The organism is Mesorhizobium sp. M0615 (assembly GCF_040320805.1).
GTDB lineage: Bacteria > Pseudomonadota > Alphaproteobacteria > Rhizobiales > Rhizobiaceae > Mesorhizobium.
Genome location: NZ_JAMYQI010000010.1, coordinates 168,659 through 224,307, shown reverse-complemented (window position 1 = coordinate 224,307; position 55,649 = coordinate 168,659). Strand labels below are relative to the sequence as shown.

At 63.2% G+C, this 55,649-nt stretch carries 51 protein-coding genes, 2 pseudogenes and 1 riboswitch (1 of these 54 cut by a window edge); of the genes and pseudogenes, 19 read left to right on the top strand and 34 right to left on the bottom strand.

From position 1 onward, the window contains the following. Positions 1–951: the 5' portion of a transcriptional regulator FtrA gene (gene ftrA / locus NKI46_RS19565; protein WP_023737350.1), read on the bottom strand. Its footprint begins 42 nt before the window's first position; the window shows 951 of its 993 coding nt (coding positions 1–951); it begins with the start codon at positions 949–951; its stop codon lies off the left edge, out of view. An 89-nt stretch (positions 952–1,040) separates the two neighbouring features. Here ftrA and NKI46_RS19560 point away from each other — a divergent pair, with 89 nt between their 5' ends. Both NKI46_RS19560 and NKI46_RS19555 read left to right on the top strand, forming a co-directional pair. After that, the gene (locus NKI46_RS19560; protein ID WP_023702797.1) at positions 1,041–1,460 is read left to right on the top strand and encodes a rhodanese-like domain-containing protein; all 420 of its coding nucleotides are present in this window, start codon (positions 1,041–1,043) and stop codon (positions 1,458–1,460) included. 38 nt (positions 1,461–1,498) lie between these two features. Continuing rightward, on the top strand, positions 1,499–1,966 hold the full coding sequence (locus tag NKI46_RS19555; RefSeq protein WP_352747468.1) for a GNAT family N-acetyltransferase: 468 nt from the start codon (positions 1,499–1,501) through the stop codon (positions 1,964–1,966). A gap of 45 nt (positions 1,967–2,011) precedes the next feature. Here the strand turns inward: NKI46_RS19555 and phaR are convergent, their stop codons facing one another. Then, the gene (gene phaR / locus NKI46_RS19550; protein ID WP_023685813.1) at positions 2,012–2,626 is read right to left on the bottom strand and encodes a polyhydroxyalkanoate synthesis repressor PhaR; all 615 of its coding nucleotides are present in this window, start codon (positions 2,624–2,626) and stop codon (positions 2,012–2,014) included. Between the two features lie 302 nt (positions 2,627–2,928). Between phaR and NKI46_RS19545 the strand changes: the two genes are divergently transcribed. The 6 genes from NKI46_RS19545 to NKI46_RS19520 all read left to right on the top strand — a co-directional run bounded on the left by NKI46_RS19545 (position 2,929) and on the right by NKI46_RS19520 (position 11,218). Further along, entirely contained in the window at positions 2,929–4,113 is a 1,185-nt protein-coding gene (locus tag NKI46_RS19545; protein WP_023712818.1) for an acetyl-CoA C-acetyltransferase, read from the top strand. A 129-nt stretch (positions 4,114–4,242) separates the two neighbouring features. Continuing rightward, positions 4,243–4,968, top strand: a complete 726-nt coding sequence (gene phbB, locus NKI46_RS19540) for an acetoacetyl-CoA reductase (RefSeq protein WP_023698448.1) — start codon at positions 4,243–4,245, stop codon at positions 4,966–4,968. A gap of 695 nt (positions 4,969–5,663) precedes the next feature. Then, complete coding sequence (locus NKI46_RS19535) at positions 5,664–9,215, top strand: helicase-related protein (RefSeq protein ID WP_023749353.1); 3,552 nt, start codon at positions 5,664–5,666, stop codon at positions 9,213–9,215. A gap of 17 nt (positions 9,216–9,232) precedes the next feature. Further along, positions 9,233–9,619, top strand: a complete 387-nt coding sequence (locus tag NKI46_RS19530; protein ID WP_023737349.1) for an RNA-binding S4 domain-containing protein — start codon at positions 9,233–9,235, stop codon at positions 9,617–9,619. Positions 9,620–9,871: 252 nt separating this feature from the next. Then, positions 9,872–10,210 (top strand): ferredoxin FdxA, encoded by a 339-nt coding sequence (fdxA, locus tag NKI46_RS19525; protein ID WP_013529180.1) that lies wholly within the window; start codon positions 9,872–9,874, stop codon positions 10,208–10,210. A 426-nt stretch (positions 10,211–10,636) separates the two neighbouring features. Next, entirely contained in the window at positions 10,637–11,218 is a 582-nt protein-coding gene (locus NKI46_RS19520) for a CarD family transcriptional regulator (protein ID WP_023673664.1), read from the top strand. A 180-nt stretch (positions 11,219–11,398) separates the two neighbouring features. Here NKI46_RS19520 and NKI46_RS19515 read toward each other — a convergent pair whose 3' ends face one another. From NKI46_RS19515 to NKI46_RS19505, 3 genes are all read right to left on the bottom strand, one after another. Then, entirely contained in the window at positions 11,399–12,166 is a 768-nt protein-coding gene (locus NKI46_RS19515; RefSeq protein WP_023673665.1) for an amino acid ABC transporter ATP-binding protein, read from the bottom strand. Beyond that, complete coding sequence (locus tag NKI46_RS19510) at positions 12,163–12,843, bottom strand: amino acid ABC transporter permease (protein ID WP_352747464.1); 681 nt, start codon at positions 12,841–12,843, stop codon at positions 12,163–12,165. Before NKI46_RS19510 ends, NKI46_RS19515 begins: the two co-directional genes overlap by 4 nt. Positions 12,844–12,980: 137 nt before the next feature. Then, positions 12,981–13,754, bottom strand: a complete 774-nt coding sequence (locus tag NKI46_RS19505; protein WP_023702802.1) for an amino acid ABC transporter substrate-binding protein — start codon at positions 13,752–13,754, stop codon at positions 12,981–12,983. A gap of 397 nt (positions 13,755–14,151) precedes the next feature. Here NKI46_RS19505 and NKI46_RS19500 point away from each other — a divergent pair, with 397 nt between their 5' ends. After that, entirely contained in the window at positions 14,152–15,009 is an 858-nt protein-coding gene (locus NKI46_RS19500; RefSeq protein ID WP_023825040.1) for an RNA polymerase factor sigma-32, read from the top strand. A 92-nt stretch (positions 15,010–15,101) separates the two neighbouring features. Here NKI46_RS19500 and NKI46_RS19495 read toward each other — a convergent pair whose 3' ends face one another. The 4 genes from NKI46_RS19495 to thiB all read right to left on the bottom strand — a co-directional run bounded on the left by NKI46_RS19495 (position 15,102) and on the right by thiB (position 20,463). Next, positions 15,102–16,508: a M48 family metalloprotease gene (locus tag NKI46_RS19495; protein ID WP_245260137.1), complete on the bottom strand. Its 1,407-nt coding sequence runs from the start codon at positions 16,506–16,508 to the stop codon at positions 15,102–15,104. Between the two features lie 329 nt (positions 16,509–16,837). Next, positions 16,838–17,602, bottom strand: a complete 765-nt coding sequence (gene thiQ / locus NKI46_RS19490; protein WP_031198630.1) for a thiamine ABC transporter ATP-binding protein — start codon at positions 17,600–17,602, stop codon at positions 16,838–16,840. Continuing rightward, on the bottom strand, positions 17,599–19,206 hold the full coding sequence (gene thiP / locus NKI46_RS19485; protein WP_352747460.1) for a thiamine/thiamine pyrophosphate ABC transporter permease: 1,608 nt from the start codon (positions 19,204–19,206) through the stop codon (positions 17,599–17,601). Before thiP ends, thiQ begins: the two co-directional genes overlap by 4 nt. A gap of 249 nt (positions 19,207–19,455) precedes the next feature. Continuing rightward, on the bottom strand, positions 19,456–20,463 hold the full coding sequence (gene thiB, locus NKI46_RS19480; protein ID WP_352747458.1) for a thiamine ABC transporter substrate binding subunit: 1,008 nt from the start codon (positions 20,461–20,463) through the stop codon (positions 19,456–19,458). Between the two features lie 43 nt (positions 20,464–20,506). Continuing rightward, positions 20,507–20,621: riboswitch (TPP riboswitch) on the bottom strand. Between the two features lie 162 nt (positions 20,622–20,783). Between thiB and NKI46_RS19475 the strand changes: the two genes are divergently transcribed. The 4 genes from NKI46_RS19475 to NKI46_RS19460 are packed head-to-tail and all read left to right on the top strand — an operon-like array spanning position 20,784 to position 23,862. Next, a complete protein-coding gene (locus NKI46_RS19475) occupies positions 20,784–21,443 on the top strand; it encodes a thiamine diphosphokinase (RefSeq protein WP_023752857.1) in 660 nt (219 codons plus the stop codon). A gap of 1 nt (position 21,444) precedes the next feature. Continuing rightward, positions 21,445–23,265 carry an ABC-F family ATP-binding cassette domain-containing protein gene (locus NKI46_RS19470; RefSeq protein ID WP_023685801.1) on the top strand — a complete coding sequence of 607 codons (1,821 nt, stop codon included), beginning with the start codon at positions 21,445–21,447 and terminating at the stop codon, positions 23,263–23,265. Positions 23,266–23,320: 55 nt separating this feature from the next. Continuing rightward, positions 23,321–23,563: a type II toxin-antitoxin system CcdA family antitoxin gene (locus NKI46_RS19465; protein WP_023693600.1), complete on the top strand. Its 243-nt coding sequence runs from the start codon at positions 23,321–23,323 to the stop codon at positions 23,561–23,563. Beyond that, entirely contained in the window at positions 23,563–23,862 is a 300-nt protein-coding gene (locus tag NKI46_RS19460) for a CcdB family protein (protein WP_023673676.1), read from the top strand. The genes NKI46_RS19465 and NKI46_RS19460 overlap by 1 nt, the downstream gene beginning before the upstream one ends. Before the next feature lie 26 nt (positions 23,863–23,888). On the opposite strand, the gene NKI46_RS19455 is transcribed toward NKI46_RS19460, so the two are convergent. Both NKI46_RS19455 and NKI46_RS19450 read right to left on the bottom strand, forming a co-directional pair. After that, on the bottom strand, positions 23,889–25,523 hold the full coding sequence (locus tag NKI46_RS19455) for a hypothetical protein (protein WP_352629868.1): 1,635 nt from the start codon (positions 25,521–25,523) through the stop codon (positions 23,889–23,891). Between the two features lie 76 nt (positions 25,524–25,599). Further along, complete coding sequence (locus tag NKI46_RS19450) at positions 25,600–26,898, bottom strand: adenylosuccinate synthase (RefSeq protein WP_023684197.1); 1,299 nt, start codon at positions 26,896–26,898, stop codon at positions 25,600–25,602. A gap of 208 nt (positions 26,899–27,106) precedes the next feature. On the opposite strand from NKI46_RS19450, the pseudogene NKI46_RS19445 reads away from it, so the two are divergent. Together NKI46_RS19445 and NKI46_RS19440 are read left to right on the top strand one after the other, a co-directional pair. Continuing rightward, positions 27,107–28,011 (top strand): annotated as a pseudogene (locus NKI46_RS19445) (DMT family transporter). A 105-nt stretch (positions 28,012–28,116) separates the two neighbouring features. Next, the gene (locus NKI46_RS19440) at positions 28,117–28,581 is read left to right on the top strand and encodes a DUF2231 domain-containing protein (protein ID WP_023755561.1); all 465 of its coding nucleotides are present in this window, start codon (positions 28,117–28,119) and stop codon (positions 28,579–28,581) included. Between the two features lie 64 nt (positions 28,582–28,645). On the opposite strand, the gene serA is transcribed toward NKI46_RS19440, so the two are convergent. The 5 genes from serA to glmM form a co-directional block, all read right to left on the bottom strand. Then, positions 28,646–30,247 carry a phosphoglycerate dehydrogenase gene (serA, locus tag NKI46_RS19435; protein WP_023699182.1) on the bottom strand — a complete coding sequence of 534 codons (1,602 nt, stop codon included), beginning with the start codon at positions 30,245–30,247 and terminating at the stop codon, positions 28,646–28,648. 58 nt (positions 30,248–30,305) lie between these two features. Further along, positions 30,306–31,481, bottom strand: coding sequence for a phosphoserine transaminase (locus tag NKI46_RS19430; RefSeq protein WP_023737853.1), 1,176 nt, complete (start codon positions 31,479–31,481; stop codon positions 30,306–30,308). Between the two features lie 201 nt (positions 31,482–31,682). Then, positions 31,683–32,453: an outer membrane protein gene (locus NKI46_RS19425; protein ID WP_023684192.1), complete on the bottom strand. Its 771-nt coding sequence runs from the start codon at positions 32,451–32,453 to the stop codon at positions 31,683–31,685. A 229-nt stretch (positions 32,454–32,682) separates the two neighbouring features. Next, a complete protein-coding gene (locus tag NKI46_RS19420; RefSeq protein WP_023684191.1) occupies positions 32,683–33,498 on the bottom strand; it encodes an outer membrane protein in 816 nt (271 codons plus the stop codon). A 251-nt stretch (positions 33,499–33,749) separates the two neighbouring features. Further along, the gene (gene glmM / locus NKI46_RS19415; protein ID WP_023673591.1) at positions 33,750–35,102 is read right to left on the bottom strand and encodes a phosphoglucosamine mutase; all 1,353 of its coding nucleotides are present in this window, start codon (positions 35,100–35,102) and stop codon (positions 33,750–33,752) included. 346 nt (positions 35,103–35,448) lie between these two features. Between glmM and NKI46_RS19410 the strand changes: the two genes are divergently transcribed. Both NKI46_RS19410 and NKI46_RS19405 read left to right on the top strand, forming a co-directional pair. Continuing rightward, complete coding sequence (locus NKI46_RS19410; RefSeq protein WP_352747453.1) at positions 35,449–36,450, top strand: hypothetical protein; 1,002 nt, start codon at positions 35,449–35,451, stop codon at positions 36,448–36,450. A 240-nt stretch (positions 36,451–36,690) separates the two neighbouring features. After that, complete coding sequence (locus NKI46_RS19405; protein WP_352747568.1) at positions 36,691–37,143, top strand: hypothetical protein; 453 nt, start codon at positions 36,691–36,693, stop codon at positions 37,141–37,143. Between the two features lie 73 nt (positions 37,144–37,216). On the opposite strand, the gene NKI46_RS19400 is transcribed toward NKI46_RS19405, so the two are convergent. The 3 genes and pseudogenes from NKI46_RS19400 to NKI46_RS19390 all read right to left on the bottom strand — a co-directional run bounded on the left by NKI46_RS19400 (position 37,217) and on the right by NKI46_RS19390 (position 38,880). Next, on the bottom strand, positions 37,217–37,558 hold the full coding sequence (locus NKI46_RS19400; protein ID WP_352747565.1) for an imine reductase family protein: 342 nt from the start codon (positions 37,556–37,558) through the stop codon (positions 37,217–37,219). A 133-nt stretch (positions 37,559–37,691) separates the two neighbouring features. Then, positions 37,692–38,054, bottom strand: a pseudogene (locus NKI46_RS19395) (NAD(P)-binding domain-containing protein); the annotation flags it as partial. A gap of 61 nt (positions 38,055–38,115) precedes the next feature. Further along, positions 38,116–38,880: an SDR family oxidoreductase gene (locus tag NKI46_RS19390; RefSeq protein WP_352747450.1), complete on the bottom strand. Its 765-nt coding sequence runs from the start codon at positions 38,878–38,880 to the stop codon at positions 38,116–38,118. A gap of 215 nt (positions 38,881–39,095) precedes the next feature. Between NKI46_RS19390 and NKI46_RS19385 the strand changes: the two genes are divergently transcribed. Then, the gene (locus NKI46_RS19385) at positions 39,096–39,434 is read left to right on the top strand and encodes a winged helix-turn-helix transcriptional regulator (RefSeq protein WP_023673597.1); all 339 of its coding nucleotides are present in this window, start codon (positions 39,096–39,098) and stop codon (positions 39,432–39,434) included. Between the two features lie 66 nt (positions 39,435–39,500). On the opposite strand, the gene ftsH is transcribed toward NKI46_RS19385, so the two are convergent. From ftsH to ybgC, 9 genes are all read right to left on the bottom strand, one after another. Further along, positions 39,501–41,426 carry an ATP-dependent zinc metalloprotease FtsH gene (ftsH, locus tag NKI46_RS19380; protein ID WP_023684183.1) on the bottom strand — a complete coding sequence of 642 codons (1,926 nt, stop codon included), beginning with the start codon at positions 41,424–41,426 and terminating at the stop codon, positions 39,501–39,503. 103 nt (positions 41,427–41,529) lie between these two features. After that, the gene (gene tilS, locus NKI46_RS19375; protein WP_352747447.1) at positions 41,530–42,936 is read right to left on the bottom strand and encodes a tRNA lysidine(34) synthetase TilS; all 1,407 of its coding nucleotides are present in this window, start codon (positions 42,934–42,936) and stop codon (positions 41,530–41,532) included. 51 nt (positions 42,937–42,987) lie between these two features. Next, positions 42,988–44,070 (bottom strand): tol-pal system protein YbgF, encoded by a 1,083-nt coding sequence (gene ybgF / locus NKI46_RS19370; RefSeq protein WP_023733018.1) that lies wholly within the window; start codon positions 44,068–44,070, stop codon positions 42,988–42,990. 211 nt (positions 44,071–44,281) lie between these two features. Next, on the bottom strand, positions 44,282–44,788 hold the full coding sequence (pal, locus tag NKI46_RS19365; RefSeq protein WP_023684182.1) for a peptidoglycan-associated lipoprotein Pal: 507 nt from the start codon (positions 44,786–44,788) through the stop codon (positions 44,282–44,284). A 249-nt stretch (positions 44,789–45,037) separates the two neighbouring features. Further along, a complete protein-coding gene (tolB, locus tag NKI46_RS19360; protein WP_023737860.1) occupies positions 45,038–46,342 on the bottom strand; it encodes a Tol-Pal system beta propeller repeat protein TolB in 1,305 nt (434 codons plus the stop codon). Between the two features lie 40 nt (positions 46,343–46,382). After that, positions 46,383–47,540 carry a cell envelope integrity protein TolA gene (gene tolA, locus NKI46_RS19355; protein WP_023737861.1) on the bottom strand — a complete coding sequence of 386 codons (1,158 nt, stop codon included), beginning with the start codon at positions 47,538–47,540 and terminating at the stop codon, positions 46,383–46,385. 7 nt (positions 47,541–47,547) lie between these two features. Further along, a complete protein-coding gene (gene tolR / locus NKI46_RS19350; RefSeq protein ID WP_352747444.1) occupies positions 47,548–48,000 on the bottom strand; it encodes a protein TolR in 453 nt (150 codons plus the stop codon). Positions 48,001–48,009: 9 nt separating this feature from the next. Further along, positions 48,010–48,720 (bottom strand): protein TolQ, encoded by a 711-nt coding sequence (gene tolQ / locus NKI46_RS19345; protein WP_023673844.1) that lies wholly within the window; start codon positions 48,718–48,720, stop codon positions 48,010–48,012. A 311-nt stretch (positions 48,721–49,031) separates the two neighbouring features. Next, on the bottom strand, positions 49,032–49,502 hold the full coding sequence (ybgC, locus tag NKI46_RS19340; RefSeq protein ID WP_023673845.1) for a tol-pal system-associated acyl-CoA thioesterase: 471 nt from the start codon (positions 49,500–49,502) through the stop codon (positions 49,032–49,034). Positions 49,503–49,567: 65 nt separating this feature from the next. Here ybgC and NKI46_RS19335 point away from each other — a divergent pair, with 65 nt between their 5' ends. Beyond that, positions 49,568–50,818: a glycoside hydrolase family 5 protein gene (locus NKI46_RS19335; RefSeq protein WP_352747441.1), complete on the top strand. Its 1,251-nt coding sequence runs from the start codon at positions 49,568–49,570 to the stop codon at positions 50,816–50,818. Between the two features lie 143 nt (positions 50,819–50,961). Here NKI46_RS19335 and NKI46_RS19330 read toward each other — a convergent pair whose 3' ends face one another. The 6 genes from NKI46_RS19330 to NKI46_RS19305 all read right to left on the bottom strand — a co-directional run bounded on the left by NKI46_RS19330 (position 50,962) and on the right by NKI46_RS19305 (position 55,581). After that, positions 50,962–51,864 (bottom strand): metallophosphoesterase, encoded by a 903-nt coding sequence (locus tag NKI46_RS19330; RefSeq protein ID WP_352747439.1) that lies wholly within the window; start codon positions 51,862–51,864, stop codon positions 50,962–50,964. 134 nt (positions 51,865–51,998) lie between these two features. Continuing rightward, positions 51,999–53,036, bottom strand: a complete 1,038-nt coding sequence (ruvB, locus tag NKI46_RS19325) for a Holliday junction branch migration DNA helicase RuvB (RefSeq protein WP_023700287.1) — start codon at positions 53,034–53,036, stop codon at positions 51,999–52,001. Between the two features lie 43 nt (positions 53,037–53,079). Then, the gene (ruvA, locus tag NKI46_RS19320) at positions 53,080–53,700 is read right to left on the bottom strand and encodes a Holliday junction branch migration protein RuvA (protein ID WP_352514818.1); all 621 of its coding nucleotides are present in this window, start codon (positions 53,698–53,700) and stop codon (positions 53,080–53,082) included. A gap of 10 nt (positions 53,701–53,710) precedes the next feature. After that, positions 53,711–54,217, bottom strand: coding sequence for a crossover junction endodeoxyribonuclease RuvC (gene ruvC, locus NKI46_RS19315; RefSeq protein WP_023668769.1), 507 nt, complete (start codon positions 54,215–54,217; stop codon positions 53,711–53,713). Positions 54,218–54,284: 67 nt separating this feature from the next. Then, positions 54,285–54,815: a protease adaptor protein RcdA gene (rcdA, locus tag NKI46_RS19310; RefSeq protein ID WP_023668768.1), complete on the bottom strand. Its 531-nt coding sequence runs from the start codon at positions 54,813–54,815 to the stop codon at positions 54,285–54,287. A 385-nt stretch (positions 54,816–55,200) separates the two neighbouring features. Next, positions 55,201–55,581: a hypothetical protein gene (locus NKI46_RS19305; protein ID WP_023668767.1), complete on the bottom strand. Its 381-nt coding sequence runs from the start codon at positions 55,579–55,581 to the stop codon at positions 55,201–55,203. Positions 55,582–55,649: the final 68 nt, after the last annotated feature.

Here is a 55,649-nt window from a genome sequence, read left to right as displayed (position 1 = left end):
GACGGGCGTCGTGGCGAACTGCTGACGAAAATGATGCCGCAGCGTGCCTGCCGCGCCAAAGCCGGCGGTCTCGGCAATCCGTTCGATCGGCATGGCGGTGTCTTCCAGCAGCGTGCGCGCCCGCGAAAGCCGTTCCGACAGCAGCCAGCGCGCCGGCGTGACGCCGGTCGCGGCCGCGAACCGGCGCAGGAACGTCCGCTCGCTCATCCCGGCAAGCTCGGCCAAGATGGCGACCGGATAATCGGCGGAAATATTGGCGCGCATCCTGTCGATCAACGGTCCGAGCCGGCTGCGCTCGTGCGGCTCGGGAACGGAGCTCTCGACATACTGCGCCTGACCGCCGTCGCGATGCGGCGGCACCACCAGACGCCGCGCCACCATGTTTGCCGCCTTGGTGCCGAAGTCGCGCCGCACCAGATGCAGGCAAAGGTCGATGCCCGCGGCACTGCCTGCCGATGTCAGCACATTGCCCTCATCGATGTACAAAACGTCCGGAATCACGGTGATGTCGGGGTACATCTCCGTCAGCTTCTCGCTGTAGCGCCAATGCGTGGTCGCTCTTTTGCCCGCCAGCAGGCCGGCGGCGGCAAGCACGAACACGCCCGAACAGATCGAAAGAATGCGAGAGCCGCGCTCGTGTGCCTTTCGAAGCGCCTCGATCAGCGCCGGCGGCACCGGAGCCTCCGTTCCGCGCCATCCCGGTACGATCACCGTGCCGGCCTGGCCGATCAGATCGATCCCGCCGTCGGCAACAATACGCACGCCGCCCAGCGCGCGCATTTCACCGGTATCAATACCGGCAACCGCAAAACGGTACCAATCCTCACCCATTTCCGGCCGCGGCAAGGCGAAGATCTCAACCGCCACGCCAAACTCGAACGTGCACAGCCCGTCATAGGCAACGGCAACGACAAGAGGGTTGGCAGGGCGCGGATTCGCAGAGGATGGCATGATCTTGACGATATATGGCAAAGCTGCCAGCTGCAATCGCCCTGCTTCCTGTCTTATCTCTCCGTCGCATCAGCAATGGAGATACGAGGATGAGCCACGTGACAGACATTCCGGCGGCATCGCCGGATATCGCCCGCGACCATTTTCTGCGCCGGCTTTCCGTCGAGACCGACTGTTCCGACGTCGCCGCCGCACTGCGTGCCGGAGAGCCGGACTTTGTTCTCCTGCATGTGGTCGGTTCGCCGGAAGCCTATGGACGCCGCCATGTGCCGGGCGCGCTGCATCTGCCCCACCGCGAAATATCGGCCGGGCGGATGGTGCAATGGCCCGAAAGGACGCTGTTCGTCGTCTATTGCGCGGGACCGCATTGCAATGGCGCGGATCAGGCGGCCTTCAAGCTGGCCAGCCTCGGTCGTCCCGTGAAGATCATGATCGGCGGCATAACCGGTTGGCAGGACGAGGACCTTCCTTTCGCTTCAGGCAAGGAGCCCGGTGTCTTGCACGCGTGAGGCCACGCGATATGGTCGGCCTTGAAGACTGAGCAAGCATGCAGAAGGCGATGGTTAGAATTCGTCCATTCGAGCGCCAGGATGTCGGTGCGGTGCTCGCCCTCATGCGGGCGCTAGCCGTCTTCGAGGGTTATGACGACAAGCTTCGCGTCACCGAAGCGAACCTCATCGAGCACGGGCTGGGGCCATCGCCCCGGTTCGGCGTGTTGGTGGCGGAGCGAGAGTGCGTGATCGTCGGCATCGCCGTCCACTACCTCATCCCCTGGACCTACGACCTGAAGCCGGTTGTCTGGCTGAAGGAACTCTACGTCACTGAAGCGACGCGCGGCATGGGGGTCGGCCATGCGCTTGTTGAACAGCTTCGCCAACACGCTTTGAGCATTGGCGCCTCCGCCATCAAATGGACGGTGCTGAAATCCAACTCGTCGGCCAAAGCCTTCTACCGCTCGCTCGACGGCCAGCCCGACGATATCTGGGAACCGTGGCAGCTGAAAATCGACCCGTGACGGCCGCCTCGACCAACTGAGGGCGGTCGACCATGCGGCGGTCGCTTACGACATCGTATCGAGCTTGCGCTGCATGGCGGCGATCTGTTGCTTCAGTTCCTGAAGGTCGTCGCCGCTCTTTTCCGGGACGTCCTTGCGGGCCGGCTCGGGTGCAGCCGCGGCCGCAGCATTTGTGGCGGCGGTCGGGAACGGCGTGAACAGGCGCATCGCGTTCTGGAACATTTCCATGTTGCGGCGTGTCTGCTCTTCCAGCGCCTTGATCGGCGTGGCGATCTTCATCACATCCAGCGGCGACTTGCCGATCGCGCCCTTCATCTGTTCGCGGAACCGCTCCTGCTCCTTGGAGAAGGCCATCATCGACTGTTCGAGGAAGCTCGGCACGATCTGCTGCATCTGGTCGCCATAGAAAGCGATCAGCTGGCGCAGGAACGGGATCGGCAGCATGTTCTGCCCATCCTTGTTCTCCAGTTCGAAGATGATCTGCGTCAGCACCGGATGGGTAATGTCGTCACCGGTCTTGGCGTCCTGGACGGTGAACTCCTCGCCCTTCTTGACCATCTCGGCCAGATCCTCGAGCGTCACATAGGTGCTGGTGCCGGTATTGTAGAGCCGGCGATTGGCATATTTCTTGATAATGATAGGGTCGTCTTTCGCGGCCATCAGCATCCTCCCGGGACACCGGCGCGCCTGAGTAAGCCGCCGGTAACGATTGCGCCATTTTTAAGGATATGCGCAAAAGCTCTATAATTCCAAGCGCTTTGTGCAGTGCGGCATCATTTATTGCTGCATGGCCGGCCAATTATGCTGCGCAGCAAAGGTTGGGCGATCCCGCCGGCCGCTCACGCCCTGCTTGCGGCGCTTGGCCGGCATGCCCATTTCCGGTTTGACTTGGGGTGTGGAACGGGCAAGAAAAGTCCCAACAAGCCCCCAAGAACACGACACCTCGAAGTCTGGAGAGAAAAATGTCCGCTTCCAATTCAATCGTCGTTGCCAGCGCCGCACGCACGGCTGTCGGCTCCTTCAACGGCGCCTTCGCCGCCACCCCGGCGCATGAACTTGGCGCCGTCGTGATCAGGGAGCTTTTGGCGCGCGCCGACGTCGAGCCGGGCGAAGTCGACGAGGTCATTCTCGGCCAGGTGCTGACCGCCGCGCAGGGCCAGAACCCCGCCCGCCAGGCGTCGATCAATGCCGGCCTGCCCAAGGAGACCACCGCCTGGGGGCTCAACCAGGTTTGCGGCTCTGGCCTGCGCGCCATCGCGCTCGGCATGCAGCAGATCGCCGCCGGCGACGCCACGGTGATCATCGCCGGCGGCCAGGAATCGATGTCGCTGTCGCCGCATGCCGAGCACCTGCGCGCCGGCGTCAAGATGGGCGACTACAAGATGATCGACACCATGATCAAGGACGGGTTGTGGGACGCCTTCAATGGCTACCACATGGGCAACACCGCCGAGAACGTCGCCCGCCAGTTCCAGATCACCCGCGACGACCAGGACCAGTTTGCGCTGGCCTCGCAAAACAAGGCCGAGGCCGCGCAGAAGGCCGGCAAGTTCAAGGACGAGATCGTCGCCTTCACGATCAAGGGCAGGAAGGGCGACACTGTCGTCGACCAGGACGAGTACATCCGCCACGGCGCCACCATCGACGCCATGTCCAAGCTGAAGCCGGCTTTCGACAAGGACGGCACCGTGACCGCCGCGAACGCGTCGGGCATCAATGACGGCGCCGCCGGCGCGCTGCTGATGAGCGAGGCTGAAGCCACAAGGCGCGGCATCACCCCGCTGGTGCGCATCGCATCCTGGGCGACGGCCGGCGTCGATCCGGCGATCATGGGAACCGGACCTATTCCCGCCTCGAAGCGGGCGCTCGAGAAGGCCGGCTGGTCGGTCAAGGACCTCGACCTTGTCGAGGCCAATGAAGCCTTCGCCGCGCAGGCCTGCGCCGTCAACAAGGGCATGGGCTGGGATACGTCGATCGTCAACGTCAATGGCGGCGCCATCGCCATCGGCCATCCGATCGGCGCGTCGGGCGCCCGCGTCTTCAACACGCTGGTTTTCGAGATGCGCCGCCGCGGCGCCAAGAAGGGCCTTGCCACGCTGTGCATCGGCGGCGGCATGGGCGTCGCTCTGTGCGTGGAAGCGCTGTGAACAAGAAGTGAGTAGTGAATAGGGAGTAGTGAATAGGGAAGAAGGAGCAGCGCGGCGGGATATCGATCCCTACTCGCTATTCCCTACTCCCTATTCCCTTCTTCCGACCAAAGGGAGGAAGAACTTTCAATGACCAAAGTAGCGCTCGTCACCGGTGGATCGCGCGGCATCGGCGCCGCCATATCGATCGGCCTGAAGAATGCCGGTTACACCGTTGCCGCCAACTATGCCGGCAATGACGAGGCAGCGGGGAAGTTCAGCGCACAAACCGGCATCAAGGCCTACAAATGGTCGGTCGCCGACTACGACGCCTGTGCCGCCGGAATCAAACAGGTCGAGGCCGATCTCGGCCCGGTCTCGGTGCTGGTCAACAATGCCGGCATTACCCGCGACGCCATGTTCCACAAGCTGACGCGCGAGCAGTGGAAGGAAGTCATCGACACCAATCTGTCTGGCGTCTTCAACATGACGCATCCGCTGTGGGGCGGCATGCGCGACCGCAAATTCGGCCGCGTCATCACCATCTCCTCCATCAACGGCCAGAAAGGCCAGGCCGGCCAGGTCAACTATTCCGCCGCAAAGGCCGGCGACATCGGCTTCTCGAAGGCGCTGGCGCAGGAGGGCGCGCGCGCGGGCATCACAGTCAATGTCATCTGCCCCGGCTACATAGCCACCGAGATGGTCAAGGCGATCGACGAGAAGGTGCTGAATGAACGCATCATCCCGCAGATCCCGGTCGGCCGCCTCGGCGAACCGGAAGAGATCGCGCGTTGCGTCGTCTTCCTCGCGTCCGAAGACGCCGGCTTCATCACCGGTTCGACCATCACAGCCAATGGCGGCCAGTACTTCGCCTGAACGACAGCAATTTCGCCCGGTAGGACGGGCCGCCTTATGGCCCGTTTTTCATCGCCGGGCGGCGATGTTCCCCGGGCCGCGCGCGAGACATTGACCCGTTCCGGCACGCAAAGATTAACGATTTTTAGGCGCCCTGTGCAAAACCCGGTTCGCAAGCTGTGAATTCTCGGTGGACAAGCTGTGGATAACACAAGATGTTGGGGTGAACAAACCAGGAAAATCCCGCGATCGCTGATTCGTCACCGATTCGTTCCGGCTTTGAGCGGAACGTTAACGACCAAGGCCGGGAACCACCGGAAACTGGTTAAGGCCGATTAAGAAAATTCAACAATTTCACAATGTTAGCCGAGGCGTATCGGATCACGACGATGCCCCGCCGGCAAAGGTTAACGCCAATGGTCGCCTTGCAGGAATCGGGCCAGTTTCCGCGATTCAGCATATGGTGAGACTCAGGCTCGCAAAATCCACATGTAGCCGTGAACAAAAGCTGAATCTGCCGGAGTCACTGATTCGTCGCCGATTCGTTCCAGACTCGTTCCAACTGTTAATTGAGACCTCAACGACGAACCGTGGGACTGCCGGCCGGAACATTCCGCTTTCGCTTCGCGCCTGAAATCCCTATGTGTCGCCTGTCATACGCGCCATGCGAGGCGCGCTCCCGACAACACGATGCAGAAAGCCTCATCTCCAGGCCGATGAACATCCAGCCGAAACACACCGAGCCGCTGATCCTGTCGGGCCGCGACGTGACTGCCGTGCTGGGTCCGACCAACACCGGCAAGACCCATCTCGCCATCGAGCGCATGGTGGCGCATGAGAGCGGCATTATCGGCCTGCCGCTCCGCCTTCTGGCGCGCGAGGTCTATGCCCGCGTCTGCGAAAAGGTCGGCGCCCACAAGGTGGCGCTCATCACCGGCGAGGAAAAAATCCAGCCGCCCGGCGCGAAATATTCGGTCTGCACCGTCGAAGCCATGCCGCGCGAGACCGACGTTGCCTTCGTCGCCATCGACGAGGTGCAACTCGCCGGCGACCTCGAGCGCGGCCACATCTTCACCGACCGTATCCTGCACCTGCGCGGCCGCCAGGAAACGCTGCTGCTCGGCGCGGCCACCATGCATGGCATCCTGCAAAAGCTGCTGAGAGGCGTCTCGGTGGTGACGCGCCCTCGCCTGTCGCACCTGGCCTATGCCGGCTCGAAGAAATTGACCCGCCTGCCGCGGCGTACGGCGATCGTCGCTTTCTCCGCCGACGAGGTCTATGCCATCGCTGAGCTGATCCGCCGCCAGCAAGGAGGAGCGGCGGTCGTGCTCGGCGCGCTGTCGCCCCGCACCCGCAACGCCCAGGTGGCAATGTTCCAGGCAGGCGACGTCGACTATCTCGTCGCCACCGACGCCATCGGCATGGGGCTCAACCTTGATCTCGATCATGTCGCCTTCGCCCAGAACCGCAAATTCGACGGCTACCAGTACCGCAACCTGACGGCGGCCGAGCTCGGCCAGATCGCCGGCCGCGCCGGCCGGCATCTGCGCGACGGCACCTTCGGCGTCACCGGCCAGGTCGATCCGCTGGACGAGGAACTGGTCAAGCGCATCGAGGGGCACGAGTTCGATCCGGTGAAGGTGCTGCAATGGCGCACCGCGCATTTCGACTTCGCCAGCCTCGACGCGCTGAAGCGCTCGATCGAGGCCAACGCGCCGGTCGAAGGCCTGACGCGCGCGCTGCCGGCGGTCGATGCGCAGGCGCTCGAACATCTCTCCCGCGACGAGGACATCCGCGCGCTGGCTACCAATGCCAAGCGCGTCGCGCTGCTGTGGGAAGCCTGCGCGTTGCCGGACTACCGCAAGATCGCGCCGGCCCAGCACTCCGACCTGATCGCTTCTATCTACACCGACCTCGCCAAACACGGCCATGTCGACGAGAACTACATGGCCGAGCAGGTGCGCCGCGCCGATACGACCGAGGGGGACATCGACACGCTGTCGCACCGCATTGCGCAGATCCGCACCTGGACATTCGTGTCCAACCGGCCGGGCTGGCTGGCCGATCAGGCACACTGGCGGGAAAAGACGCGCGAAATCGAAGACAGATTGTCGGATGCGCTGCATGAGCGGTTGACGAAACGGTTTGTAGACCGCAGGACTTCCGTCCTCATGCGGCGCCTTAGAGAAAATACAATGCCTGAAGCCGAAATCAGTCCTACCGGAACCGTCCTTGTCGAAGGCCATCATGTCGGCGAGTTGCAAGGGTTCCGCTTCACCGCCGACCAGAGCGCCGGCGGCGAAGACGCCAAGGCCGTGCGCACGGCAGCGCAAAAAGCGCTGGCCGCCGAGTTCGAGGCACGTGCCGAACGCTTCGGCGCCTGCGCCAATGGCGACCTTGCGCTCGGCTCCGACGGCACGCTGCGCTGGATCGGCGCGCCGATCGGCACGCTGGTTGCCGGCGAGGACGCGCTGAAGCCGCGCCTGGTGCTTTTGGCCGACGAGCAGTTGACTGGTCCCGCCCGCGACAAGGTCGCCGCGCGCGCCGAGCGCTTCGTCAATTTCCAGATCGAATCCTTGCTGAAGCCGCTGGTCGACTTGAAGAATGCCGAGCAGATCGCCGGCATCGGCCGTGGCATCGCCTTCCAGCTCGTCGAGCATTTCGGCCTCATCAACCGCCGCGACATCGCCGAGGAAATGAAGTCGCTCGACCAGGAGGGTCGCGCCGCCTTGCGCCGGCTCGGTGTGCGCTTCGGCGCCTACCATGTCTTCGTGCCGGCGCTGATCAAGCCGGCGCCCGCCGGACTGATCACGCTGTTGTGGGCGCTGAAGAACGACGGCAAGGACAAGCCCGGCTTTGGCGACGTGGTGCACGCCCTGGCTTCCGGCCGCACATCGGTGGTCATCGACCCGGCCTTCGACAAGAGCTTCTACAGGCTCGCCGGCTACCGCAATCTCGGGCGCCGCGCCGTGCGCATCGACATTCTGGAACGGCTGGCCGACCTGATCCGGCCTGCGACCAACTGGAAGCCCGGTCTGGGACAGCGCCCCGACGGCGCTTATGACGGCCAGTCCTTCATGGTGACGCCGCCGATGATGTCCATCCTCGGCGCCACCGCCGACGACATGGAAGAGATCCTGAAAGGTCTCGGCTATCGCGCCGAGCCGAAGCCGCCGGCAGAGGTGAAGGCGCGGCTCGAAGCGCAGGACAATGCCGCGCGGCAAGCGGCTGCGGCCAAGCTGGCGGAAGCCGCAGCAAAGGCCGAGCAGGCTCAGGCGGCGGAAGCCGTGGCAAGTGAAGCCGTCGCTGAGGCGCCGGCCGTTGGGTCGGAGCCGGATGCAGCCACCGAGATTACGGCTGAGGAGCCCGTCGCCGAAGTCGCAGCGGCCGTTGCTGCGGACGCTCAGCCGGGCGCGCCTCCCGAGGGTTCGGAGCCAACTGCGGCCGTTGAAGCCACCGCCGAAGCTCCAGCCATCGAGGAAGCAACGGCGGAGCCCGTCGCGGAAGAACAGGTCGAAGCTCCCATAGAAATCGCGGAAGAAGCTCCGGCTGTTGCAGAAGCTGACGACACCGTCCCCGAAAGCGCCGACGCCACCGTCGCCGAAAACGCCGACGCCCTTACCTCCCCCTCGATGGGGGAGGTCGCGGCGCGAAGCGACGCGGGTGGGGGTGACAGCGTTAACGAAGCAGGTGCAGACACAGCAGACACTTCAGGCGCAACCGCCGACGCCGGCGCTGCCCCCACCCCGGCGCTGCGCGCCGACCCTCCCCACGAGTGGGAGGGTGGAAGCGCTGAGCCTGTCCCCGAGGCCGAAGCGCCAAAGCCCATCTTGCTGTGGCGGCAGGGTCGTTTCGAGCAGCGCCCGCGCCATCGTCAAGGCCGGGACAATCGCCCGCGTAACGGCCAGGCTGGCCGCGCCGATGCGCCGGCCGACGCTGCCGGCGGACAGCCGGCACCGGGCGAACGGCCGGCCTATCAGGGCCGGCGCGACCAGCGCGACGGTGCCGCCAAGCCACGCTTCGACCGTTCGAAGTTCAAGCCCAAGCCGCAGGCCGAGGGCGAACAGCGCCGCGACGGCAAGCCGCAAGGCGAGCGTCCGCGCGAGGGCCGGCCTGACTGGAAAGGCGGCAGGCCGGAAGGCAAAGGCGGACCGCAAGGCGCCAAGCCGGCTTTCCAAGCCAAGCCACGCGAGGAACGCCCTGCGCGCTTCGATCCGGACTCGCCCTTCGCCAAGCTCGCCGCCTTGCGCGACCAGCTGAAGAAATAAGCCCCAGGTTCGCTGCGATGGTTGCTGAAGGTCGTCAGCGCATCGACAAGTGGCTGTTCTTTTCGCGCGCGATAAAATCGCGCTCGCTGGCGGCCAAGCTGGTTGTCGCCGGACGCGTCCGCATCAACAGCGACAAAGCAGCGCAGGCCTCCGATCTGGTCCAGCCTGGCGACGTTTTGACCATTACGCACGAGCGCCGTATTTTCATTTGGAAGGTGCTTGGCACCGGCGTGCGGCGCGGTCCGGCCGAGGAAGCGCGCACGCTCTACGAGGACATGTCCCCGCCGCCGGCGCCGAAAGGCGAGGCTGTTGCCGATGCCATTCCGGCGCTGCGCGACGCCGGCAGCGGCCGGCCGACCAAGAAAGAGCGCAGGCAAACCGACCGGCTGTTCGGCGAAGACTGAAGCCTTGGCCGTCTGCGCCATGGCGACGATCTGGAATTTCATTCCGGACACGCCGGCCCCGCCGGCAATGGCTGCCCTTGCAAGCGGCAGGCAAAGGCGTTACCTCACCAAAAAAGCCGCCGCATCGGCCCGAAAATCGGAGATCGATTTTCGGAAAGCACGATGCGCAGATTCAAAGTGTCAGAGCGTACTTTATGCGTCCAATTGGACGCACATCGCCCTAGCAAGAACGGGACGTCCCGGAGCCGACCAATGACCTATGTCGTGACCGACAACTGCATCAAATGCAAATACATGGACTGCATCGAGGTCTGTCCGGTCGACTGCTTTTACGAGGGCGAGAACATGCTTGTCATACATCCCGACGAGTGCATCGACTGCGGCGTCTGCGAACCGGAATGCCCGGCCGATGCAATCAAGCCCGACACCGAGCCGGGCCTCGACAAATGGCTGCAGGTCAACACCGAATACGCCGAGAAATGGCCCAACATCACCGCCAAGAAGGAGCCTCCGGCAGATGCCAAGAGCTTCGACGGCGAGGCCGGCAAGTTCGAGAAATATTTCTCCGCTGAGCCCGGCGAAGGTGACTGAGCGCATGACCCTGGAATCGGAATCGATTTCGGAAAGGGTGATGCGCAAAGCAAAAAAGTGCGGCCTATTGGATCGTCATAACGCTGCGTAACGCGCCTCATACATTAACTGCCTTGACGGGCGGCGATGTCGCTCGACCTTCGCGTTTGCAGCAAAACCTTGATTCTTCCGACTTTTTGTGCTACACCAGTTGAAACATGCCGGTGACACAACGTCGATTTATGGCGCAAGCGCCCCAAATCACTGAAAGGTGAAATCCCCAATCGGACCAGAGCGATCTGGGCCAGGCAGTCGCTATGTATGCGGTTTGCCGGTCCCGGCTTTTTCCGATGGGTTCATCTGTTGTGCGGCTAACGATCGGTGTCCCCGGTCGCATGCGTTCGGACCGGCAGGCCGCCGGTGCCACAACAAGGAGTTCAGGGCGTAATGGCAACGATCACCCCGCAGAAGAAGTCCACCTCGGCACGCCACGGTTTCAAGACCGGCGAGTACATCGTCTATCCGGCACACGGCGTCGGCCAGATCGTCTCGATCGACGAGCAGGAAGTTGCGGGCCACAAGCTGGAACTGTTCGTCATCGACTTCCAGAAGGACAAGATGCGCCTGAAGGTTCCGGTCGCCAAGGCGACCTCCATCGGCATGCGCAAGCTGTCGGAAGAGGATTATGTCGAGCGCGCGCTGAAGGTCGTGCAGGGCCGCGCCCGCGTCAAGCGCACCATGTGGTCGCGCCGTGCGCAGGAGTATGATGCCAAGATCAATTCGGGCGACCTGATCTCGATCTCGGAAGTCGTGCGCGACCTCTACCGTGCCGACAACCAGCCGGAACAGTCCTATTCCGAGCGTCAGCTCTATGAGGCGGCACTCGACCGCATGGCGCGCGAGATCGCGGCAGTCAACCGCATGTCGGAAACCGAAGCCGTGCGCCTGATCGAGGTCAACCTCAACAAGGGCCCGAAGCGCGGCGCCAAGGCCGACAATGAGGAAGCCGAGCAGGAAGAAGCTGCCTGATCGCTTTCACCGTCGAAATCATGAAAAACCCGGCCTTGTGCCGGGTTTTTGTTTTCCAAGGACGGGCGAGACCCGTGGCTCGCCCAGGCAGGGTCGCTGCGAAGCAGCGAGGATGGGGACGACACCAGACCGCACCCGGACCTTCCGTCCGACACTCCCCACAAGGGGAACGTAGAAGGCTCAGCCGCCGGCTTCCTTCTCCGCCTCCTGCTTCAGCGTCGCAATAAAACGCTTGGTCCGTTCCCGCTCCGGATTGCTGAACACCACGGTGGACGGCCCCTTCTCGACGACGACACCAGCATCGAGGAACACCACCTCCTGCGCGATCTTGGAGGCAAGGCGAAGGTCGTGCGTGGCCATCACCATGGTGGTGCCTTCGCTGGCGAGCTTTCCCAGCACGTCGACCACTTCCTGCGCCAGTTCCGGATCGAGCGCCGAGGTCGGCTCGTCGCAGAGCAGCACTTTCGGCGACGGCGCCAGGGCGCGGGCGATCGCCACACGCTGCTGCTGGCCGCCCGACAGCGTTGCCGGCCAATCGTCCGCCTTGTGCGCCATGCCGACCTTCTCGAGCAGCGCCAGTGCCCGCTCGCGCGCCTTTGCCGTCGGCCATTTCAGCACCGTCACCAGGCCTTCCATGACGTTCTCGATCGCGGTGCGATGCGGGAACAGCTGGAAGTTCTGGAACACCATGCCGGTCTGCAGCCGCAGGCGCTGGATGTCGCGGCTGGGGATCTTGATGCCGGGACGGAATTCCAGCGTCTCGTCGCCGATGCGCACCATGCCCGAGGTCGGGATCTCCAACAGGTTGATGCAGCGCAGCAGAGTGCTCTTGCCACCGCCGGAGGGACCGACAAGCGCGGTGACGCTGCCTTCGGCAATGGTGACCGTCACGCCCTTCAGCACCAGATTGTCGCCGAAGCGCTTTTCGATATCGGTGAGGCCGATCATGAGCGCGCCTCCAGGAAGCCGCCATAGCGGTTGAGCCGCTCCTCCAGCCGCGTCTGCAAGGCCGAAAGCACCGAGCTCATCGCCAGATAAAGGATCGCCGCCTCGACATAGAGGATCAGCGGTTCATAGGTGGTGGCGACGATGCGCTGCGCCGCCTGGAACATCTCCGGCACGGTGATGGCGGCGGCCAGCGACGTATCCTTGACCAGCGAGATGAAGGTGTTGGACAGCGGCGGCACGGCGACGCGGCCGGCTTGCGGCAGGATGGTGCGCCGCATCGCCTGGCTCCAGGTCATGCCGATCGAATAGGCCGCTTCCCACTGGCCCTTCGGCACCGAGCCGATCACGGCGCGGATAATTTCCGAACTGTAGGCGCCTATGTTGAGGGTGAAGCCAATCAGCGCCGCCGTAAAAGCATCCAGCAATATGCCGACCGAAGGCAGGCCGTAAAAGATCAGGAACAGCTGCACCAGAAGCGGCGTGCCGCGAAAGATCCAGACATAGAAGCGGACCACGGCAACCAGAGGCTTGGGGCCGAACAGCCGCACCAGGGCGACAACCAGGCCGACGAACAGGCCGAGTGCGAACGATAGCAATGTCAGCGGTACGGTGAAGATCAACGCCGCCCACAGCAGTGTCGGCAACGAGTCCAGCATCAGGTGTAGCCAGTGCGGCACGAGCGGCTCCTCCCTCACAGACCGCCGCGGTGACGGCAGTGCGATTGTGTGCTTCTCATATCATGCGAATAACGGCGAGCCGTCAAAGACGGCCCGCCGCTATTTGTCATTGCCGGCAAACCGCCGGGAGATGGTCTTTACTGCGAGACATCCTGGCCGAAATAGGTATCGGCGATCTTCTTGTAGGTGCCGTCGGCCTTGATGTCGGCCAGCGCCTTGTTGATCGCCGCGACCAGCTCCGGATCACCCTTGCGCACGATGACGCCGGAATAGTCGGCGTTCTCTTCCTGCGCGGCGATCTTCACATTGGCGTCCGGCTTGTGCTTCTTGAAGTCGAGGAAAGACAGGCTGTCATTGATGGTGGCGTCGGCGCGGCCGGTGAGCAGCAGCTGGATCGACTGGTCGAAGCCGTCGGTGCCGACAAGTTCGGCGCCGTTGGTCTCGGCGAGCTTGCCGAAATTCGATGTCAACGACTGTGCCGACTTCTTGCCCTTTAGGTCGGCGAAGGTCTTGATGTCGGTATTGTCGCCGCGCACGATCAGCACGGCCTTGGAGGCGATGTAAGGATCGGAGAAATCGTACTTGGCCTTGCGCGCGTCGGTGATGCCGACCTCGTTGATCACGGCGTCGTAGCGGTTGGCGTCGAGGCCGGCGATCAGCCCGTCCCATTTGCCTTCGAGGAACTCGACCTTGACGCCGAGCTTGTCGCCGATCGCCTTGGCGATCTCGACATCGAAGCCGACCAGCGCGCCGGAAGCATCATGATAGGTGAAGGGTGCATAGGTGCCTTCGGTGCCGACCTTGAGGGTGCCGGCCTGCTTGATCTGGTCAAGATTGGCGCCGGCATGGCCTGATGTAACAGCCAGAACCTGCAGCGTTCCGGCGACGATGAGCGAATTGAGCCATTTCATTTCTATGTGATCCCGTCCTTGGCCGGTGTCCGGCGCTTGTGAGAGCCGGAAACTGACAGATACAGCGCAGCATAATAAGGAACCAGATTTCAAAAAAACGGCGATCCAGAAATCAGATTCTCAAAGCAGCTCGGATCCGTGCCAATAGTCCCGATCTGCGGTGTCGATGCGCCCTGTCGGACCGCACAAAACAACCGCCCTCGGCGGCGGAACCAATCCCCGGTATGGCACGTTCATGGCTTGTTGTAGGGCGCCGCGTTTCCATTTCAAGAACCCTTGGCTGCGCTAGGCCCGAAGCAATTCCACGAAAGTGGGAAAGCGGTTTCCTTCGGAATTGCGTCAAACAGAGATAACGGCCGCCAGGCCGTCCGAAAATGTCCGGGAGCAGGAGCGCGGCATGATCGAAGACACGGCAGGACGGACCATGGTCCGCACGGCAATGAAAGCCCCTTACCTCGAGCGCGATGAGGAACATGTTCTCGCCTTGCGCTGGAAGGAAGACCAGGATCAGCAGGCGCTGCATCAGATTACCGTCGCCCATATGCGGCTGGTCATCTCCATGGCTTCGAAATTCCGACATTACGGCCTGCCGCTCGGCGATCTGGTCCAGGAGGGCCATGTCGGGCTGCTGGAAGCAGCCGCGCGTTTCGAGCCGGAGCGCGAGGTGCGCTTCTCGACCTATGCGACATGGTGGATCCGCGCTTCGATGCAGGACTACATCCTGCGCAACTGGTCGATCGTTCGCGGCGGCACCTCTTCGGCGCAAAAGGCGCTGTTCTTCAACCTGCGGCGCCTGCGCGCCCGTCTTGCCAATGGCGCCGAGCCGATCTCCAACGCCACGCTCTACCGCGAAGTCTCGGTAGCCCTCGGCGTCTCCGAGGCCGATGTCGAGAAGATGGATTCCAGGCTTTCAGCACCTGACTCTTCGCTCAACGCACCGCTCGCCGATGAGGCCGGTACCACCGAGCGGATGGACTTCCTGATTTCGGACGATCCATTGCCTGACGAGGTCGCCGGCGACACCATCGACGTCGAACGGCGCCTGATGTGGCTGAAGACGGCGCTCCGCGCGCTCAATGCCCGCGAACTCAGGATCATCGAGGAGCGTCGGCTGAGCGACGAAGGTGCGACGCTTGAGGCGCTTGGCGAGACGCTCGGCATTTCCAAGGAGCGTGTCCGGCAGATCGAGGCCCGCGCCATGGAAAAGCTCAAGCTCGCGCTGGTGAAGCAGAATCCGGAGTTCATGGCGGCCTGAGATTGCCAGGAACGGGGTACCCCGAGTTATCTCAGAAAAGTTATCTCAGAAAAAAGCACTACGAAGGCTGGGGTTTCTGACGAAGACCGGCGCTATCTGTCCGTGACGATCTTGACCTTGTCGCCGGCCGAAACCGAGGCGCCCGGCGACATCGCGTTGAGCACGCGGAACAGATCGAGCTTGCGGTCGACGCCGACCATCTGCGCCGAAAGTGTGCCCATCGTCTGCCCGGCCTGTACCGTGACGACGCGGATATGCAGCGGCTTCAGTGCCGCCTTCTCGGCGGGGCTGAGCACGCGGAACGAACCGCTGACCGAGCGTGCCACCGGATCGAGTGTCGTGCTGGCCGAGGGGGCCGCTGTCAAAAGCCGGTAGACCTGACCGCCGGCGCGGATCACCGCAATGTCGAACTGCCAGCCATCGGCGCCGGCGTGCGCGGTCGCCGCCTGGTTGCCGTCGATCGTCTCCTGGCGCACACTGGTCTCGTCGAGACCGGCCACCCAGCCGCTTCTGATGTAGTCGGTCAGCGCACGATCCTTGTCGATCGACACACCGTCGAAGCGGATCGCCATGTCGCCGGGACCGGTCGCCGTCACCGCCGCCGCCGAATTGTCGATGATGAAGCCGTCGGGCACCGTGAACGAAACGCCGAGGCCCGGATGCAGGAAGGTCTGGCCGCGCACATAGCCCTCTTCCGGCGTGTCGCCATAGAGCAGGCCGTCTATCCCGGCCAGGAAGGAATCGCGGTCGCGGGTGCCGATGCCCGGCGCGCCGAACTGGCGGGCGTGGCGCTGCGCCAGATCAATTCGCTGCGGCGTGTTGGGGTGCGTGGCCAGGAAGTCGAGGCTGGCGTCGGTGGCGCCGCTGATCGAGCGGAAATCGGTGTAGGCCGACATCGACTGCAGGAAACGCCCGGCGGCATAGGGATCGTAACCCGCCTCGCCGATCGACTTGATGCCGATGGCGTCTGCCTCCAGCTCCTGGTTGCGCGAGAACTGCGCCAGCCTCAGCTTGCCGCGGATCAATGCCTGCTTGGCGGTCGGGCTGTCGCCCAGCACATCGGAGACCACCTTGGTCGCCAGGCCTTCCTCGGCCTCGAGCTGCTGTCGCTGCAGACCGTGATTGGCGGTGACGTGGCCCATCTCATGCGCGATGACGGCGGCGAGTTCGGCCGAATCATTGGCCAGCGCCAGCAGGCCGCGGGTGACGTAGAGATAGCCACCCGGCAGCGCGAAAGCGTTGACGTTGGGCGAATTGAGGATGGTGATGCGATAGGTCTGGGTCGGATTGGCCGACACCACGGTCAGGCTGCCGACAACCTTGGCCACCATGCGCTCGAGCTTGGGATCGGAATATTCGCCGCCATAGGTGGCAAGGATGCGCGGATGCTGTGCCTTCGCCAGTTCGGCAAGCTTGCTGTTGGCGGCGACATTGTCGACCGTGATCGGCTTGTCGGAAGGCTGGAAGCCGGATTCCTGCACTTCGGGAGGCGTGAACATCTGGCAGCTGGCCAGCGCCACGGCAAGGCCGGCCAGCGCGAGGAAGCGCACCAGCGGTCTGCGTTTCAAAGTGTCAGTGCCGGTCGGCAGCACGGCGTTCCTTCAGCTCTCGGCGCATGATTTGGACCGGGGTCCGCGCCAGCGAAAAATCGGTTTCGTTGGCAATCCTGCACACATCAAAAAACCTACAGCGTTTACGCATCCGGCCGGGTGCGGCGCTGTAGGGGCAAATCACGGCTCGTGCCGGACCAGTACTAAGCGGACCTAGCCACATCGACTGGACCATGGCAAGCAAGCGCCACATCACCTGTAGCCGGTTTGGTCGTAAATTATGTCCGCTTCCGGGCAATATCGCGTGATCCGCCCGAACTTGCGCCGATATAGCGCCGAAACGCTTCAGGGCCAGTGCCGTCGAAAAAATCGGCGGCAGGTCCCGTCGCGGCAACCCTGCCATTGTCCAGAAAAACCATCTGCTCGCCGATACGGCGAGCGTCTTCCGGCTGATGCGTGACGAACAGCACCGTCATCGCCCGCTCGGCATGAACGCCGGCCACCAGGTCGAGCATGTCGTCGCGCAGTGCTGGCCCGAGCGAAGCGAACGGCTCGTCGAGCAGCAGCACCGGCCGGTCGCGCACCAGAACGCGGGCGAGCGCCACGCGCTGCCTTTCGCCGCCGGAGAGTTCGCGCGGCAGGCGCATTTCCTTGCCGGCCAGGCCGACGCGGTCAAGCGCCTCGGCGATTGCGGCGCGATCGGCGTCGGTCAGGTTGAGCGATGGCGAGCGGCCGAGCCCGACATTCTTCTCCACCGAGAGATGAGCAAACAGATTGTTTTCCTGGAATACCATCGACACCGGCCGCGCCGAAGGCGGCTTGGCGCCGACATCGGCGGCGCCGATCAGCACGCGACCGGACTCCGGCGTCTCGAAACCAGCCACCAGATTGAGCAAGGTCGATTTGCCCGAACCACTTGCCCCCATGATGGCGGTGATCTTAGATGTATGGAATTCGACATCGAACAGGAATGACGTTTCGCCATAGCTGAACGAGACCTTGTCCAGCCGGACAGTCGTGCCTTTCTCCACAGCGGACGTCACGATCTCTCTCCCCGTCCCAGCCAGTCTGCCGCGACCACCAATGCAAGGCAGACCGCCCCGAGCAGCAAAGCCAGCCCGGCAGCATCGGCCGTGCGATAGCTGCCCATGCGCGCCAGCAGGAGATAGGGCAAGGTCTGCACCGAATCGCTGCCGAACAGCGCGATGACGCCGAGATCGCCGAGCGACAGCGCCATGGCGAAGGCAAAGCCGGTGGCCAGCGGCCGCCGGAGCGATGGCCAGTCGACCAGAAGCAGCCGGTTCCAGCCCGCAATGCCGAGCTGCGCGCACAGCTTTTCGTGGCGCTCGCTCGCCGCATCATAGGCCGGGCGCATCGCGCGGATGGCAAAGGGCATCGCCATCACCGCATTGACGGTGACGACCATGACCGGCGCGATGGCAAAGACATCGCTGACCGTGCGCAGCAGGAGAAACCAGCCGGCGCCGATGACAATGGGCGGCACGACGAGGACGAAGCCGGCGCCGGTGTCGGTGGCATGTTCGAGCAATGAACGGGCACTGGACCGGCGGCGCAGCGACAGTGCCCGCCGAGCCATGATCAGCGACAGCGACAGCGCCACCGAAAGTAGCGCCGCCGAGAGGGCGAGACCGGCGCTGGTCAGGGTCGCCTGACGCACGGCACTCTCGCCCGCCAGCCGGCCGAGATCGGCGTCGAGGCCGGACGCGACGGTGGCCGCCATTGGTCCGGCGACGAACAGCAAGGCGAGCACGATCAGGACGGCGTTGAACGCTGTTTCTGCTTTGCCGGCCAAGTGATAGCGGCGCGGCGCGACAGGCAAATTGGCGTCGCCGGTCACATTGGCGCCGAGCCGCGTCAGCGCCGGCATGACGGCAAAAGTCAGCGCGATCTGCAGCACCGTCAGCGTCACCGCCCGCGCCGGATCGAAGTCGAAACGCAGTGCCTGATAGATGGCGACTTCCAGCGTCGTCGCCGCCGGCCCGCCGCCGAGGATCAGGACGATGGTGAAGGAGGTGATGCAAAGCATGAAGACAAGCCCCGCGACGCCCGGCAGCGCGGCGCGCAGCACCGGCCACTCGATCAGCCGGAAGGCTGGCCTCGCCCCCATGCCGAGCTGGCTCGCCAGCCGCCATTGATCGGCCGGCACCGTGCCCAGCGCTTCGAGGAACAGCCGGGTGGCCAGCGGCAGGTTGAAGAAGACGTGGGCGACGAGGATGCCCGGCAGCCCATAGATGTCGGGCCAGCTCTGGCCACCGATCGCGGCGAAATAACCGGCGCGGCCATAGAGCGCCAGTATGCCCAGCGCTGCGACAATCGCCGGCAAGGCAAGGGGCACAGTAAACAGCTGCAGGATGAAGCCGCGTCCGAAGAAGCGCGGATGCCGCGACAGCGCGCGGGCGACGAACAGCGCCGGTACGACGGAAAGCAGCATCGAGAGCGCAGCCTGCCAGAGCGTGAAGCGGACAACGCGCAGGAGATAGAGGTCAAAGGCGGACGCGGCGCCGGAAAGGTCGTGCGCGCCTTCGCGGATAAGGCCGGCGAAGGCGCCACCGATCAGCAGCGCGATTGCCGCAAGCGCGACAATGCCGGCCGTGATGCGGGGATCAGAGGGATAGTGCGCACGCATTTCGTGCTATCCAACCCTACATCGCATGTTGGCTGCTGACGGAAATATTTCACGGAGGTCGAGTTCCCGCCCACCCCCCTCTGTCCTGCCGGACATCTCCCCCGCAAGCGGGGAGATTAGCAGCTTCGCTCCCCGCCCCATCCTCGCCGCGTTGGAGGTTGGCGAAAGCTTCCGAGCGCTTGATCTCCCCCCTTGCGGGGGAGATGGCCGGCAGGCCAGAGGGGGGTGTTCAAGCGCCATCCTGAATTCCTACTTGCTCATCACCGCCAGCCATTCATCCACCCAGGCCTTGCGATTTGCCGCGACCTCTTCCGGGCTGAACAGCAAGGTCTTCGCCGGCTTGACCAGCCTATCAAAAGCCGGATTGAGCGGCTTGTCGGTTTTCCCGGCCGGGAACATCCAGTTGGTCTCCGGAATGACATCCTGGAATTTCGGCCCGGTCATGAAGGCCAGGAACTTCGCCGCCAGCGGATTCTTCGCGCCCGTGGTGGTGATGCCGGCGACCTCGATTTGCAGATACTCGCCTTCCTCGAACGAGGCCGCCTGGTAGCGCCCGGTGTTCTCGGCCACCATGTGGTAGGCCGGCGACGTCGTATAGGAAAGCACCATCGGCGCCTCGCCCTTGGTGAACAGGCCGTAGGCCTCGCTCCAGCCCGGCGTCACCGTCAGCACTTTGCCCTTGAGTTTCGCCCAGGCTTCCGGCGCCTTGTCGCCATAGACCGACTTGACCCACAGCAGCAGGCCGAGGCCCGGCGTCGACGTCCTCGGATCCTGGATGACGATCTTGTCGGCGGCATCGCCCTCGACCAGTTCCTTCAGGCTCTTCGGTGGGCTCTTCAGCTTTTCGGTGTCGTAGACGACGGCGAAATAACCATAATCATAGGGCACGAAAGTGTCGTCGCTCCAGCCGCCCGGCACGTTGTTTTCAGCCACCGCGCCATGTCGGACAAACAGGCCGGAAGCCTTGGCTTCCGCGGTGAGGTTGGTGTCGAGACCAAGCACGATATCGGCCTTGGTCGAGGCACCTTCGAGCTTGACGCGGTTGAGCAGCGCGACGCCGTCGGCCACCGAGACGAAGTCGACGCTGCAGCCGCACTCGGCCTCGAATTCCTTCTTCACCTGGGGCCCCGGACCCCAGTCGGCAGTGAAACTCTCATAGGTATAGATCGTGAGTTTTTCCTGCGCGGACGCAGAGCTTGCCAGCAGCGAAACAGCAAGCCCCAGCGCTGGGACAAGACGGGACAAAAACATGCGCATCGGCGCCTCCTTCATTCGTGTTGAAAGGAATTGAGGCGTCGGGCTGTCCGAAGCGTCTAATCCCTCCGCCGGTACAAACCGGATCAGGTTCAGCGGGTTGGCGAGACTGCCTCTCAGCCGGTCCGCGAAGATCGCGTCCGGCACCCCGTTAGAGCGTTTCGACACATAGGCCCGGCCAAGGTGCCACGCAAGTGGAAGTTTGCCCGAGCATGATCCCGGAAAGTGGAATCCGTTTCCGGAAAAAGATCATGCTCCAACAAAGAGTGATGGTGCCGCTCGGCCTTCCGTTTCGTCGGCGGGGCTGGTAAGGGCCAGCGGATATGAGCACATTCACCATCCTGCTTGGCGGCGATCTCGTCCGCACGCCGCGGCTCGACCGCCAGGTCGCGGGCACGCGCGTCATCGCCGCCGACGCCGGCATCGATCATGCCCGCCTGCTCGGCGTGATGCCGGAGCTGTGGGTCGGCGATTTCGATTCCGTGCCGGCGGACCTGCCTGCCGATCTCGCCGCCGTGCCGCGGGAGGTGTTTCCTCCCGAAAAGGACAAGACCGATGGCGAACTGGCGATCGCGGCGGCATTGGAACGCGGCGCCACCAGCCTGGTGCTGGCCGGCGCTTTCGGCGGCAAGCGCGCCGACCACGCCTTCCTCCATCTGGCGCTCAGCCTGCGGCTGGCCGAGGCCGGGACAAAAGTGCTGTTGACCAGCGGAGCGCAGGAAGGCGCCCCTCTGCTGCCTGGCAAGGCCGGCTTCGACTATGCCGACGGAACGCTGTTTTCGGTGCTCGGCTTTTCCGATCTTTCGGGCCTCACCGTGTCCGGCGCGAAGTGGCCGCTCGACCATGTCGAGGTCGTGTTCGGCTCGTCGCTGACCATCTCGAACGAGGTCAAGTCCAACACGACCGGGGGAGGCCTCGAAATCGCGCTCGGCCATGGCCGCGCGCTGCTGCTCGCCCACCCCTACCCCTTGCCTGAAAGCTGACATGGCCCCGCCCCTTCTCAACCTCGACGGCATAAGACTGACCTTTGGCGGCACGCCGCTGCTCGATGGCGCCGAACTGACGGCGTCCGCCGGTGACAAGATCGCGCTCGTCGGCCGCAACGGCTCCGGCAAGTCGACGCTCCTGAAGATTGCCGCCGGTCTGATCGAGCCGCAAGACGGCGAGGTCTTCCGCCAGCCTTCGGCAACGGTGCGCTATCTCCCGCAAATGCCCGACATGGACGGCTTTGCCAATGTGCGTGCCTATGTCGAGGCCGGGCTTGGGCCTGCCGACGATCCCTACCGCGCCACATATCTGATGGAGCATCTCGGCCTCGCCGGCACGGAGAACCCCAACGATCTCTCCGGTGGCGAGGCGCGCCGCGCAGCACTTGCCCGCGTCATGGCGCCCGAACCCGATATTCTGCTGCTTGACGAGCCGACCAACCATCTCGATTTGTCGGTCATCGAATGGCTGGAAGAGGAGCTCGTCCGGACGTCTTCGGCGCTGATCGTCATCTCGCACGACCGTCGCTTCCTCGAACGCGTCTCGCGCGCCACTGTCTGGCTCGACCGTGGCCAGACCCGCCGCCTCGACAAGGGCTTTGGCCATTTCGAGGAATGGCGCGACCTTGTGCTGGAAGAGGAAGAGCGCGAACAGCACAAGCTCGGCCGCCAGATCGTGCGCGAGGAGCATTGGCTGCGCTATGGCGTGACGGCTCGCCGCAAGCGCAACATGCGCCGCCTGGGCGAACTGCAGACCATGCGCCAGCGTTTTCGCGGCCATCGCGGCGCCGAGGGCTCGGCCACCATGGTGGCCAGCGACGCCGCCGAATCCGGCAAGCTGGTGATCGAGGCCAAGAACATCGAGAAGAGTTTTGGCGACCTGACCGTGGTCAAGGGCTTCTCGACCCGCATCCAGCGCGGCGATCGCGTCGGCCTTGTCGGGCCGAACGGCGCCGGCAAGACGACGCTGTTGAAGATGCTTACCGGCGAGATGAAGCCCGATGCCGGCTCGGTGCGGCTCGGCACCAATCTGGAAATCGCCACGCTCGACCAGGAGCGCGAGGCGGTCGATCCGGCCGAGACCCTGGCGCAGTATCTCACGGACGGGCGCGGCGAAAACCTCGTCATCAATGGCGAGCAGCGCCATGTCGTGTCCTACATGAAGGATTTCCTGTTCAAGCCGGAACAGGCGCGCACCCCGGTGCGCGAGCTGTCCGGCGGCGAACGGGCGCGGCTGCTCCTGGCGCGTGTTCTGGCGCGGCCGGCCAACCTTCTGGTGCTCGACGAGCCGACCAACGATCTCGACATGGAGACGCTGGAACTGTTGCAGGAACTTGTCGCCGGCTTTGCCGGCACGGTCATCCTGGTCAGCCACGACCGCGACTTCCTCGACCGCACCGTCACCAGCATCATCGCCCCGGACGGAGGCGGCCGCTGGATCGAATATGCCGGTGGCTATTCCGACATGCTGGCGCAGCGCGGCGGCACCCGGCTCGACGACCGCAAGGCGCGCGCCAAGGCCGAAGCCAGCGATGCGCCGGCGCCGGGCAAGAGCGAGCCGGCAGCGCCAAAAGGGCCGTCGAAGAAACTGTCGTTCAAGCAGAAATTCGCCCTGGAATCGCTGCCCAAGAAGATCGAGGCGGTAATGGCCTCGATCTCGCGTTTGGAAAACAACATCGCCGATCCCGCCTATTACGAGCGCGACCCGACCTCGTTCCAAAAGACCATCGCCGCCCTCGACAAGGAACGCGCCACGCTGGCCGCACTCGAGGAAGAGTGGCTGGAACTGGAAATGCTGCGTGAGGCGATGGAGGGGTAGCATTGCCTGCGGTCTTTTATGCGCGTATATTGTGCGCATGAAAGGAGGCATCTCCGTGCTTCAATCGACGCCAAAAACTCAGCGGACCTCTGTCAACACGTCCATTGACTCTCAGTTGATCAAGGACGCCAAAGCGTTGGGCATCAACATCTCCCGCGCTGCCGAAGCAGGGATCGCGAAAGCGATTGCGGCGGAGAAAACGCGTCGATGGCAAGAAGAAAACAGGGAAGCCATCGAAAGCTCCAACGAATATGTCCGAAAGAACGGACTGCCATTGGCTAAACACCGGCCGTTCTGATGGCGCGTTACGATTTCTATCGGAGTACCGAGAGCGACGGTTATCTTCTCGACGTGCAGTCAGATATGCTTGAAGGGCTGAGCACGAGGGTGGTCGTTCCTTTGATGCCGCCCGAGATTGCCCCGCTTCCTGGCCGCCGCCTGAACCCGACCTTCGCTATAAACGGCAAAGATCTTGTGATGGTCACACAGTTTGTGTCGGCCTTCAGCGCGTCCGAATTGCGGATGCCAGAGGGAAACCTTTCTAGACATCACGACGACATCGTCGCCGCGCTCGACATGCTGTTCCAGGGCTTCTGAGCGAAGGCAGCCGCCACTGCCGCCCGTCAACCTGCCGTCTTGGCCTGCCAGGCCTTCAGCGCCTCGTCGAACACCTTCTCGCCCGGAATGCCCTTTTCCATGGTCAGCAGCGCCCGGCGTCCGGTCTTGTAGACCACCGGCACGTCGATCCAGTCCTGGCCTCGAAGCAAGGTCATGTTGGCGTCCTCGTCGGCCTTGGTGTCGTTGAGCGCCACCAGGAAGAAGCCGTCGGCGATCTTGGCCGGAATCCCGATCAGCGGGCTGCCGGCATCCTGTTCCGAACTCTTCATGGCGACGCGCAGGATGTTGTCGACGCCACCGCCGTCAAAGCCCTCGGGCGTCAGGAAGATCATCTCGATGATGTGGCTGGCCGGCAGCGTCTGGTCGGTATTGCGGCGGATGGTCATGCGCAGCTGGATGTCCTTGCCGGGAATGGTCGCCTCGGCGCGGATCGCCGGCTCGGGCGGCAGGTCGCCGCCGGGCGATTCCTGCACCAGCGACCAGACGATGCTGCCGGGTTCGGCCGAACCTTGCGCGGTCGAGGTGCGTTCCTCGTAGAAGATCGCCTTCTGGCCGACCGCAACGGTCGGCGCGGGAGCGGCGGCCGCCGGCGCAGCGGGCGGCGTGGCGGCGGCATCAGCCGGTGCTGCCCCATTGGCCGGCGGAGCGACGCCATCGGCGGGCGGCGTTGCCGGTGGCGTGGCGGAAGCGTCGGGCGCCGGCGTGGCGGGCGCGCCCGTGGCTGCGGCGTCGCCGGCCGGCGGGGTCGCAGGCGCTGGAGCCGCAGGTGGCGCTGGAGCCGGGGGGGGCGGTGTGGTCAGCGCGGCGACGGACTCGCCCTCGCCGATGCCGCTTTGACCGGCCGCGGGACCGGGGTCGGTTTCACCGCCTTCGGGCGACAGGCGCTGGGTGAACTTCGTTCCCTCGCCGGCAGCGGCCGGTGCCGGTGCATCGGCCGCGGGCTTGGCCGGCGCCGGCTTTACCAGCGGTTCGGTCGAGACCGTCTTGGTGTCGCCGCCGAGGCCCAGCATCGAGCCAAAGGCATCCTTGTTCAGCCAGATGCCATAGCCGCCGCCGGCGACCACCAGAAGCGCGACGACAGCCGCGATCAACCCGCCATAGCTGCGCCTGCGCTCGGCGGGGCGCAGGCGTTGGAACGTGTCCGCCGCCGGCTGCTCGTCATTGGCAAAGACATCGGCGCTGTCGTCGTCGGCGTCCAGCTCCGCGGCTTGCTTGTCGATGGTTTCTGCACGCCCTGCAGGCGGTGTCGGCGCGGGCCTCTGCCAGCTCGGCTCTGTCCTGGCGGTCGGCGCCGGCTGCACGGGTTTCGCCGGCTGCCAGGCCGGCGCAGGCGTGGCGGAAGGCTTTACATGACTGGACTGGTTCTTGTTGCGGTCGATGGAGGAGAAGATGTGCTCCAGCTCCGCCAGTGGGTCGGATGCCGGCAGTGCCCTGGCATAGTCGCGCTCGACGCTCGAGATGGCATCTTCCAGGGATCGCTTCTGCGTGCTTATGGCTTCGGCGGCCAGCGGCGGCGAATACTCCGCAAGCTTCTTCGCCAGCATGGTACGAACGCTGTCATAGATCCGCGTACGCTTTTCGGGCGTTTCGTCGCCGTGCTTGTCGAGCGCCTTTTTCAGAATAGCAACGAAATCTGCCATGCTTCAGTCGACCTGTATTTTGTTTCCGCGCCGGCCCCCGCAAATCGGCCGCGATGCCCGGAAAGGCTTCAGAAAACTAGTCTTGAAACGGATCGGTCACAAGTATCGTGTCGTCCCGTTCCGGGCTGGTGGAAAGGAGCGCGACGGGTGCCCCGATCAGCTCCTCGATGTAACGGACATATTTGACGGCCTGCGCCGGAAGGTCGTTCCAGCTGCGCGCGCCGGCTGTGGTGCCTTTCCAGCCTTCGAGCGTCTCGTAGACCGGCTCGACACGCGCCTGCGCGCCCTGGCTGGCCGGCAGATAGTCGATCGTTTCGCCGTCGAGACGGTAGCCGGTGCAGACCTTGATCTCATCCAGCCCGTCGAGCACGTCGAGTTTGGTCAGGGCGATGCCCTTGATACCGTTGACGGCGACGGCCTGGCGCACCAGCACGGCGTCGAACCAGCCGCAACGGCGTTTGCGCCCGGTGACGACGCCGAATTCGTGGCCACGCGTACCGAGAAATTCGCCGATCTCGTTCTTCTGCTCGGTCGGGAACGGGCCTTCGCCGACACGCGTCGTATAGGCCTTGGTGATGCCCAGGACATAGCCGATGGCGCCGGGGCCCACCCCCGAGCCGGCGGCTGCCTGGCCGGCAACGGTGTTGGACGAGGTGACGAACGGATAGGTGCCGTGGTCGATGTCGAGCAGCGTGCCTTGCGCGCCCTCGAACAGGATGCGTTCGCCGGCGCGGCGCTTGTCGTCGAGGATTTTCCAGACGCGGTCCATATAGGGCAGGATCTCATCGGCGACCGAGGTCAGCTCGGTCATGATCGCCTCATGCGTGACTTCGCCATGGCCAAGCCCGCGACGCAGCGCATTGTGATGCGTCAGCAGCCTGTCGACCTTGAGAGGCAGCGTTTCCAAATCCGCCAGATCCATCACCCGAACCGCGCGCCGGCCCACCTTGTCTTCATAGGCTGGGCCGATGCCACGACGCGTCGTGCCAATTTTCGTCCCGGAATTGGAGGCGGCGTCCTCGCGGAATCCGTCCAGCTCCCGGTGCAGCGACAGGATAAGCGCCGTGTTTTCGGCTATTTTCAGGCGGTCCGGCGTGACCTCGACGCCTTGCGCCTTGAGTTTCGCCACTTCCGCGACAAAGGCGTGCGGGTCGAAGACGACGCCATTGCCGATGATCGACAGCTTGCCTTGCCGCACCACGCCCGACGGCAGCAGCGACAGTTTGTAGACCTTGCCGTCGACGACCAGCGTATGGCCGGCATTGTGGCCGCCCTGGAAGCGCACGACCACGTCGGCGCGCTCCGACAACCAGTCGACGATCTTGCCCTTGCCTTCGTCGCCCCATTGCGAGCCGACGACCACCACATTGGCCATGTTTCTTTTCCCTTGAGATGCCGCCCTGGCGGCCTGGATATGGTTCGAAACGACAGGCCTCTATAGCGTCAAGACCTCGCAAGCGCGACCTTTCTTTGCCGTCGAAAATGCCCTGAGGCACAACAATTTTCGGCTTTGACATCATTTACTTGCGTCGGCGGGGGCAATAGGCCGGCAAACACAACTTCCCAGGCGGCCGGAATCCCGCATGCATCGACGCGCCTACCTGTTCCTGCTGCTGACCACCTTGCTGTGGGGCGGCAATTCCGTCGCCGGCAAGCTGGCGGTCGGTCACGTCTCGCCGATGACGCTGGTCTTCCTGCGCTGGGTGCTGGCCGTCGCGATCCTGCTGCCGATCGGCTGGCGCACGATCAGGGAGGACTGGCCGGTGGTGCGCAAACACTGGTTCGTCCTGGCTGCACTTGGCGCCAGCGGCTTCACTCTGTTCAACACCATTTTCTACACCGCGCTCAACTACACGACGGCGATCAATGTCTCGATCGAACAGGCGGCGATGCCGGTCTTGATCATCATTGCCAATTTCTTCTTCTTCCGCCTGCGCGTGAGCTGGGCTCAGATTGCGGGCGTGGTGCTGACCATCTTCGGCGTCATTTGACTGCCTGCCACGGCGATCCGCGCCGGCTGCTCACATTGGAACTCAATTTCGGCGACGCCATCATGCTGGTCGCGGTCGTCCTCTACAGCAGTTATTCGGTCGGGCTGCGGCTGAAGCCGGTGATGCGCTGGCAGAGCCTGATGTTGTCCCTGGCGATCGCTGCCCTCATCACCTCGCTGCCGTTCTTCCTGTGGGAGGTCGCCGCCGGCAAGGTTATCGTCCCCGATATCAGCGGCTGGGTTGTCATCGTCTATACCGCGATCGGCGCTTCGGTCATTTCGCAGATCACTTACATCAGGGGCAACGAACTGATCGGCGCCAACCGTGCCGGGCTGTTCATCAATCTGGTGCCGATCTTCGGCACGCTGCTGTCAGTGCTGATCGTCGGCGAGACATTCCAGCTCTACCAGGCGCTGGCGCTCATCCTGGTGCTGGGCGGCATTTCGCTCGCCGAATACAGCGGGCGCAAGATGGCGGCACCGGGCCGCCGCGGATAACATTTGGCTGCTGCCGCGCTGCGCCGCCGTCGCGATAACTGCTGCCGCGCGCCGACCTGGAACATTTTACCTCTGGCGGAGTTTGCTTGCGTGGGAGGCAACAAGATGAGCCATAACCCTCGCAGCACAGCAAGCATTGCCGGTCACCCCATTCATCCAATGCTGATTCCGTTTCCGATCGCCTTCTTTGTCGGCACCTTCGTTTGCGATCTGATTTTCTGGCAAACAGCCGATCCCGGGTGGGTCACCGGATCGCTTTGGCTTCTCGGCGCCGGCCTGATCATGGGCGCCTTGGCCGCTCTTACCGGCCTGACGGATGTCCTCGGCGATGTTCAGATCCGCAATCTCACGACGGCATGGCTCCATGCCGGCGGCAACGTGCTCGTCGTGCTGATCGAGCTTTATAACTGGTACTCGCGTTATGTCGGTGGAGCGGCGGCTGTGATCCCGACCGGCTTTATCTTGTCGCTGATCGTGGTTCTGATCCTGCTGTTTACAGGGTGGAAGGGCTGGGAACTGGTCTATCGGCATCGCGTAGGCGTCTCCGACGGCTCAGACGAATTGACCTGAACCGGGCTCCGCGACGGCCGCCCCAATGATGGGGGGAGGGCCGCCGCATCCGCCACGCCGTCAACTACATTGCGTTGACGTCGAACTGCAGCCGCTTGGCCGAGTCGATGGACTTGTGCGCCTTGACCTGTTCCAGCACTTTCTCCGGGAACGGCGCGTCGAGATAGAGCAGCGCGATCGCGTCGCCGCCCGGCCGGTTGCGGCCGAGCTGGAAGTTGGCGATGTTGACGCCGTTCTCGCCGCACACCGTGCCGAGCAGGCCGATAATGCCGGGCGCATCGGCATTGGTTGTGTAGAGCATGTGCTGGCCGACCTCGGCGTCGAGATTGATGCCCTTGATCTGGATGAAGCGCGGCTTACCGTCGGAGAAGCAGGTGCCGGCGATCGAGCGCGTCATGTGCTCGGTCTTCACCGTCAGCTTGATGTAGCCGTCGAACACGCCCGACTTGTCGCGCTTGACCTCGGCGACGATGATGCCGCGCTCCTTCACCATGATCGGCGCCGACACCATATTGACGTCGGCGACCTGCGGCCGGATCAGTCCGGCAAGCGCGGCACTGATCAGGGCACGCGTGTTCATCGTCGCGGTCGAGCCGTCGAACAGGATCTCGACCTCGTTGATCGGGTCCTCGGTGACTTGGCCGACAAAGGCGCCGAGCACTTCGGCGAGCTTGACGAACGGCTTTAGCCGCGGTGCTTCCTCGGCCGTGATCGAGGGCATGTTGATGGCATTCGAAACCGCGCCCTTGATCAGATAGTCGGCCATCTGCTCGGCCACCTGGAGCGCGACATTTTCCTGCGCTTCCGCTGTCGAGGCGCCCAGATGCGGCGTTGCCACCACATTCTCCATGCCGAACAGCGCGTTGTTCTCCGCCGGTTCGACCTCGAACACATCGACGCCGGCGCCCGCCACCTTGCCGCTCTTCAGCGCCGCGACCAGGTCGGCTTCGACGATGAGCCCGCCACGCGCGCAATTGATGATGCGCACGCCGTTCTTCATTTTGGCGATCGCCGCCGCGTCGATGATGTTGCGCGTCTTGTCGGTCAGCGGCGTGTGCAGCGTGATGAAATCGGCGCGGGCGAAAAGCTCGTCCAGCTCGACCTTGTCGACGCCGAGTTCCTCGGCGCGCTTGTCCGACAGGAACGGATCGAAGGCGACGACATGCATCTTCAGGCCGACGCCGCGCGTGGCAACGATCGAGCCGATATTGCCGCAGCCGATGACGCCCAGCGTCTTGCCGGTGATCTCGACGCCCATGAAGCGGTTCTTTTCCCATTTGCCGGCATGGGTCGAGGCATTGGCCTCCGGGATCTGCCGGGCGAGTGCAAAGATCATCGCCACCGCATGTTCGGCCGTGGTGATCGAATTGCCGAAGGGCGTGTTCATCACGATGATGCCCTTGCGGCTCGCCGCGGGGATGTCGACATTGTCGACACCGATGCCGGCGCGGCCGACGACCTTGAGTCTTGTCGCTGCGTTGATCAGTTTTTCCGTGACCTTGGTCGCCGAGCGGATGGCAAGGCCATCATACTGGCCGATGACTTCGAGCAGCTTTTCCTTGTCCTTGCCGAGATCGGGCAAATAGTCGACCTCGATACCGCGGTCCTTGAATATCTGGACGGCGGTGGTGGAGAGTTTGTCAGAGACGAGAACGCGGGGCGCCATGGCGGCCTCCTTGAACTGGATTGTCGGGAAAGGGCGGCCCGCAGGCCACCACGAAATCTCAGGCTGCGGCCTTCAGCGAAGCCTTCTGCGTGGCGAAGGCCCAGTCGAGCCAAGGCAGCAGCGCTTCGAGATCGGAGGTCTCGACGGTGGCGCCGCACCAGATGCGCAGACCGGGAGGTGCGTCACGATAGGAGCCGATGTCGTACGCGACGCCTTCCTTGTCGAGCACAGAGACGATCGCCTTGGCGAAAGCCGCCTGCCCGTTGGCGTCGAGCGCCGCGACATCGGCGTCGGTGAAGGACAGACATACGGACGTGTTGGACCGTGTCGCCGCATCGACCGCGAGATGGCCGAGCCAGGACGACTTGTCGACAAAGCCATCGAGCACGGCGGCATTGGCATCGGCTCTGGCAATCAACGCATCGAGACCGCCGATCGACTTCGCCCAATGAAGCGCATCGAGATAGTCCTCGACGCACAGCATCGACGGCGTGTTGATGGTCTCGCCGTTGAAGATGCCTTCGATCAGCTTGCCGCCCGAGGTCAGGCGGAAGATTTTCGGCAGCGGCCACGCCGGCTTGTAGGTTTCCAGTCGCTCGACGGCGCGAGGCGACAGGATCAGCATGCCGTGTGCGCCCTCGCCGCCCAGCACTTTCTGCCAGGAGAAGGTGACGACGTCGAGCTTCTGGAAATCGAGCTTTTGCGCGAATGCCGCTGAGGTGGCATCGCAGATGGTCAGGCCCTTGCGATCCGCCGGTATGAAATCGCCATTCGGCACGCGCACGCCTGAGGTCGTGCCGTTCCAGGTGAAGACCACATCGCGGTCGAAATCGATCTTGGTGAGATCCGGCAGTTCGCCATAGCCTGCCTCGACCTTTCTGATATCGGCGAGCTTCAGCTGCTTGACGACATCGGTCACCCAGCCCGAGCCAAAGCTTTCCCATGCCACCATGTCGACACCGCGTTCACCGAGCAGCGACCACAGCGCCATCTCGACAGCACCCGTGTCCGACGCCGGCACGATGCCGATGCGGTAATCGGCCGGAACCTGGAGAATCTCGCGCGTCAGCTCGATCGCCTGTTCGAGCTTGGTCTTGCCGATCTTCGCGCGGTGGGAACGGCCGAGCGCAGCATTCTTCAGTGCCTCGACCGACCAGCCGGGGCGTTTTGCGCAGGGACCTGAGGAGAAATTGGGATTTGCCGGACGGAGTCCGGGCTTCGTATGCGTCGTCATCGTGGTCTATCCTTCCAGATAGTGGCCCCTCGTTGGGGAGGGGTGGCCCACGGACGGCGATATGCGTTCAGCCCTCAGGCGTCAAGAGGAAAGTTTTTGTCGCTGGCGGGATACCGGCGATACGGGATCAGCATGTCGTGGGCTAAAACGCAAACAGCGGATCGAAGAGATCCGCCGTTGGGCTTCCGAACAGCAAGCTTCCTACCAGAGGTCGTAGCGCAGGCCGAGCTTGACCTGATGATTGCTGATGCCCTTGCGGATCGGATAGGAGGTCAGGCTCTCGGCCGTGACATATTCGGCATCCGGCGCGGAGAAGTACTGGTAGCCGAGATCTACAGAAACATTCTTGGTCACCTGATAGGCCAGGCCCGCATCCAGCGTGTAGGCGAGGGAATACTGGGTCTTGTTGTCGTTCCGGACGAAATCATCCGTAGGGTCGACATTGTCGGTGAAGTAACTCGCCGACAGCTTGTATTTGCTCCGGACCAGCCCAATGCCGGCGCCGAGGTAGGGCGTGATCCCGACATAAGTGCCGAGATCGACATAGCCATTGACCATGCCCGACAGGGAATAATTCTGCAGCGATGCCGACGCGATGGTCGCACCACCCGGCGGCGGCGTCGCCGAATCGTCAAAGCCGACGCCGATCTTGTTGCCGGGCAGATAGCCAAGATTGACGTCGCCGCGCAGATAGTCGTTGAAGTGGTAGCCGAAGCCGATGCTGGCAAAGGCCGGATCCTGCTTCTCGCTGAAGCTCGCGGGGGCGAAGGTGAAATCCTGATCCTCGTAGCTCTTCTGCGCCAGATAAGAGACGTCGCCGCGCAGATACCAGCCCGAGCCGACCTCGACCGGTTGATAGTCCGGCGCCTGATCGACATAGATCGGCGGATCGTAGTCCGCGGCCTGCGCCGGCGTCAGCGGCACAAGGACGAGTGCGGCGAGCGCCGGCGCTGTCAGCGATTTGAAATTCATGGGTCCCCGGCTCCTGAAATTGGCGCCCGTCATTTTGATCGCAAGCGCCGTTTCACCAAGCATTGTTAACCATAGTGGTTAAGTCAGGGTTAAGGATAACGCGGCGTACCGAATTGATTTCAATTGGGTTTCTTCGGCACACGCGGCCGGTTGAAAACGCGCAAGCATCGGCAAACGAAAACCGCCCGGCAAGACCGGGCGGTTCGCGAATTCCTGGATTTCGAAGCGACTACTTGGTGTAGATCGGCTCCGGCTCTGGAACGTAGGGCTCCGGCGATGTGCAACCATTATTGCCGCCGAACTGATAGCGCAGACCGCCTCGTACCTCATGTGTGTTGATGCCATGGTCGAAGCCGGGCCCGGAACTGCTCACGTCGAAGTCGAACATGCGGCCCCCCTCAATGTGAGAGTAGCGATAGCCGGCATCCAGGATCACCCTGTCGGTAAGGCAATAGGACGCGCCGGCCATGAGCGCGTAGGCAAAGCGCCAATTCTTCGACCCGGGGTTGGTCTCGGTTGTGTTCGGGTCGTGGACGGTATCCCATTTGACGTGCGCGCCGCCGATGCCAGCGCCAACATAAGGCGTGATGCCGTGCCAGGTACCGATATCGTAATAGGCGTTGGCCAAGAGCAGCAATGCGCTCATTTTCGACACTTCGACCGATGTCGTAACGCCATCGTTGGTTGATCCGTTGAAGTCCGAAGCGAACCAATAGTCGGCTGTCAGGTCGGTACGGAAATGATCGTTGATCTTGTAGCCAATGCCGGCGCCGAGTGAGAAGCCGCCCTTAAGCTCGCCGGAATCGAAAACATTGCTGCCGGGAGGCGGCCCGTAGGTGATATAGTCGATGCCGCGCAAATCCGATTTATGATAGTCGATGTCGCCGCGGATGTACCAGCCGCCGAAATCGGCCGGCTGCTCGTAGGCGATCGGCGCCGGCGCCTCTTCGACCACCGGCGGCTCCGCCAGATCGGCGGCGAATACTGGCCCGGCCACACCTGCGAACAGCGCGGCAAGGAGGGCCTTTTTTGCTGTATTGAACATGTTTGTCACCCCTGAGAACCGTCGGGAAAGTCCAACTTGCCCGAATGTGATTGACCTCAGTTGTGGATAATGAATTGGAAAAGTTAAAAGGCGTTTAACCCTGTCGATTAACCACGAATTCTCGACATTTTAGCAAACAGTCTCTGCCGGCATAACGCGGGGACCAACCCTGGCCGAAACAAAAAGCCCGCCTGCAGGCGGGCTTGAAGTCTTGAGCCGGCAGTTCGCCCCTGCCGTTGGACGCAGCGCAATCAGGCGGCGCTGCGCGTTTCCGAAATAATGTCGACGATGTCGTTGACCACGGCCTCGACCAGCTGTGGGTCGTCGCCCTCGGCCATGACGCGGATCAGCGGCTCGGTGCCGGAGGGCCGTATGACCAGGCGGCCGGCCTTGCCGAGACGGTTGCGCGCGTCTTCGATCACCGCCTTGACCGTGGCTTCCTCAAGCGGCTTGCCGCCGGCGATGCGGACATTCTTCAACAGCTGCGGCACCGGCTCGAATTTCTTCGACAATTCGCTGACCGGCCGGTTCTGCCGCTTGATGCAGGCCAGCACCTGCAGAGCCGAGACCAGCCCGTCGCCAGTGGTCGAGAAATCGGACAGCACAATGTGGCCCGACTGCTCGCCGCCGACATTCAACCCGTGCGCGCGCATATGTTCCACGACATAGCGGTCGCCGACCTTGGTGCGATGCAGCTGCAGCTTCATGTCGCCAAGGAAGCGTTCGAGGCCGAGATTGGACATCACCGTCGAGACGACGCCGCCGCCGGCCAGTCGCCCGCTCTGGTGCCAGGACTCGGCGATCAGCGCCATGATCTGGTCACCGTCGACGATGGTGCCGTTCTCGTCGACGATGACGACACGGTCGGCATCGCCGTCGAGTGCGATGCCGATATCGGCGCGCACTTCATGCACCTTCTTCTGCAGGCCGGCCGGATGGGTCGAGCCGCATTCCTTGTTGATGTTAAAACCGTTCGGATCGACATTGATGGCAATGACCTCGGCGCCCAGTTCCCAAAGTGCTGCTGGCGCCACCTTGTAGGCCGCGCCGTTGGCGCAATCGACGACGATCCTGAGACCCGACAGCGACATTGAGCGCGGCAGCGTGCGCTTGGCGAATTCGATGTAGCGGTCATGCACGCCGTCGACGCGCTTGGCGCGGCCAAGTCCGTCGGAATCGGCGAGCGCCAGTTCGATATCCTTGTCGAGCATGCTCTCGATGCGCTCCTCGATCTCGTCGGAGAGCTTGTACCCGTCGGGACCGAACAGCTTGATGCCGTTGTCGTAATAGGGATTGTGCGAGGCCGAGATCATGACGCCGATATCGGCACGCAGCGAGCGTACCAGCATGGCGACCGCCGGTGTCGGGATCGGGCCGAGCAGGAACACATCCATGCCGGCCGCGCACAGGCCGGACACCATGGCGTTTTCGATCATGTAGCCGGACAGCCTGGTATCCTTGCCGAGCACGACGCGGTGGCGATGGCTGCCGCGCTGGAACGACAGGCCGGCGGCCATGCCGACCCGCATCGCGATCTCAGCCGTCATCGGAAACTTGTTGGCGCGCCCGCGAATGCCGTCGGTGCCAAAATAACGTCCTGCCATGCTTGCCAGAATCCCCGTCGGTTTTCAGCCGGCTCGTAATGCCACAATTGGTCCGAGCCCGACTATCACATTGTGTGATTGTAAATTACCAGTTCTTAGAAAATCATTGTAGCAGGCTGTTCGGAGCGTTGGGCAACGTACCATGACACGGTGTTGCCGCAATATAGCATTCACACTGGGCCACACCGCGCAGATTGGGCCGGTAAGCCGGACTGTTGGAGGGGGCAGATCGCAATGGATCCATCACCTTATCGGGAGAACGCCGTTTAACATCTGGCGCAGCCTAGCGTTGAGAGCTATTGATTTACACAGGTACAACCTATGGGCGCAGCAACGGGAGAAACGCATGCTCATCCACCGACTTGCAACTTTGACGGGTCTTGCCGTCGCAACCTTGTTCATGGCGGCGCCCGCCAGCGCGCTGACCATGGCCCAGTGTAGTACCAAGTATAATGCCGCCAAGGACGCCGGCACGCTGAGGGGGCAGACCTGGAATCAGTATCGGAAGGCCGAGTGCGGCACCGACGCGGCGGCCACCACCGAGACCGCAAAGCCGGCGGCCAAGAAGGCCGCTGCGGCCAAGACGGACACGACCAAGGCCGCCGCTGCTGATGATGGCGCCAAGGGTCTGACGGCCAAGGAATGCAGCGCTAAGTACCAGGCTGCCAAGGCCGCCGGTACGCTCAATGGCGCAAAGTGGAACGACTTCCGCAAGACCGAATGCGCCGCCGGCGCATCCGCCTCGGCAGAACCGGCCAAGGCCACGACCAAGGCCGCAGCCACAACCGACGATGGCGCCAAGGGCCTGACGGCCAAGGAATGCAGCACCAGATACCAGGCGGCAAAGGCCGCCGGCACGCTGAACGGCGTGAAGTGGAACGACTTCCGCAAGACCGAATGCGCCGCCGGGGCTTCGGCCGGGGAAGCACCCGCCAAGGCAAACACCAAGGCAGCTGCCGACAGCAGCGGCAAGGGCCTGAGCATGGCCGATTGCAGCGCCAAGTACCAGGCTGCCAAGTCTGCCAATACGCTGGGTGGCAAGAAGTGGAACGACTTCCGCAAGGCCGAATGCGGCGCCGGCGCAGATGACGACGACACCGTGCCGGCTCCGAGCGAGGCGACCTATACCAGCGAGCCCGAGAAGCCCTCGGTCAGCGCTCCGAAAGGTGTCAAGTTCCCGGCCGCGATCTCAAAGAAATACGCCGGCGAGACGCCGGCCAAGGGCCGCATGCATACCTGCCTCGAGGTGTATTATGCCAACAAGGACGCCAACACGCTGAATGGCCTGCGCTGGATCCAGAAGGGCGGCGGCTTCTACAGCCTCTGCAATGCCAAGCTGAAGAGCTGATCGCGTAGCCATATTCTCCAGACAATGGCCCGCGCATCGCAGCATGCGCGGGCCTTTTTATTGCGCTCGAAGACACCTGGCGTTGCTCGCGTTTACATATCGCGGAAGGTGTTGGCATCATCTATTCGCCCACACTGCCCACCGCAGACTTATGGTTGGTTCGCAAAGATTCCAATTGAACATATGAAGAACAAATGGTATACAAAAGGACATCGAACTTTTGTCAACCAGGAGGGTCTTATGTCCAGATTGAAATTGGCGGCATTGGCTGTGACGGCATGGATTGCTTGGAGCGTCGCCCCTGCAAGCGCACTGACGATGAAGGAATGCGGCGAGGCCTATCGCACAGCCAAGGAAGGCGGCACTCTGAACGGCATGGATTGGACCGCTTTCCGCACAGAGAAGTGTGCGACGTCAGCTGCGGAGAGTGCCAATGCGGATGCGGTCAAAACCGAGCCGCAGTCGCAGAAGGAAACCAGCGCGGCGGTCGCCCCCGCTGTAGCGCCGATGGGCGTGACATTCCCGACCAGCCTCGCCGCCGAATTCAAGACCGAGAAGCCCTCGAAGGCGCGGATGAAGACCTGCCTGCAGGGCTACCACGGCAACAAGGACGCGGGTACGTTGAACGGCCTTCGCTGGATCCAGAAGGGCGGCGGCTATTACAGCCTCTGCAACGCCAAGCTGAAGAGCTGATCGACCAGCAGCGTTTGAAGATCGAAGGCCCCCAACCGCAAGGTTGGCGGGCCTTCTCTTGGGTCTTGCCCCGTCAAGCGCCTTGTTTCGAGAGCAGTGCGACCAGGCTTGTAAGATCGGCATTGGCCTGGCCGGCAGCCACCCCGCGCTTCATGAGGCTTTGCATCGGCAGGACGAGTTCGGTGCTGACATCAGCCGACCTGCTGGCATCGATGACATTGATGTAGGCATCAGCCTGCATGCCCAGGTTGGAAACGACATTGCTGGTGTGATCGCCACTGTCGATCTGTTCCGCCCATTTCGGCAGCAGGCCTTGCATCGACTGAAGCCAGGAGGCCAGCAGCGGCATGAACTCGCCGGCCGGAATTCCTGCTGCGCCCGTCAATGCCAACGCCTGCAGAACGCCCGCGAACATGCCGTACATGGCCGGTCAGAAGCGAGATATCATAGAGCGGCGCGAGGCCAGCATCCTCACCGAGGAATTTGCTGGTGCCGAGCGCTCCGAGCTGCCCCGAACAGGCATCGAACGCCTGGCGCGAACCGCTGTAGAGAATCAAGGCGTGCGGCCCGCCGATCATCGGTGGCACCGCCATGATGCCGCCGTCGATATAGCTGGCGCCCTGGCTCACCGCCCAGCCCGACATCGCCCGCGCCTGCTCGGGCGTGCCGTTGGTGAGATTGACCAATGTGCGGCCCGACAGCGCGTCTCGGCTTGGGCCGAGCACCTCACGAGCGGTGTCATAGACAAGCAGGCACGCCACGATCAGTGGACTCGATCTCACGGCTTCCTCGACACTCTTGGCCACAATGGCGCCCTTGGCTGCCAAAGCCTCAGCCTTTGCCGGAGAACGGTTCCACACCGTCACCGCATGCCCCTGGTTCAGAAAGGCTTCGGCAAGCGCCGTGCCCATGGCGCCGAGACCGATTACTGTTATGTCGCTCATTCTGCTTCTCCTTGGTTTGGTTGCGCGGTTACGCCGGTGTCGGGCTCAGGTCCTGGCCAAGGCCACCGTCCACGGTCAGCCGCGCGCCCGTGGTGAAGGTCGCGTCGAACGCCAGGAACAGCACTGCGCGCGCCACCTCCTCCATCGTGCCGTGGCGCTTCATCGGCGCGACCGCGTCGCCGATCGCCATGAAGGCGGCCCGCTCCTCGGCCGAGGCATCGGCCACACCCATCGCCGGCGTATCGATGAAACCAGGGCTGACCACATTCACGCGGATGCGGCGCGGCAGAAGCTCGGCGGCCAGGACCTTGGCGAAGGCGCGCAGTGCCGCCTTCGATCCGGAATAGACGCTCATGCCGCCGGTGCCGGATTCGTCGGCGATCGACGAGGTGAAGACTATGGCGCCACCATCCCTGATGAGGGGCAGCAGGCGCTGCGCGGTGAAGAAAGCGCCTTTGGTGTTGATGTCGAAGGTGCGATCGTAACTGTCCTCGGTGACCCGCTCCACGGGTTCGAGATTGGCCACCCCGGCATTGACGTGAAGGAAGTCGATCTGGCCAAGCTTCTGCCCCACTTCGGCACCGAGCGTGACGATATCGGCCATGTCTGAGATATTGGACCGCACGACATGAGCTCGCGAAAGCAGCTTGGCTCGCGCGGCCTCGATGTTGCGCTGGTCGCGGCCGGTGACCAGGACCTCGGCGCCGCTTTCGATCAGGGCTTCGGCAACGGCGAGCCCCATGCCGTGCGTCCCGCCGATGACAACGGCCTTCTTGTTTGCGTATCGTGTCATGATCCATCCGTTTTTGACAAAATCCGGCCGCCGACGGCCTTTGCAGGTCGAAGCGAGGTACCGATATGATGTTGTGGTGTTCGCCGATGCCGGCGAGCTGGTTTGAAGCTATGGACCGGCTTGGTTTTTCTCAAGTACCGACAAAAATGTAAGCTACCCACCGATTGCTCAGAATTGGATGAAACATGGGAAAGAAACAGCCAGATAGTTGCGGATTGGGGCCGGCGCTGGAGGTCATCAGCGGCAAATGGAAGGCGCTACTGCTCTGGCAGATTCACAAGGCGCCGGCACGATTCGGTGAGCTGAAGCGGCTGGTGCCTGACATCAGCGAAAAGATGCTGATCCAACAGCTGCGCGAAATGGAGGCCGACGGCATCGTCCATCGCGAAATCTTTCCCGAGGTGCCGCCGAGGGTCGAATACTCGATTACCGAATTCGGCATCGAGCTGGACAATGCCCTGATCCCGCTGGCCAGATGGGGCAAGCAACATGCTGGCCGGACTGACGGTGTGCGCCCCGGCAAAGCAAATGCATCCGTCCCGCATGCTCTTTGAGAGACCCTGAATAGCAAAACGCCGCGGATTGAGCCGCGGCGTTTTCTTGCATCAAGTGATGTCAGCTCAGCTCGACGGCTGAGGCTCCATGCCGCCTTCGGGCTCGGGACCCTTCTTGCGGCGGCCGGACTTCGGCACAGCCGAGCCGCGGCTTGTGGGGGTGTCATCCCCCAAATCTCGCGCGGGCTTCTGCCCGGCGATCAGCTGCTTGATCTCTTCGCCCGAAAGCGTCTCGTATTCGAGCAGGCCCTGCGCCAGGGCGATCCATTCCTTCTTCTTCTTGGTCAGAATGGACTTGGCCGTGACATAGGCCTCGTCGATCAGCCGGCGCACTTCGGCGTCGATGATCTGCGCGGTCTCTTCCGAGACGTTCTGCGTGCGCGCCACCGAATGGCCGAGGAAAACCTCTTCCTGGTTGTCGCCATAGGCGACATGGCCGAGCTTGTCGGAGAAGCCCCAGCGCGTGACCATGGCGCGCGCCAGCTTTGTCGCCTGCTCGATGTCCGAAGAGGCGCCGGAGGTGATGTTCTCCTTGCCGAACTTGAACTCCTCTGCGACGCGGCCGCCCATCATGATGGCAAGCCGCGAGATCATGTATTTGTAGCTCATCGAATAGCGATCGCCTTCCGGCAGCTGCATGACCATGCCGAGCGCGCGACCGCGCGGGATGATGGTCGCCTTGTGCAGCGGATCGGCCGACGGCACGTTGAGCGCCAGGATGGCGTGGCCGGCCTCGTGATAGGCCGTGAGTTCCTTTTCGGCCTGGGTCATGGCCGACGAGCGGCGCTCGGCGCCCATCATGATCTTGTCCTTGGCGTCCTCGAACTCGGCCATAGTGACAAGGCGCTTGTTGCGGCGCGCCGCCATCAGAGCGGATTCATTGACCAGGTTCATCAGGTCGGCGCCCGAGAAGCCCGGCGTGCCGCGTGCGATCACCTTGAGGTCGACATTCGGCGCCAGCGGCACGTTGCGCACATGCACCTTGAGGATCTTCTCGCGGCCGACGATGTCGGGGTTCGGCACCACCACCTGGCGGTCGAAACGGCCCGGACGCAGCAGCGCCGGGTCGAGCACGTCGGGCCGGTTGGTGGCGGCGATCAGGATGATGCTCTCGTTGGACTCGAATCCGTCCATCTCGACCAGCAGCTGGTTCAGCGTCTGTTCGCGCTCATCATTGCCACCGCCGAGGCCGGCGCCGCGATGGCGGCCGACAGCGTCGATTTCGTCGATGAAGATGATGCAGGGAGCATTCTTCTTGGCCTGGTCGAACATGTCGCGGACACGGCTTGCGCCGACGCCGACGAACATCTCGACGAAGTCGGAACCCGAAATGGTAAAGAACGGCACATTCGCTTCGCCGGCGACGGAGCGGGCGAGCAGCGTCTTGCCGGTGCCGGGAGGTCCGACCAGAAGCACGCCGCGCGGGATCTTGCCGCCGAGGCGCTGGAACTTCTGCGGATCGCGCAGGAACTCGACGATCTCCTCCAGATCTTCCTTGGCCTCGTCGACGCCGGCGACATCCTGGAAGGTGACGCGGCCATGCGCCTCAGTGAGAAGCTTGGCCTTCGACTTGCCGAAACCCATGGCGCGGCCAGAGCCGGACTGCATCTGGCGCATGAAGAATATCCACACGCCAAGGATCAGGATCATCGGCAGCCACGAGAGGAGCATGCTGATCAACCCGCCCGAGCCGTCGTTCTCAGCGCGCGCATTGATGGTGACGTTCTTGTCCTGCAGCCGCGAGACCAGCTGCGGATCGCCAGGCGAATACGTCTGGAAGCCGTTGGCGTTGTCGCTATAGGTGCCCGTGATGCGGGGTCCAGTGATGACCACCGTCTTGACCCGGCCCGCCGCGACCTCCTGCAGGAACTGCGAGTAGGGAACGTCGGTGGAGGCCCCACGCGTCTGTGGCGTCTGGAACAGATTGAAGAGAGCAATGAGCAGGACCGCTATGATCGCCCAGAGCGCGAGATTGCGATAATTCGGATTCATCAATTGTCCCGTTGGTGCCCGCTGGGACACGCGTCATGAGAGGAAACTTGCGCCTAACATAGGGAGAGCGCCCCCCCTTGCCAAGCATAACAGCACGTCTGGGTTAAGCTTTCGCGCCATGATCAACCGGCACTGTGGCGGCCAAAGGGCAAGCCGGGACAGGCGGTGCGCCGATCAACTCGGCGACGGCCTGCGCCAACACCAGATCGAAGCACGGCAGGAAACGGGCAAAGGGGGCAACGGCGGGGCTGACGGCGGCTGCCGGCGCCCACGCTACATCCTCTGCAAAACCACGGCATTCGCCGCCGCGCCACAGCGCCGGTTCCGCAGCCAGGGCGGCGCGCACAAGGCTTGGCGGCGCGCCATCCCCGGCAATCGGCGTTCTGGCGGCGGCAGCGGCGCCAAGCGGCGCGATCAACCATGCACCCGGACTGTCGCCCAATGTGATCGCCCCGGCTTCGATGTCTGGCGTGATCCGCCGGCGACCGTCCCAGAGCAGAGTGCCAGCTGCCGGCGCGGAACGCGGCAGGTCGCGCGATTCACGGCGCAGGAAGATGCCGTTTCGCCTGATATCGACCACCGTCCGCGACAATGTGGCGCAAAGCGGTCCGGCCCGCATTTGCTCGAACAGCGCTTCGCCGCGCGCCTGGTCCGGCAACAAGGCGGTGCCGCCCGTCGCCGCCAGCAGGACACGCAGCGCATAGACCGCGGCTCGCGTGTCGTCAGCTTCGGCAAGACCGGGATCGAGACGGATGAGACCCCTCGCCGGCCGGCTGGCAAATTCACCGATCAGGGCGGCGGCGCGGCGACCGAGTTGTTCGCGCTCGCCGGCGGCCCGCCTGGCCAGGCCGATCGCTTCGGCAAAACGCTGCCCGCTCCGGTCTTCGCCGAGCACGGCGCGGATGCGCGCGCGTTCGAAATTCGTGTCGATGTTGGTCGGATCCTCGACCCAGCCGACATGTTCGCGCTGCAGGAAGGCGCGCAACGCCGCGCGCCGAGCGCCGAGCAGCGGCCGCGCGATCCAGGTCCGCCAGTCATAGAGAGTGGCAGGCGCCATGCCGGCCAGACCTCGGCCTGCAAGCTCTCGCCCATCATTCCGCGCGGCTCGCATCAGGACGGTCTCGGCCTGGTCGTCGGCGGTGTGGCCGGTCACGATCACACCAATGCCTTGCGCCTGCGCTGCCTCGGCCAGGAACCGGTAGCGCGCCTCGCGCGCCGCCGCGGGCAGGCCGGCCGACGGCTTGGTGCCGGACCAGTTGAGCGTCCGGTGCGCGATGCCGCGCTCGGCACAAAGCTTTGCCACGCTGCGCGCTTCGGCTGCTGCTTCCGGACGCAGGCCGTGGTCGATCGTCACCGCCAGCAGCCGGGCTGTCGGGGCGCTGCGGCCGAGGTGAGCCTTGAGGAGAAGAAGGAGGGCGGTCGAGTCGCTGCCGCCGGACACGGCCGCAAGCGCGCCGTTGGTAAAGTCGATCTGCGAAAAATTCGAAAGGTCAGGCTCGGTATCGAGCATCAATGCATGTCGCGCAAAAGTGGTCCCGGTTCTGGGACAACACGGCAAAGACTAGCACGCCGCCAGCGCCCTCTCCTGCTTGACGCGTTCCTTGAGCGCGGCCGAAATATCGGGATAGCGCTTGCCGATCTCGCCGAAGGTGGCGCAGGCGACATCCTTCTGCTTGAGGCCGACCAGCGACACGCCAAGCTTCAGGAGCATGTCAGGCGCCTTCTTGGCCTTCGGATAGTCCTTGCTGGCGGAGAGGAAAACCTCGGCAGCGTCATGATACTTCTGCTGGCCAAGCAGCGATTCGCCAAGCCAGTAATGCGCGTCCGCCGCCTTGGCGTCCTTCGGGAACCGGGCGATGTGGTCGCGAAAACCCTGCTCGGCGGTGCTGTAGTCGCCCGACAGGATGAACTGGTAGGAGTTGCGGTAGATCTCTTCCGGGTTGTTGGTGGCAGGCAGCGCCGCCACCACCGTGCCGTCCGACTTGCCGGTCTTAGCCCCGGCAGCCGGCGCCTCGGCGGCGGGAGCCGCACCTTCCGCCGGCGCCGCTGCCTGCGTGTTGCCGCCGGCGTCGATTACATTGCCGTTCTTGTCGACGGTGATGGTGCCGAAGGTCTTGGGCGGCGTGCCGTTGATCACCTTGCCGGGATCGCCGGTCTGCGATTCGACGATGACCTCGCCGACGCTCTGGCCGCCATCCGACTGCGCGCCGGCATCGGCCGGCGCCTGGTCTGCCGGGGCCTCGGCGACGCCGGTGCCCGCGCCACCGTCCTGCGGCGCGGCCTCCGATTTCTTCTGGGCCGGCGGCTGCCCGCTGGAGCCGCCTTCCAACTGCTGGAAGCGGAACTCGTTGTCTTCCTGCTGCTTGCGCATCTGCTCCTGCATCTGCAGGATCTGGAAGTTGAGTTCCTCGAGCTTGCCGTTCATCTGCCGGAGCTGATCTTCCAGCCCCGCGGCGGCGGTGCCGTCCTGCTGCTGCGCGATCTGTTGCTGCTCCGGCTTCTCCTTCTTGCCGAAAATGCCGAGCGTCGGCAGATGGAAGGAAAAGCCGCTATCCGCGGGTTGTCCGGTGCCGCTCGCAGAAGCCGCGAAGCCTGATACGAGCAGCAGCGCAAGCGTGCCGCTCAAGACCGATCTGAAATGCATGTGCCTCTCGCCGTGAATATCGTGAGCCTGTTCGCGCCTTCCGATCACAGTGGGACCGGCACGACGCCCTCGGCTCTTAGCAGGAGGCGAGACTTCGGCCAAATTTTGTTTCCGGGTTTGTTTCCGGGGCCGAAACTGAAAAAGGCGGCCACAAGGCCGCCTTTCGCATGGAGGTGTTGCAATTATGCGACTAAGGCCGCCGTCTTACTCATCAGGAGCCGGCGCCGGAGAGCGTGGTGACGGCGCGGCGATTCTGCGACCAGCAGGAGATGTCGTCGCAGACCGCGACCGGACGTTCCTTGCCGTAGGAAATCGTCTTCAATCGGCTCGCCGAGACGCCCCTGGCGACCAGGAAGTCGCGAGTGGCGGCGGCGCGGCGGGCGCCGAGAGCCAGATTGTATTCACGTGTGCCGCGTTCGTCAGCATGGCCTTCGACGACGATGGCGTACTGCTTGTACTGGTTGAGCCACTGTGCCTGCCGCGACAGCGTCGTCTGCGCATCGGCGCGGATCGCGGTCGAGTCCGTGTCAAAGAAGATGCGGTCGCCAATGTTGACGGTGAAGTCCTGCGCCGAGCCCGGCGTTGCGGCACCCGCGCCATTGAGACCGAGATCGGCAGCGTTGTTCGGGGTTTTCTTCGAGGCGCAACCGGTGATGGCGAGCATCGCGATCAGGGCGATCATCGCCGGGTTTCTGGTAAGTGCTGCGATACGGCCCATGCCGCCTCTCCTTCGTATTCGAGTGATCGTATTTCGAGTGATTTCGTTGATCACCCAGTAACCACGTTTGGGTTAACCGGCATTCAAGAAATACGGTTAATGTTTGGTTTCGATCGTCCGTCCACGACCTTCAAATCCACGGTCACAGTTGGCGCGGACCCTAGGCGGAAATGCGGCCGAAACGCGACTAATGAATGGAAAAGGGGCCAAACGGGCCCCTTTTTAGCAGGTGTGGCAATTCGGCCGAACCTACTCCAGCAGCGGCGACCAGGCGGGATCCGACGCGAAATTCGCGGTCGGGATCGACTGTTCGTTGCGGCCGGTGAGATCGACGGAAACCAGTTTTGGGCCGCCGGCGGAGTCGCGGAAGAACATCAGCACGCGGCCGTTGGGCGCCCAGGTCGGTCCCTCCTGCTGGAAGCCCGAGGAGAGGATGCGCTCGCCCGAACCGTCGGTCTTCATGACGCCGATCTGGAATTCGCCGCCGGTCTGCTTGGTGAAGGCGACGAGGTCGCCGCGCGGCGACCACACCGGCGTCGAATAGACGCCGTCGCCGAACGAAATGCGGGTCTGGCCCGAGCCGTCGGCGCCCATCACATAAATCTGCGCACGGCCGCCACGATCGGAAGTGAATACCACCTTGCTGCCGTCGGGCGAATAAGAGGGCGAGGTGTCGATGGCGGTCGAGTTGGTCAGCCGGGTGGTCGAGCGGCTTCGCAGATCCATGGCGAAGATGTTGGAATTGCCGTCATCGCGCAGCAGGCTCATGATCACCTTCTGGCCGTCGGGCGAGAAGCGCGGCGCAAAGGTCATGCCGGGAAAGTTGCCGACCAGTTCGCGCTGTCCGGTCTCGATCTGCAGCAGATAGACCCGCGGCTGGCCGCTTTCGTACGACATGTAAGTGATTTCCTGCCGGTTCGGCGAGAAACGCGGTGTCAGCACGATCGAGCGGCCGTCCGAGAGATAGCGCACATTGGCGCCGTCCTGGTCCATGATGGCGAGCCGCTTCTTGCGCGCATTCTTGGCGCCGGATTCGTCGATGAAGACGACGCGGGTGTCGAAATAGCCCTTCTCGCCGGTGAGCCTCTCGTAGATCGCATCGGCGATGATGTGGGCGACGCGGCGCTGATTGGCATCATTGGCGAAGAACTGTTCGCCCGACATCTGTTGGCCGGCAAAAGTATCCCACAGTCTGTATTGGGCGCGGATACGGCCGTCCGCCTCCTTTGCGACACTGCCGGTAACCAGCGCCTGCGCATTGATCACCTTCCAGTCGTCGAAGCGCGGCTGCGCATCCGGATTGGCGATCTTCTCGATGAAGGCGTTCTTGTCTATCGGTGCGAACAGGCCTGAGCGTTTCAGGTCGGCGCTGACGATATCGGAAATCTGGGCGCCAAGCTCACCTTGAAAATCGGTGATTGCGATCGGCAACGGTTCGACATTGCCCTTGTTGACGTTGATCTCGACGAGTGCTCGCGCCGGCAAGGTGGCAACGGCAGTCATGCCCAGCGCCATGGCTGCAATCGTCAGGAGCGGCTTGAGGATGGATTTCATGTCTTCTCGCTTCTCGTAACTGATTTTGTGGATACCAGGCCTAGAGCCCCAGCATCTCCCTGGGGTCGAAAGTGACTCGAACCTGGGCCCAGATATCATGCTTGCCGGCAGGAACTTGCAGGCCAGCCATGTTTGCCTTCTGGACGGCACGTACCGCACTCTCGTCGAATTGGCGGTTTCCGCTCGATTTTTCGACGGTCGGACGGCCTTCGAGCTTGCCGGAGGCATCGAGATTGAACACGATCACGGCGACGAAGTTTTCCGAGCCCTCAACCCCCACCGGAAGGGTCCAGCTATTGCCCAGCTGATCCGACAAAGTGCCCATTTCGGCCTGCGACAGTTTCTGGCCCTGGGTCTTGTCGGCGCCGAGCGACGCCTGCTGCGTCGAGCGCTTGGCGCCGCCGCCAGAAGGCTTCTGCTTGTCGAGCAGAGCAGTGATCTCACCTTCATTGAACTGCTTTTCCTCGGACTTCGGCTTCGACGAGGCTTCCTTGACCGGCTTGTCGGCGTCCTTGCGGTCCGGAGCCTTCGCGCTTTCAGCCTGCGCCGGTTGCGGCTTCGGCCGTGCTTCCGGAGCAGGAGCGGAAGTCGGAAGCTGCGCTTCTTCCAGAGGCTGCTGATCCGATATGGCTTCGGCGACCGCGTCGGGCTTCACGCGTGGCTTCGGCTCTATGGCGGCGGTCGTGTCCGGCTGCGGTGTTGGTGCAGGCTCCTTCACCGGGGTCGGCTTCGGTTCAACCTGTTTCACCGGCTCGGGCTTGACCTCTTCCTTCGGCTGCGGCGTTGGTGCCACCTCCGTCGCCGGCGTCGGCTTCGGCACTTCCTTCGGTTTCGGCGCGTCCTCGGGTTTCGGCTTCTCGGTCGGCGTCGGAGCCGGAGCAGCCGTCGCTGTTTTCTCCACCGGCTTCGGCTTGGGCTCGTCCGTCACCGGCTTGTCGGTATCAACGCTGTTCTCGCCGATCTTCTGTGCATCTGGCACGATGTCGGGACGCTTGGTCGGCATCGGCGCCGGCTTTTCATGCATCACCGCCTTCTTGTCGCCCTGCAGCGTCTGCGCAATGGCTTCCATGGGAACGATGTCGACCGCTATCGACTCGACATCCGTGGACGGCAGCGCGGCCGGCGCCGACAGGGTGAACAGGCCGAAAGCCAGTGCCACCGTATGCAGTATCACCGATGTGGTGAGGCCGGTCTTCATCGTGCGTCTACTGATCCTGTTGCTGCAGTGAAATCAGGCCGATATTCTTGTAGCCGGCGGCCTGGATGAGGGCCATGACCTCCATCGCGGCGCCATAGTTGGTCGCCTTGTCGCCTCGGATGAAGATGCGCTCTTCGTAGCCGGTCTTGGAAATCGCCTGCAGTTTGGCGACCAGCTCTTCCCTTGGGATTTCGGTCTCCTGCAGGAAAATCTTGCCGGCCGCGTCGATCGAAACGGTGATCGGCTGGGTGTCGGCGTTCAGAGCCTTGGCCTTAGTCTCCGGCAGGTCGACCGGCACGCCGACCGTCAACATAGGTGCGGCGACCATGAAGATGATCAAGAGCACCAGCATCACGTCGACCATCGGCGTGACGTTGATTTCCGACATCAATGCATGGTGGCGGCCGCGCCGCCTGTGCCCGCGTCCGCCGCGTCCTGCCATGCCAACCGACATACCCATCTTCTTACCTCAGCCCTTAGGCGCTACTTTTTCATCGATTTGGCGCGAGAGTATGGCGGAGAACTCATCCGAGAACCCTTCCATCCGCACCGCGATCTTGTTCGCGTCGGATGACAGCTTGTTGTAGGCGATAACCGCCGGTATGGCGGCGAGAAGACCGATGGCCGTCGCCAGCAGCGCTTCGGCAATGCCGGGTGCAACAACCGCGAGACTGGTGTTTTTCGAACCGGCAATCGCCTGGAACGAGGTCATGATGCCGATGACGGTGCCGAACAGGCCGATGAAGGGTGCAGCCGAACCGGTGGTGGCGAGAAAGCCGAGACGGCCCTCCAGCTTCTCCATCTCGCGCGTCAACGCCAGGTCCATCGCCTTGTCGATGCGGGTCTGCAGGCCGAGCGGCGATTTGGCCCCCTTCTCGAAGCTCTTCTTCCATTCGCGCATGGCGGCGACGAAGATCGCACCCATGCCCGTGGTCTTCCGGTCGGCAAGCGTGCGATAGAGCTCTTCCAGCGACTGCCCCGACCAGAACACCTGTTCGAAGCGATTGAGCGACAGACGCATGCGGGCATAGCTGACCAGCTTGTCGACGATAATCGCCCAGGTCCAGACCGAGGCGCAGAGCAGACCTATCATGACCAGCTTGACCACCCAGCTGGCCTGTGTGAACAGCGCCCAAATCGACAATTGCGCTGCCGGATCGGCGAGTGCGGTAGTTTCCATGCTTCAGTCCTTAAGATTTTCCGGGCATGGCTGGCGGCTGGCCCATGGGCATCCCTTGTGGTCCGTTCGCGCTTGGCTTCCGGATTAACCCCAAAATGCACCGTTGGCGGCCTTTTCAGGGCAAATATTGGTGAAAGGAAGGCGCGCGGATTCTTCCAATCTTCACCAATCTCTTCATGAACCGTTATGGTTAAGGATGGGTTAGGAAATATGGCGCGGCGCATTGCCGCGCCCAGCGACGCCGCAGGCCGTCCATCCACAATCGAATGCGTTGCCGATTGGCCGCTCGTTGCCGGCCGGCAGCCTTGATATCAGCTTGCTCCTGGTAGAAAGGCCGCGATCCATTCTTTCGGAAAGCGCTTCGGCCGGCCGTTCTCGCCAATGATCGCCGCCTCGACCTTTGCTTCGACCAGTACCTCTGTCCCGCGTTTCAATTGCTGCGCCATGACGATGCGAGCGCCGGAAATATCCTGCGTTGATGTGTCGATGGTCAGGATGTCGTCCATGCGGGCAGGCGAGCGGAAATCTATCTCCATCCGCCGTACCACCCAGACGATCCGTTCGCCGTGCTTGCCTTCGTGAAGTTCTGTGTGGTGGACGCCCGCCAGCCTGAGATAGTCCGAGCGGCCGCGCTCGAAGAATTCGAGATAGCGCGCGTGGTAGACGACGCCGGAAAAATCGGTGTCGGCATAATAGACTCGCGCCATCAGCCGATGGCCGAATTCCGTCAAGGCTCCGGAAAGCCCGCCGGCAAGCGCCGCCGATTCACCATGATCGTCCATCGCGCTTTCCTTTTTGCCCCCGGCGGGGCACCTGTCTTGCCAAAATCACCAGCGCAGCAAACCGGATGGCACTGTTGACGGCGATGATCAAGACCGTGATAGCAGCGCTGCTGGTGCTGGCGGCGTCTGCGCTTCCCGGTCAGGCCGCTAGCTTTTCGATGAAGCGCGGCCTCAACCTCGACCAGTGGACGACCTGGGTCGGGGAAGACAAATGGAACGACCGACAAGCCATCCTGCCCTATCCGGAATGGCGCAAGTTCCTCAACGAGAATGACCTCAAGGCGCTGAAGGCCGCCGGTTTCGACTTTCTGCGCATGCCGGTCGATCCCTCGCCGTTTATGTCGGACCAGACACTGGCGCTGCGTGACGACCTTTATGCCAGCGTGCGGGACTCGGCGCGCATGATCAACCGGGCCGGTCTGAAAGTGATCGTCGACATGCATCTGATTCCCGCCGGCGGCGGCCGCGAGATCGGCATGGGCCAGGTGATGGACGATCCCGCAACCTTCGACGCCTATGTCGAGGTCGTCCGCAAAATGGCGCGCACGCTGGCCTCCGAGGACCCGGCGCAGGTCGCCTTCGAGCCGATGAACGAGCCGATCGTCGACTGCGACAGCGATGGCGCCAGCCTGTGGCCGGAGCGTCAGCAAAAGCTGTTGGCGGCCGCGCGCGCCTCGGCCACCAGGCTGACGCTGATCCTGACCGGCGCCTGCTATTCCAATGCGGCTTCGCTGGTCAGGATCGATCCAAAGTCGGTCCCCGACGACAACCTCATCTGGACCTTCCACTCCTACGACCCGTTCCTGCTGACGCATCAGGGCGCGACCTGGGCCGGCGATTTCATTCTTTATGTTACCGGCCTGCCCTATCCGCTGACCGCGGTGCCGCGCGCCGAGCTCGATGCGACGCTGGATGCGATCCGCGCCAAGATAAAAGCCGAGGCGCCACGGACCAGACGGAACGGCCTGCTCGCCTATCTCGATGAACAAGTCGCCAGCATGGACACGGACGAAAAGCTGCTCGGCGTCATGGATGCGCCGTTCGAAAAGGTCGAGGCCTGGGCGAAGGCCAACGCCATCAAGCCGGAAAACATCACGCTGGGCGAGTTCGGCATGATCCGCCAGGAATATGGCAATCCCTATGTGATGCCGCCCAAATACCGCGCGGCCTATGTCAAGGACATGATCGCGCGCGCCGAGGCGCATGGCTTCTCATGGTCGGTGTGGAGTTTTGGCGGCGCCTTCGGCATCGTCGATGCCTTCAACGGCGAAAAGGCCGAACCCGCCGTGATGGATGCAATCCGCTCGCTCCATTAGCCCTAGGCATGTCGAGATCCAGATCAGGCCGAGTCGGAAATGAGGGGTCCGAGAACCGGAACGGAGCGGACTTTGGTCCGTGACTACCGGAAGCGCAGGAACACCTCATTTGCAGGCCGGCATCACCTGAATACCGGCATGCTCTAACCGAGGTCGATCTGCAGGATCTCCGGCCGCATGCCAAAGCGCACCGGCGCGATGCTGAAGCCGAGCCCGCCTGACACGATCAAATTGCGGTCATTCTCGACGACATGGCCATAGGCAAAGCGGTTGCCGAAGCGGGACGGCACCACCGGTGAATAGCCGAACAGCCTGACCTGCCCGCCATGTGTGTGGCCCGACAGCGTCAGCGAAACCCGCCACGGCACTTTCGGGAAAATGTCAGGCTCATGCGCAAGCAGGATGATCGGTGCCTGGTCGGTGATCTTTGCCAGCGTGCCGTCGAGATCGTCGAGGCCTTCAAATTTGTCGCGGCCTGCGGCCTTGTTCGGCAACAGGGCCAGCTGGTCGGCGAGTCCGGCGATCCAGAAGCCGTATCCATTCTTTTCCAGACGCACAGCGTCGTTCTCCAGAACCGAGATGCCGGCTTCCTCCAATGCCTTGCGCGCCACAGTCGGCCCCGCTCCGGCCTGCTGCGCGAAAGGATCGTGCCACCAGTCGTGATTGCCGAGGATCGACAGGACACCAAGCGGCGCCTTCAGTCCTGACAAGGCCGGCGCCCATTCATGGGCCTCCACCCGGTTCGTCACCAGGGACATGCCTGAGATATAGTCGCCGAGCAGTACGATCAGATCGGGCTGCAGCACGTTCGCACCCTCGACGAGCGAAGCGATCCGCTCAGGCGTCATCCAGGGGCGGCAGGCGTGAATATCGGCAAGTGCTACAACGCGCAGCTTCAAGCCCGCCGGCCAATGCGGCGGGGTCAGCCGGTAGCGCTTCAAATGGGTCAACAGCATCGGCTCGATGCCGACCGCATAGGCACTGAGCGACGCCAGCGAGAGGAATGAACCCCCGACGAATTTCAGGAACCCGCGTCTGGTGATCACTTTTCTGGCTCCGACCTTGATCGGAGCAGTTCGCGCCGACACTACGACGCCCGATAGCATCCAAGAATGCGCCTTCACGCTGGCAAGCTTGAGGAAATTCTGCACAGAAATCCGTTCCGAAGAACAAATCTCCGTTACTCTTCCTGGAACAGGTTGATCTGCTGCTGCGCCAGATCCTTCGGCGCGTCGAGGCCGAGATGGCGCCAGGCATTGGCGGTCAGCACGCGGCCGCGTGGCGTGCGCTGGATGAAACCCTGCTGGATCAAATAGGGTTCGATAATGTCCTCGATGGCGTCGCGCGGCTCGGACAGGCCGGCGGCGATCGTTTCGATGCCGACCGGCCCACCACCGAAATTGCGCGCGATCATCGAGAGATAGCGGCGGTCGAGCGCGTCGAGGCCGAGCGCGTCGACCTCGAGCCGGGTGAGAGCTTCGTCGGCAATCTGCTTGTCGACGTGACCGTCGCCGGCAACGGAGGCGAAATCGCGCACCCGGCGCAGCAGCCGGCCGGCAATGCGCGGCGTACCGCGGGCGCGGCGCGCAATCTCCAGCGCGCCGTCGTCGCCGAGCGGCATTTGCAGGATACGGGCGCCGCGCCGCACGATCTGCTCCAGTTCCTCGACAGAATAGAAATTGAGCCGCACCGGAATGCCGAAACGGTCGCGCAGCGGGTTGGTCAAAAGGCCGAGCCTGGTGGTGGCGGCGACGAGCGTGAAGCGGGCAAGATCGATCTTGACCGAGCGTGCCGCCGGACCTTCGCCGATGATCAGGTCGAGCTGGAAATCCTCCATCGCCGGATAGAGGATTTCCTCGACTGCCGGATTGAGCCGGTGGATCTCGTCGATGAACAGCACATCGCGGTCTTCCAGATTGGTGAGAAGTGCGGCGAGATCGCCGGCCTTGGCGATCACCGGACCGGAGGTCGAGCGGAAATTGACGCCGAGCTCGCGCGCCATGATCTGCGCCAGCGTTGTCTTGCCAAGCCCCGGCGGCCCGACGAACAGCACATGGTCAAGCGCCTCGCTGCGGCCCTTGGCGGCCTCGATGAAGACTTTGAGGTTGGCCCGCACCGCGGCCTGGCCGACGAAATCGGCGAGCGTCTGCGGCCGCAAGGTCTGCTCAGCATCCTCGCCGCGCTTTTCCGGGGCAATGAGGCGGGGTGAAAGGCTCATGCGGCCTTCCTCGCACAGGGCAAAGGACCGGACAAGCAATCACTCACCGCGCCAGTTCCTTCAGCCCGAAACGAATGAGCTTCGAGGCATCGGCGTCCTCGCCGGCCGTCTTCAGCGCCGCCGCGACAGCATTGGCTGCGGTGTCGCGCGAATAGCCGAGATTGACCAGCGCCGAGACGGCGTCGGTGATCGGCGCCGGCGCCACGCCTTCCCCGAGTTCCTGCTTAAGGCCGATGGCGCCGGAGGCGGTTCCGGCATAGGCCGGCGCCTTGTTCTTCAATTCGGTGACGATGCGCTCGGCCACCTTCTTGCCGACGCCGGGCGCGCGGCTGACCATGGCGATGTCGCGCAGCGCGATCGCATTGGCGAGGTCGACCGGCGCCAGCGTCGACAGGATGGCCAGCGCCACCTTGGCGCCGACGCCTTGCACATTGCTCATCAAGAGCCGGAACCATTCGCGCTCAAGCACCGATTGGAAACCGTAGAGCCGGATCATGTCCTCGCGCACATAGGTCTCGATGAACAGCACCACCGCCTCGCCGGGCGAAGGCAGCGCGGCCAGCGTGCGCGCCGAGCAATAGGCGACATAACCGACGCCGTGCACATCGATGAGGCAGAAATCCTCGTCGATCTCGTCCAGCGTGCCTTTCAATTTGCCGATCATGCGTGATCCCTCATGCCAGCGCCATCCTGTAGGCGACGCTTTGCCGGTGATGCGCGTGGCAGATGGCGATAGCTAGCGCGTCGGCGGCATGTTCGGTGTCGAAAACGGCTTTCGGCAACAGCACCTTTACCATCATGTGGATCTGCTTCTTGTCGCCATGGCCAACGCCGATCACCGCCTTCTTGACGGCATTGGGGGCATATTCGGCCACAACAAGGCCGGCGCGCGCCGGCACCAGCATGGCTATGCCGCGCGCCTGGCCGAGCTTCAGTGTCGCCACCGCATCCTTGTTGACGAAGGTTTGCTCGACGGCCGCTTCCTGGGGCATGGCCGCATGCAGGATCTCGGCCAGCCCGTCATGCAATTGGCAGAGCCGTGTCGCCAGCGCCGCCTTGTCGTCGGAGCGTACAGTGCCGGAGCTGATAAAGCGCAGCGAGTTGCCGAGGCTCTCGACGATGCCCCAGCCGGTGCGCCTCAGCCCCGGATCGATACCGATAATGCGAATCGCTTCCCTCATGCGCGAAGTCTACCTCCGGCGCACAGCGATGTCAGCGAAATGTGAACAAACCGGAAACGGGAAGCGTTTAACCTCGAGCGAAAGCCGTGTTCAGCAGCGTGATCTGGTCGGAAACCGGATTGGCGCGGCGGGCGGCGGCAGGCGTCTCGGCAAACGCGCCGCCATAGATCTCTTCGTCCATGCGGCGCACCAGCGCCTGCAGGCGCAGCGAGCGGGTGACGAGGTCGAGGAAATCCTTCGGCAGTTCGCCCCAGCCGACCGCTTCGTCATGCGCCGAGGCGGTGTCGAGACGCACCTTGGATTTTTCCGAAGCGACCTGGTCGCGGGTCATCTCGCCGGAATTTGCCGCCCGCTGCAAAAGCAGCCAGGAGGCGACCTGCATCAACCTTGTGGTCAGCCGCATCGATTCGGCCGCATAGAGCGTCGCCGCCAGCCTGGACAGCTTCTTGGCCTCGGCCCGGCCCTTGCCGTCAAGATACTCGGCTGCCTGTTCGACCAGGCCCATGCCTTCCTGGTAGAGCGGTTTGAAGGATTGGGAGAAAACCCGGCGTTCCGCCAGCTTGATGGTTTTCGCGATGCCCTTCGAAGGCTCGTTCATCGATACGCCCCTGCACTGCCCCGTCGGCTGATTCGGCTTCTCGCCGTCACGCCGGCACCCTAGATGACTGAAGCTTGAAAATGCGCTTCGCCGCCGGTGAAGGCAAGCACATGTTTAACAAACGGTTAACGCCTGTGCAGGGGCGCCAAGCGGACCAAAAGCAGACAAAAAAAGAGCCGCGGATAAGGCGGCTCTCAGGAGTTTAACAGGGAGGCGTCAAACGAAGTGGCTCCAACCACTCGGTAAGAATCCAGATCACTGGATGGACATAGTAAACACCTGTAAAGCTTAATGAACCCTTAACGGCGCGGATATTTCTTGATCGACCGCTGCCCTTCTGTGCCGTATCAGCACAACGGCCCCCGGAGCCTGATCGTCAGCTTGTTCATGCCTTCTTCCACACAGCCGGCAAGGAAATGAAGGCGAACAGCAGCATCGCCGCATAAAAGCCCATCGAGGAGGAAGCCAGCACCGGCTCGATCTCCGGATGGCCGGCAAGTTCAAAGTAAAGCCCGATCATCAGTGCGATGCCGCAGATTGCCGTCAGCCAGAAATGCACGACCGCAATCGTCTTTTGCCCGACCGCTGGAAACAGGTGGTAGAAGAAGGCAAACACCGCCGACATCAGCCAGCCCGCCACCATGGTGTGCGCGTGGGTCGGCATCTGCCCATGGTCATTGGAGATTGCCATATGCAGGCCGAGCGCCATGCCGCACAGGGAATAGATGACGGCCAGGGTGAAGAAATTTCGTGCTACGCCTTGCATGGGATACCCTCGATGGTTGTTGCAGACTTGGTCCGACCGCGCGCGGCCAAAATGGAGCGTCGGTCGCG

What these genes read in the sequence shown, in the direction of transcription:
- NKI46_RS19400 (WP_352747565.1), bottom strand. Translation starts at nt 37,558, where the DNA reads ATGTTCGCGGGCGTTCTGCAGGCGTTGGCATTGACGGGCGCAGCAGGA.
- NKI46_RS19455 (WP_352629868.1), bottom strand. Translation starts at nt 25,523, where the DNA reads ATGGCAGATTTCGTTGCTATTCTGAAAAAGGCGCTCGACAAGCACGGC.
- thiB (WP_352747458.1), bottom strand. Translation starts at nt 20,463, where the DNA reads ATGCGCATGTTTTTGTCCCGTCTTGTCCCAGCGCTGGGGCTTGCTGTT.
- tilS (WP_352747447.1), bottom strand. Translation starts at nt 42,936, where the DNA reads ATGCTCGATACCGAGCCTGACCTTTCGAATTTTTCGCAGATCGACTTT.
- tolR (WP_352747444.1), bottom strand. Translation starts at nt 48,000, where the DNA reads ATGGGTATGTCGGTTGGCATGGCAGGACGCGGCGGACGCGGGCACAGG.
- NKI46_RS19425 (WP_023684192.1), bottom strand. Translation starts at nt 32,453, where the DNA reads ATGAATTTCAAATCGCTGACAGCGCCGGCGCTCGCCGCACTCGTCCTT.
- NKI46_RS19450 (WP_023684197.1), bottom strand. Translation starts at nt 26,898, where the DNA reads ATGGCCAATGTGGTGGTCGTCGGCTCGCAATGGGGCGACGAAGGCAAG.
- rcdA (WP_023668768.1), bottom strand. Translation starts at nt 54,815, where the DNA reads ATGAACGAGCCTTCGAAGGGCATCGCGAAAACCATCAAGCTGGCGGAA.
- NKI46_RS19520 (WP_023673664.1), top strand. Translation starts at nt 10,637, where the DNA reads ATGGCAACGATCACCCCGCAGAAGAAGTCCACCTCGGCACGCCACGGT.
- NKI46_RS19515 (WP_023673665.1), bottom strand. Translation starts at nt 12,166, where the DNA reads ATGATCGGCCTCACCGATATCGAAAAGCGCTTCGGCGACAATCTGGTG.
- phaR (WP_023685813.1), bottom strand. Translation starts at nt 2,626, where the DNA reads ATGGCCGCGAAAGACGACCCTATCATTATCAAGAAATATGCCAATCGC.
- NKI46_RS19460 (WP_023673676.1), top strand. Translation starts at nt 23,563, where the DNA reads ATGGCGCGTTACGATTTCTATCGGAGTACCGAGAGCGACGGTTATCTT.
- tolQ (WP_023673844.1), bottom strand. Translation starts at nt 48,720, where the DNA reads ATGGAAACTACCGCACTCGCCGATCCGGCAGCGCAATTGTCGATTTGG.
- ruvC (WP_023668769.1), bottom strand. Translation starts at nt 54,217, where the DNA reads ATGAGGGAAGCGATTCGCATTATCGGTATCGATCCGGGGCTGAGGCGC.
- ybgC (WP_023673845.1), bottom strand. Translation starts at nt 49,502, where the DNA reads ATGGACGATCATGGTGAATCGGCGGCGCTTGCCGGCGGGCTTTCCGGA.
- NKI46_RS19470 (WP_023685801.1), top strand. Translation starts at nt 21,445, where the DNA reads ATGGCCCCGCCCCTTCTCAACCTCGACGGCATAAGACTGACCTTTGGC.
- NKI46_RS19430 (WP_023737853.1), bottom strand. Translation starts at nt 31,481, where the DNA reads ATGACGACGCATACGAAGCCCGGACTCCGTCCGGCAAATCCCAATTTC.
- NKI46_RS19410 (WP_352747453.1), top strand. Translation starts at nt 35,449, where the DNA reads ATGCTCATCCACCGACTTGCAACTTTGACGGGTCTTGCCGTCGCAACC.
- NKI46_RS19505 (WP_023702802.1), bottom strand. Translation starts at nt 13,754, where the DNA reads ATGAAATGGCTCAATTCGCTCATCGTCGCCGGAACGCTGCAGGTTCTG.
- NKI46_RS19535 (WP_023749353.1), top strand. Translation starts at nt 5,664, where the DNA reads ATGAACATCCAGCCGAAACACACCGAGCCGCTGATCCTGTCGGGCCGC.
- tolA (WP_023737861.1), bottom strand. Translation starts at nt 47,540, where the DNA reads ATGAAGACCGGCCTCACCACATCGGTGATACTGCATACGGTGGCACTG.
- NKI46_RS19405 (WP_352747568.1), top strand. Translation starts at nt 36,691, where the DNA reads ATGTCCAGATTGAAATTGGCGGCATTGGCTGTGACGGCATGGATTGCT.
- serA (WP_023699182.1), bottom strand. Translation starts at nt 30,247, where the DNA reads ATGGCGCCCCGCGTTCTCGTCTCTGACAAACTCTCCACCACCGCCGTC.
- NKI46_RS19335 (WP_352747441.1), top strand. Translation starts at nt 49,568, where the DNA reads ATGGCACTGTTGACGGCGATGATCAAGACCGTGATAGCAGCGCTGCTG.
- NKI46_RS19560 (WP_023702797.1), top strand. Translation starts at nt 1,041, where the DNA reads ATGAGCCACGTGACAGACATTCCGGCGGCATCGCCGGATATCGCCCGC.
- NKI46_RS19475 (WP_023752857.1), top strand. Translation starts at nt 20,784, where the DNA reads ATGAGCACATTCACCATCCTGCTTGGCGGCGATCTCGTCCGCACGCCG.
- phbB (WP_023698448.1), top strand. Translation starts at nt 4,243, where the DNA reads ATGACCAAAGTAGCGCTCGTCACCGGTGGATCGCGCGGCATCGGCGCC.
- ruvA (WP_352514818.1), bottom strand. Translation starts at nt 53,700, where the DNA reads ATGATCGGCAAATTGAAAGGCACGCTGGACGAGATCGACGAGGATTTC.
- ruvB (WP_023700287.1), bottom strand. Translation starts at nt 53,036, where the DNA reads ATGAGCCTTTCACCCCGCCTCATTGCCCCGGAAAAGCGCGGCGAGGAT.
- tolB (WP_023737860.1), bottom strand. Translation starts at nt 46,342, where the DNA reads ATGAAATCCATCCTCAAGCCGCTCCTGACGATTGCAGCCATGGCGCTG.
- NKI46_RS19390 (WP_352747450.1), bottom strand. Translation starts at nt 38,880, where the DNA reads ATGACACGATACGCAAACAAGAAGGCCGTTGTCATCGGCGGGACGCAC.
- NKI46_RS19555 (WP_352747468.1), top strand. Translation starts at nt 1,499, where the DNA reads ATGCAGAAGGCGATGGTTAGAATTCGTCCATTCGAGCGCCAGGATGTC.
- NKI46_RS19305 (WP_023668767.1), bottom strand. Translation starts at nt 55,581, where the DNA reads ATGCAAGGCGTAGCACGAAATTTCTTCACCCTGGCCGTCATCTATTCC.
- NKI46_RS19495 (WP_245260137.1), bottom strand. Translation starts at nt 16,508, where the DNA reads ATGTTCACGCCTCCCGAAGTGCAGGAATCCGGCTTCCAGCCTTCCGAC.
- fdxA (WP_013529180.1), top strand. Translation starts at nt 9,872, where the DNA reads ATGACCTATGTCGTGACCGACAACTGCATCAAATGCAAATACATGGAC.
- ftsH (WP_023684183.1), bottom strand. Translation starts at nt 41,426, where the DNA reads ATGAATCCGAATTATCGCAATCTCGCGCTCTGGGCGATCATAGCGGTC.
- NKI46_RS19530 (WP_023737349.1), top strand. Translation starts at nt 9,233, where the DNA reads ATGGTTGCTGAAGGTCGTCAGCGCATCGACAAGTGGCTGTTCTTTTCG.
- thiP (WP_352747460.1), bottom strand. Translation starts at nt 19,206, where the DNA reads ATGCGTGCGCACTATCCCTCTGATCCCCGCATCACGGCCGGCATTGTC.
- NKI46_RS19420 (WP_023684191.1), bottom strand. Translation starts at nt 33,498, where the DNA reads ATGTTCAATACAGCAAAAAAGGCCCTCCTTGCCGCGCTGTTCGCAGGT.
- NKI46_RS19545 (WP_023712818.1), top strand. Translation starts at nt 2,929, where the DNA reads ATGTCCGCTTCCAATTCAATCGTCGTTGCCAGCGCCGCACGCACGGCT.
- NKI46_RS19440 (WP_023755561.1), top strand. Translation starts at nt 28,117, where the DNA reads ATGAGCCATAACCCTCGCAGCACAGCAAGCATTGCCGGTCACCCCATT.
- NKI46_RS19500 (WP_023825040.1), top strand. Translation starts at nt 14,152, where the DNA reads ATGATCGAAGACACGGCAGGACGGACCATGGTCCGCACGGCAATGAAA.
- pal (WP_023684182.1), bottom strand. Translation starts at nt 44,788, where the DNA reads ATGGGCCGTATCGCAGCACTTACCAGAAACCCGGCGATGATCGCCCTG.
- glmM (WP_023673591.1), bottom strand. Translation starts at nt 35,102, where the DNA reads ATGGCAGGACGTTATTTTGGCACCGACGGCATTCGCGGGCGCGCCAAC.
- ybgF (WP_023733018.1), bottom strand. Translation starts at nt 44,070, where the DNA reads ATGCATTTCAGATCGGTCTTGAGCGGCACGCTTGCGCTGCTGCTCGTA.